This is a genomic window from Streptomyces sp. ISL-10, assembly GCF_018614575.1.
Lineage (GTDB): Bacteria > Actinomycetota > Actinomycetes > Streptomycetales > Streptomycetaceae > Streptomyces.
On the sequence record NZ_JAGGOJ010000028.1, the window covers coordinates 1 to 56579 of the forward strand.

Below are 56579 nucleotides of genomic sequence, written 5' to 3' on the forward strand. Positions count from 1 at the left end.
GATCATTGAGATTCTCCTGAAGGGCGTCGGCCTCGTCGACCAGGTGGAGGAAGGCCTCTTCGACGGTTGCGGAGCGGGTGCGGGTGCGCAGGTCGTCCGGGGCGTCCTCGGCGAGGATCTCGCCGTCGCGCATGAGGATGAGCCGGTGGCAGCGCTCGGCCTCGTCCATGACGTGGGAGGACACGAGGATCGTCGCGCCGCGTTCGTCGGCGAGGCGGTGGAAGAGGTCCCACAGGTCGCGGCGCAGGACGGGGTCCAGGCCGACGGTGGGTTCGTCGAGCACGAGGACCTCGGGGGTGCCGAGCAGGGCTACGGCGAGGGAGACGCGGCTGCGCTGGCCGCCGGAGAGGCGTCCGGCGAGGGCATCGGCGTGCGAGGTGAGGTCGACGTCGGCGACGGCGCGGGCGACGCATTCCTCGCGGGCGTCGCGGTTGGCGCGGCCGGGGAGCAGGACGGCGGCGAAGTAGTCGAGGTTCTGGCGGACCGTGAGGTCGTCGTAGACCGAGGGCGCCTGGGTGACGTAGCCGATGCGGGAGCGGAGCTCGGCGTCGCCGGACGGGCGGCCGAGGACCTCCAGGGTGCCGGTGACCTTGGCCTGGGTGCCGACGACGGCGCGCATCAGGGTCGATTTGCCGCAGCCGGACGGGCCGAGGAGGCCGGTGATGCGTCCGGGCAGGACGGTGAAGTCGACACCGCGGAGGACGGTGCGCTCTCCTCGTACGACGGTGAGGCCGCGGGCCAGGACGGCGACGCCAGAGGAATTCATCATGTGATGAATAATGCGCCTGGGGGTGCTGGGGCGTCAAGGACATGGGCTCTGTGGCGCTGCGCGGGCTTGAAGGAGGGAGCGCGGCGGCACGGGCGAGCGTGCGTGCCGTGGCACGCACACACGGAACGGGGGCGGAAGGCCAGGCGCGGAAGACTAGCCGCGCCCGGAACGGCCGTTCTTGCGGCCGCGGGCCGCGGGGTTGCCGGAGCGGGTGCTGCGGCGCTTCGCGTACTGCTGGAGCGCCGTCTCGTACTCGGCGCGGCGCAGCTTCTCGCCGGGGGCCTCCATGGCGCAGCGCAGGGAATAGGCGATGAGGGAGCCGATGAAGCCGATCGCCTTCAGGCTGCGCAGCGAGTCCTCGGCGGCGGAGCCGGAGGGGCGGCGGCCGAAGCTCTCCCAGGTCTTGCGGAAGGCGATGGCGCTGCAGACGGCGAACATCACGACGACGAGGGTGTTCACGAAGCCGCCGACCTCGGCGATGGCCAGGCCCTGGTAGGCGAAGCGCAGTACGAGCGCCGCGGCGAAGGCGGTGACGAGCGCGCCGAGGCCGACGCCCGCCCGGCGCAGCCCGTAGCCCCCGTCGTGATCGACCCAGGTGGTGCCGAAGTAACGGATGGGCTCGGGCCGCGGGCCGGTGCCGGTGGTCGTGTCGGTGCTGTCGCTGGTGCTCTCGGTGTGCTCGCTCACGGGTCGATTATCCCCGTGGCCGGGCGAGTGTCCCCGAGACGGGGCGGGTGTCCCCGCGAGGCAGGGCGAGCGGTCAGGAGCAGCGCGGGGCCACGTATCCGTCGCTGCCGGTCCTGACGTACGCGTCCGAGACGAACTCGCCGTCGGCGATGTTGTCCCAGAGGTTGGTGGTGCCGTAGGGGCCGGAGATCCACTCGCCGGGCTTCTGGCAGTAGACCGGGACCTTCACGTCGTACGGCAGGGTCCGGATCAGCCGGTACATCGTGCCGGGGCCGGACCGTACGTTGAGCCGGTAGCCGGGCGCGACCGGGTATCTGACGACGTCCGTCGCGGCTTCGACGCGGACGGCGCTCTCACTGGCCTCTTCAACAGACATGTGCCACTCCCCCGTTGCTGTTCCTGTCACTGCGACGCGCAGGCTAGCAAGCCCTGACCGAATCAAACGAGCCATCGACTAGGCTCCGTGCGTCGCGCTTGCGGACGAACACACGGGGGTGGGCGATGCCGCCGCTGCGAGAGAGCGGAACCGGCCCGGAAGCGGAACTTCCGCTGTATGCCGGGCAGTACCGGCTTGAGGCATGCCTGGGCGCCGGCGGCATGGGGGTCGTGCACCTCGCCAGGTCGGCATCGGGTCTGCGGCTCGCGGTCAAGGTCGTCCACCAGCAGTACGCAGCGGACCCCGAGTTCAGGGCGCGATTCCGGCAGGAGGTCGCCGCCGCGCGACGGGTGAGCGGTGCTTTCACCGCCTCCGTCGTGGACGCCGACCCGGACGACGACCGCCCATGGATGGCCACCCTCTACGTCCCCGGTCCCACGCTCGCGGAGCAGGTGAAACGGAACGGTCCCCTGGCTCCGGCCGAGTTGCGGAGGCTGACGGCCGGGCTCGCCGAGGCGCTGCGCGACATCCACCGTGCCGGTGTCGTCCACCGGGACCTCAAGCCCAGCAATGTGCTGCTCACCGACTCCGGGCCGAAGGTCATCGACTTCGGCATCTCACGGCCCTTCGACAGCGATCTGCGGACGGAGACGGGCAAGCTGATCGGTTCGCCGCCCTTCATGGCGCCCGAGCAGTTCCAGCGGCCGCGCGAAGTGGGCCCGGCCGCCGATGTGTTCGCGCTGGGGTCGGTGCTGGTGCACGCCGCGACGGGGCGCGGGCCCTTCGACTCCGGCAGCCCGTACATCGTGGCCTATCAGGTGGTCCACGACGAGCCGGATCTGACGGGCGTGCCCCTCGAACTCGCCCCGCTCGTCGGCCGCTGTCTCGCCAAGGACCCCCTGGAGCGGCCGACACCCGACGAGATCATGGCGGCGTTGCGTCCCCCGTCGTACGAGGCGACGGCGTTCATACCCGCGCAGCGCCGCGCAGCGGGCGGCGAGCCCTCGGCGGCAAGCGGGCCGGACACCACCACGCACGTCAGCAGCCGTCCGTACGCGCGGACGCGGCCCCGCACCACGGCGAAGCGCAACCGGCTCGTCGCGGCCGGCGCCGCGCTGCTCGTCCTCCTCGGTGGGGGTGCCCTCGCCCTCGAAGGGAGGGACACCCCGGAGAGGCCCGGCACGACCGCCCGGGCGGCGGAGACCGGGGCGTTCGCACCGTGGCAGACGACGCTGCGCACCACCGAAGGCTCCCTCCCCGCCTGCGCGTACGCGGACGGCGCGCTGTACTGCTCGGCGCAGGGCGCGGGGACGGCCAGGATCGATCCCGACGACGGCCGGCTGGTGTGGCAGGCCGCGGTGCCCGAGGGGATGGCCGCAGCGGACCCCGGCTCGGGCCCGGCCGTCCCCGGCGGCCTGGTGCACACGGCCTGGACCACGACACGGGCGGCGCAGATCCGGACGTACGGGACGGCCGACGGCGCACCCGGCTGGCGCGCGGACGTCTCCGCCTATCAGACGGGATTCGGACAGGCCGGCGACACCGTCCTCCTCGTCCCGCCGGCCGGACCGGTGAAGGCCCTCGACGCTGCAACGGGCGATCAGCGCTGGCGCCGTGCCGTGCCGGGGCACAGCCGCCCGGACTTCGGCCCCTACAACGAGGAGACGGGTCTGCTGCATCTCTTCGAGGGCTCCGCGGACGGACGGACCACCCTCATCACGGCGGTGCGTCCGCGCAGCGGGGAGGTGGCGTGGCAGCGCAGGCTGGCGGGGAACCTCACCCCGGCGGCGACCGTCGGCAGCACCCTGTTCCTCACGTCGACCGACGCGAACACGCAGACGGACGCCGTGGTGCGGTACGACCCGCGGCGGGGATCCACGCACCGCGTGCGGCTGCCGTTCCCCCTGTCCGAGCCCAAGGCGGCCGTCCGGGGCGACACCGTCCACCTGCTCTCGCGCGGCGGCACGCTGCTGGCCGTCGACACGCGCCCTACCACGGTCGCGGCCGACGCCGAGCTGTGGCGGCTGGAGACCGGGGCGGGACGCACGTCCGCCCCTGTCGCCGCCGGCCGCGACCGGGTCTACTTCTCGTCGGCCGACGGCCGGCTCTTCGCCGTCGACACCGCGGAGGGACGGGTGCTCGGCCAGACCCGGCCCCGGCTGCGCGGCGGCAAGCTGGGATTCGCGGCGACCCTGCCCGCCCCCGTCATCGCGCCCGGCAAGGTCTTCGCCACCGCTCCCGACGGCTCCGTCTTCGCCGTCGACGCGAAGGACCCGGCGCGCTGGTGAGCGCGCCGGGTCCGGCGGTGGGTCGGCGGGAGCGTCAGCCCAGCCGGGAGACGTCCCGCACCGCGCCCTTGTCCGCGCTCGTCGCCATCGCCGCGTACGCCCGCAGCGCCGCCGAGACCTTGCGTTCGCGCGACTTCGGGGCGTAGACGCCGTTCAGCGCCTCGCGGCGGGCGGCGAGGGTCGCGTCGTCGACGAGCAGCTCGATCGAGCGGCCCGGGATGTCGATACGGATGCGGTCGCCGTCCTCGACGAGCGCGATCGTGCCGCCCGAGGCCGCCTCAGGGGAGGCGTGGCCGATCGAGAGTCCGGACGTGCCACCGGAGAAGCGGCCGTCGGTGATCAGGGCGCAGGTCTTGCCCAGGCCGCGGCCCTTGAGGAAGGACGTCGGGTAGAGCATCTCCTGCATGCCGGGGCCGCCGCGCGGGCCCTCGTAGCGGATGACCACGACATCGCCGTGGGTGATCTCCTTGCGGAGGATCTTGTCGACGGCCTCGTCCTGGGATTCGCAGACGACGGCCGGGCCCTCGAAGGTCCAGATGGACTCGTCGACACCGGCGGTCTTCACGACGCAGCCGTCGACGGCGAGGTTGCCGCGCAGGACCGCGAGTCCGCCGTCCTTGGAGTACGCGTGCTCCGCGGAGCGGATGCAGCCGTTCTCGGCGTCGTCGTCCAGCGCCTCCCAGCGCTCGGACTGCGAGAACGCGGTGGCGGAGCGGACGCAGCCCGGCGCCGCGTGCCACAGCTCGACGGACTCGGCGGACGGCGAACCGCCGCGCACGTCCCAGTTCTTGAGCCAGTCCGCGAGGGTCGGGCTGTGCACGGAGTGCACGTCCTCGTTCAGCAGTCCGGCGCGGTGCAGCTCGCCCAGCAGCGCGGGGATACCGCCGGCGCGGTGGACGTCCTCCATGTAGTACGTGCGGTTCTTGGCGACGTTCGGCGCGACCTTCGCCAGGCAGGGCACACGGCGCGAGACGGCGTCGATCTCGTCGAGGCCGAACTCGACGCCCGCCTCCTGGGCGGCGGCCAGCAGGTGCAGGATCGTGTTCGTCGAGCCGCCCATGGCGATGTCGAGGGCCATGGCGTTCTCGAAGGCCGCGAAGGTGGCGATGTTGCGCGGCAGGACGGACTCGTCGCCCTGCTCGTAGTACCGCTTGGTGATGTCGACGACCGTCGCGGCGGCGTTCTCGTACAGCGCCTTGCGGGCGGTGTGGGTGGCGAGGACGGAGCCGTTGCCCGGCAGGGAGAGACCGATGGCCTCGGTCAGGCAGTTCATCGAGTTGGCGGTGAACATGCCGGAACAGGAGCCGCAGGTCGGGCAGGCGTTCTCCTCGATGCGGAGGATGTCCTCGTCCGAGATCTTGTCGTTGACCGCGTCCGAGATCGCGTCGACCAGGTCGAGCGTGCGGACGGTGCCGTCGACGAGCGTCGCCCGGCCGGACTCCATCGGGCCGCCGGAGACGAAGACGGTCGGGATGTCGAGGCGCAGGGCGGCCATCAGCATGCCCGGGGTGATCTTGTCGCAGTTGGAGATGCAGATCAGCGCGTCCGCGCAGTGCGCCTCGACCATGTACTCGACCGAGTCGGCGATCAGGTCGCGCGAGGGCAGCGAGTAGAGCATGCCGCCGTGGCCCATGGCGATGCCGTCGTCGACGGCGATCGTGTTGAACTCGCGGGGCACCGCGCCCGCGGCCTTGATGGCCTCGGAGACGATCCGGCCGACCGGCGCGAGGTGGGTGTGGCCGGGCACGAACTCGGTGAAGGAGTTGGCAACGGCGACGATCGGCTTGCCGATGTCCTCGCTCGCTACGCCCGACGCCCGCATAAGGGCGCGGGCGCCCGCCATGTTGCGGCCGTGGGTGACAGTGCGGGACCTCAGCTCGGGCATCGTCGCTCGCTCCTCGTCGTGATGGGTGTACCTGCTCCGAGCGTACGCCGCAGCTCCAAGATCTGGACAGCTTGTCCGGAATGCGGGACGCCCGGCTCAGTCCTTGGTCGGCGCCGCAGGGCCGGCGGCCCGACAGGGCCAGCGGGCGTGGAGCCGCCCAGTCCTCGGCCGGCGGCACAGGCAAGGCGGCGCGACAGGGCCCAAGGGGCGTGGACCCGTTCAGTCCTCGGCCTGCGGCGCCGCCGGGCCCGGGGGGCCGGCCGGAGCCCCGGCGGCCGGGTCGGTCAGGTAGCGCTGGAGGGTGGGCGCCACCATCCGCACGATCTCCCCGGGATCGGCCGACGCCAGCGGCTCCACCTGGAGCACGTAGCGCATCATCGCGATCCCGATCATGTGGGACGCGGCGAGCTCCGCACGGAACCGCGCGTCCGGTACGTCCAGCTCCCCCGCCACCCGCTCCAGCAGCCGCCGCAGGACGACACCCCGCAGCACCTTGGCCGCCGCCTCGTGGGTGAGGGCGGAGCGGATGACGGCCAGCAGCGGGGCCCGTGAGGCCGGGTTCTCCCAGATGCCGATGAAGTAGCGGGCCAGCCGCTCCCCGATGCCTTCCGGGCCCTGGCCGAGGATCTGCGGGATGACCATCGCCGGCTCGAGCGAGACCTCGACCGCGGCGGCGAACACATCGTCCTTGGTGCCGAAGTAGTGGTGCACGAGCGCCGCGTCGACCCCGGCCGCCCGCGCGATCCCGCGCATCGTCGTCTTGTCGTAACCGCGCTCGGCGAACTCGGCGCGCGCCGCCGTGAGAATCCGCTCCCGCGTGCCCGGCCCTTCAGCGGCCGCCTCGCGGGCGGGCCGGCCGCGCCGCCGGGGTACCGCGCCGGTCATCGCCTCGTACCGGTCCCGTCGTGCACCCGGGACGAGGCCGAGGACGCCAGATGCAGCCGGGTGAAGGCCAGTGCCTCGGCGAGGTCGGCCTCACGTTCGGCGGCGGACATGGCACGCCGGGTGTTGACCTCGATGACGACATGGCCGTCGAAGCCGTTCCCGGCCAGGCGCTCCAGCAGCTCGGCGCAGGGCTGGCCGCCCCGGCCCGGCACCAGGTGCTCGTCCTTCGCGGACCCCTTGCCGTCGGCCAGGTGCACATGGCCGAGCCGGTCGCCCATCCGGTCCACCATCGCCATGGTGTCGGTGCGGGAGGTCGCCGTGTGCGACAGGTCGATGGTGAAATGCCGGTAGTCGTCCTTGGTGACGTCCCAGTCGGGGGCGTACGCGAGCATCTCGCGGTCCCGGTAGCGCCAGGGGTACATGTTCTCCACGGCGAACCGGACGTCGGTCTCGTCCGCCATACGCCAGATGCCGCTGACGAAGTCGCGCGCGTACTGCCGCTGCCAGCGGAACGGCGGGTGCACGACCACCGTCGAGGCTCCCAGCTTCTCCGCGGCCGCCTGCGCCCGCTGGAGCTTGACCCACGGGTCGGTGGACCAGACGCGCTGGGTGATCAGCAGGCAGGGCGCGTGGACGGCGTGGATGGGGACCTGGTGGTAGTCGGAGAGCCTGCGCAGCGCCTCGATGTCCTGGCTGACGGGATCCGTCCAGACCATGATCTCGACGCCGTCGTAGCCGAGGCGCGCGGCGATCTCGAAGGCCGTCGCCGTCGACTCCGGATAGACGGAAGCCGTCGACAGGACAACCTTCGCATCCGGGATGCGCACCACTGGTTCAGCCACGACAGACAGCCTAAAGGCACCTCCTAGGGGGTCGGGAGATGGTCGAGGCGCCGCAGGATGACGCCCTCGCGCAACGCCCAGGGGCAGATCTCCAGCTCCTCGGCGCCGAAGAGGTCCATCGCACCCTCCGCGACCAGGGCCCCTGCCAACAGCTGAGGGGCGCGGCCCGGGGAGACGCCGGGCAGTCCCGCACGCTGTTCCACGGTCATCGCGGCGAGCTTGGGCACCCAGCCGACGAGTGACGAACGACTCAGCACGCGCTGGATGTACAGACCCTCCGCGGAGCGTGCCGCGCCGGCGATCCGGGCCAGCTGCTTGAAGGTCTTGGATGTGGCGACGATGTGGTCCGGCGGACCGAAGCGGCTGAACTCGCCGACGACACGGGCGATCTCGGCGCGCACATGGCGGCGCAGCGCCTTCACGTCGTGCGGGTCCGGCGGGTCGCCGGGCAGCAGCCCGGCGGTCAGCCGGCCCGCTCCCAGCGGCAGGGACACGGCGGCGTCGGGCTCCTCGTCTATGCCGAACGCGATCTCCAGGGAGCCGCCGCCGATGTCCAGGACGAGCAGCTTCCCGGCCGACCAGCCGAACCAGCGGCGGGCGGCGAGGAACGTCAGCCGGGCCTCCTCCTCGCCGGTGAGCACCGTCAGCTCGACCCCGGTCTCCGCCTTCACCCGGGACAGGAGCATGTCCGCGTTGGTCGCCTCGCGCACGGCGGAGGTGGCGAAGGACAGGACCTCCTCGCAGCCCTTGTCCTCGGCGGCCTGCAGCGCGTCGGTGATGGTGTGCACCAGCCGCTCGATGCCCTCCTCCCCGATGGCGCCGCCCTCGTCGAGCAGCTCGGCGAGGCGCAGCTCCGCCTTGTGCGAGTGCGCGGGCAGCGGGCGGGCGCCTGGGTGGGCGTCCACCGCCAGCAGGTGAACCGTGTTCGAACCGACGTCGAGGACTCCGAGTCTCATGGGCGGAACGCTACTGCGGTCGCGCGCATACGCTGGAGCCGTGCCAAAGACGAAAAAGGCGAAGCCGGGCAAAGCCGCACCCGAGAAGAAGATCAAGCACGACGAGAAGGGCCTGGACTTTCCCCGTGCCTGGGTGGAGTTCCCGGATCCGGCCGATGACGAGCAGGTCTTCCGGTGCGACCTGACGTGGCTCACCTCACGTTGGAGCTGCATCTTCGGCAGCGGCTGCCAGGGGATCCAGGCGGGGCGCGCGGACGACGGCTGCTGCACGCTGGGCGCGCACTTCTCCGACGAGGAGGACGAGCAGCGCGTGGCGGGGCACGTGGCGCGCCTGACCCCGGACCTGTGGCAGTTCCACGACGTCGGCACGGAAACGGGCTGGGTGGAGCAGGACGAGGACGGCGAACGCCAGACGCGCCGCTGGGAGGGCTCCTGCATCTTCCAGAACCGTCCGGGCTTCGCGGGCGGCGCGGGCTGCTCGCTGCACATCCTGGCGCTGCGGGAGGGCCGGGAGCCGCTGGAGACGAAGCCGGACGTGTGCTGGCAACTGCCGGTCCGGCGGACGTACGACTGGATCGACCGGCCCGACGACACCCGGGTGCTCCAGGTGTCGATCGGCGAGTACGACCGCCGCGGCTGGGGCCCGGGCGGTCATGACCTGCACTGGTGGTGCACCTCCGCGACATCGGCGCACGGTGCGGGTGAGCCGGTGTATGTGACGTACCGCCCGGAGCTGACGGAGCTGATGGGCAAGGCTGCGTACGACGTGCTGGTGGAGCTGTGCGAGGCCCGCCTGGCGTCGTCGCTGCCGCTGGTGGCTCCGCACCCGGCGGACCCGAAGCCCCGCTGAGCCACGGGCCGGCCGGGAGCGGAGGACCGCTTCGGGCGGGCGGCCTGACAGGCGGGCGTTCCCCTGGCCTGGTCGGCCGAGTCAGCCGAGAGGGCGGGCCGGACCGGGGGCGGGAGGACCGTTTCCGCCGGGTCAGTCCGAGGGCGGCGGGGTCGCCGGCTCGGACGGCGGCCTGGAGGTCGGCTGCGACGGGGGCGGGTCCGACGGATCCGCCGAGGACGGCGGCGGACTGGAGGTCGGCGGAGTCGGACCCGCCGAGGACGGCGGCGGACTGGTCGGCGGCGGACTCGACGGCGGTGCGGGGGTCGGGTCCGGGTCGGGCGAGGAGGGCGGCGGGCTGGTGGCCCCGTGGCCGTGGATCGCCACGACCGCACCGGCGGGATCGATGCCGACCTGCGCCCGCCAGGGGCCGGACGGTTCTCGCGAGGGGTCGACGGTGATGTACAGAGTGATCGTTTCGCCGGGGTACAGGGTGCCGGACGAGCGGATCGATCGGAGCCAGCGCGCGTCCGTCCACAGCGACCAGTCGACGGGGGAGCCGCCGGACGCCGTGAGCGTGATCGAGGTGGTCTCCCCGGCGGGCTTCGCCTCGACCGTGAGCCTGCCCGGGCCCCGCCCGGGTGCGGAGGGCGGCGCGGGAGTGCCCGTGCTGATCACCGCGACGGAGACGTCGCTCGCATGGTGGTCGGCCGTGAACCGGGGGTCCGGCTCGGCGCTCGCGTTGCCCGCGTTCTCGTAGTGGCCGTACGGGCCGCCCTCGCCCGGGCCGCCCGGGTCACCGGCGCTGACGGCCGGGCGATGTCCCTCGCCGGTCAGCGGCGCCCCGCGGTAGGCCGCCCACAGCGCGAACACCGGAGCGGCCACGACCGTGGCCACGACGGTGGCGGTCACCGCGCGGGAGCGCATCCGTCCCCGCCGGGCCGTGTGGTCCTTGGGGTCCAGCGGGAAGCCGCCGGGGCCGAAGCGCGGGCCACCGGCGCGGGTGCGCGGGACCTGCCGCATCGCCACGTACGCGGCGGAGCGCGGCGCCTCGACCAGCGGGAGCGCGGCGGGGGTGACACTCGAACCGGGCCAGGGCCCCCGCGCGCCGGCGCGCTCGGCGGCGCGGCGGCAGCGCGGGCAGTCGTCGACGTGGCGGACGAGCTCCCGGCGCAGCGCTGCGGAGAGCAGGACGCGGTTGTCGCCGGTGAGCCGGGCGACGGCGGGACAGGTGCCCATCTCGACGACGGCGAGCGCGGCCCGGGTGCGCTCCACCTCGCAGGCCGCGGCGGCCAGCAGCTCGCGGGCGGCGGTCTCTGCGAGACCGAGCACGCAGGCGACGCCCGCCGGGCCGAGGCCGTGACGCACGGCCAGTTCGAGGGCTTCGCGCTGCTCGGGGGTGGTGCCTGCGGCCTCTGGCCAGGCCAGCCGGGCCAGTTCGGCGCGGCGGCGCTCGGCGGCCTCGGGGGCGAGGCGGGGGGACGCGGGCCTCTCGTCGGCGGCGGGTTGCCCGGTGTGGACGCCCTGGCGCCTTCGGCGCTGTTCGGTCAGCCGGCGCAGACAGGCCCAGCGCGCCAGTGCGTACATCCAGGCTTTCTTCTCGGCCTCGCCGGACGGGCAGCGACCGTGCTGCCGTTCGGAGATGGCGAGGACGTCACCGAGGACCGCCGTCGCCGCGTCGTGGTCGCACAGCACGGAGAGGCAGTAGGTGAACAGGCCGTCGAGGTACGGCTCGTAGCGCGCGGGCGGTCGCTCGGCGGACGGACGGGGCGCACGATGATGCGCCCGGTGTGCGCCGGTGGTGTGGGTAGGGGGTTCCAGCCTGCTGCTCGTCACTCGGTGACCGTAGGGGCAGTACCGGACCTCGTTCGCACCGCTTGAACACTTTTAACCCATACGGGTGAACCGTTCCCTCTGAGAGGTCAGGTGGGAAAGATTCCGCGCCCCCGGGGGCACCCACCGGTTCGCGTCGCGTGGCGGGCAGCGCGCCTCCCGCAGGCGGCCGCCGGTCCGGCCTGTCAGTGGTCACCGCTACGGTTTGCGCATGGCTGCCCGTACGAAATCCGCGAAGGACCGGCCGTCCTTCCGCTGCACCGAATGCGGCTGGACCACCGCCAAGTGGCTCGGCCGCTGCCCCGAGTGCCAGGCCTGGGGCACGGTCGAGGAGTACGGCGCGCCCGCCGTCCGCACCACAGCCGCGGGCCGGGTCTCCACCGCCGCGGTGCCCATCGGCGAGGTGGACGGCCGCCAGGCGACCGCGCGCTCCACGGGCGTCGACGAGCTCGACCGGGTTCTCGGCGGCGGTCTGGTGCCGGGGGCCGTCGTGCTGCTCGCGGGTGAGCCCGGCGTCGGCAAGTCGACGCTGCTGCTCGATGTGGCCGCCAAGGCGGCGAGCGATGAGCACCGGACGTTGTACGTGACGGGCGAGGAGTCCGCGAGCCAGGTGCGCCTGCGCGCCGACCGGATCGGCGCGCTGCACGACCACCTGTTCCTTGCGGCGGAGACGGATCTGTCCGCGGTCCTCGGCCATCTGGACGCGGTCAAGCCGTCCCTGCTGATCCTCGACTCGGTGCAGACCGTGGCCTCCCCCGAGATCGACGGCGCGCCCGGCGGCATGGCCCAGGTCCGCGAGGTCGCGGGCGCCCTGATCCGCGCCTCCAAGGACCGCGGCATGTCCACGCTGCTGGTGGGCCATGTGACGAAGGACGGCGCCATCGCCGGCCCGCGTCTGCTGGAGCACCTGGTCGACGTGGTGCTGCACTTCGAGGGCGACCGGCACGCCCGCCTCCGCCTGGTCCGCGGCGTGAAGAACAGATACGGGGCGACGGACGAGGTCGGGTGCTTCGAGCTGCACGACGAGGGCATCACCGGCCTCGCCGACCCCTCGGGACTGTTCCTCACCCGCCGGGATGCGCCCGTCCCCGGCACGTGCCTCACCGTCACCCTGGAAGGCCGCCGTCCCCTCGTCGCCGAGGTGCAGGCGCTGACGGTCGACTCCCAGATCCCCTCCCCCCGGCGCACCACATCGGGCCTGGAGACCTCGCGGGTGTCGATGATGCTGGCGGTGCTGGAGCAGCGCGGCCGGATCTCCGCGCTCGGCAAGCGCGACATCTACAGCGCGACGGTCGGCGGTGTGAAGCTCTCGGAGCCCGCGGCGGACCTCGCGATCGCGCTCGCGCTGGCGTCGGCGGCCAGCGACACTCCACTGCCGAAGAACCTGGTCGCGATCGGCGAGGTGGGACTCGCCGGCGAGGTCAGACGGGTGACGGGCGTGCAGCGCCGGCTCGCCGAGGCGCACCGGCTGGGCTTCACCCAGGCGCTGGTGCCCTCCGATCCGGGGAGGGTCCCGGCGGGCATGAAGGTTACGGAGGTCGCCGACATGGGGGATGCTCTGCGGGTGCTCCCGAGCGGCCGGCGGAAGGCTTCCGACGGCGCCTGAGGCGTACGCCCCACGGGACGACGAGGCTCGCCGGTAGACTTTGCCCTGGTCTCGCCCACCCGTACGAGCCGGAGGAGTGCAGTGGCAGCCAAGGACGGGGCAGCAGCACCCGGAAAGTCCGGCCAAGGCACGGGCAACGAAGCGCTGATCCGCGCCGCCCTGAGCGCGGTCGCCCCGGGCACCGCCCTGCGCGACGGACTGGAGCGCATCCTCAGGGGGAACACCGGTGGTCTGATCGTTCTCGGCATGGACAAGACCGTCGAGTCGATGTGCACCGGCGGCTTCGTGCTGGACGTGGAGTTCACCGCGACCCGGCTGCGCGAGTTGTGCAAGCTGGACGGCGCTCTGATCCTCGACAAGGACATCTCCAAGATCCACCGGGCCGGCGTCCAGCTGGTCCCGGACGCGTCCATCCCGACCGAGGAGACCGGCACTCGGCACCGCACCGCGGACCGGGTGTCGCGCCAGTGCGGCTTCCCCGTGGTGTCCGTGTCCCAGTCGATGCGGCTGATCGCGCTGTACGTGGACGGCGAGCGCCGTGTCCTGGAGGAGTCCGCCGCGATCCTGTCGCGGGCGAACCAGGCCCTCGCCACCCTGGAGCGCTACAAGCTCCGCCTCGACGAGGTCGCGGGCACGCTCTCGGCGCTGGAGATCGAGGACCTGGTCACCGTCCGGGACGTCACGGCGGTGGCGCAGCGCCTGGAGATGGTGCGACGGATCGCCACCGAGATCGCCGAATACGTGGTGGAGCTGGGCACCGACGGCCGCCTTCTCTCCCTCCAGCTCGACGAGTTGATCGCGGGCGTGGAGCCCGAGCGCGAGCTGGTCGTCCGGGACTACGTGCCGGAGCCGACGGCGAAGCGCTCGCGCACGGTGGACGAGGCGCTGGCGGAGCTGGACGCGCTCACGCACACCGAACTCCTCGAACTGCCCGTCGTGGCCAGGGCGCTGGGCTACAGCGGCTCGCCCGAGACGCTGGACTCCGCGGTCTCGCCGCGCGGGTACCGCCTGCTGGCGAAGGTCCCGCGACTGCCGGGCGCGATCATCGAGCGGCTCGTGGAGCACTTCGGCGGTCTGCAGAAGCTGCTCGCCGCCAGTGTGGACGACCTCCAGGCCGTGGACGGCGTCGGCGAGGCGCGGGCGCGCAGCGTCCGGGAGGGCCTGTCGCGGCTCGCGGAGTCGTCGATCCTGGAGCGGTACGTCTGAGACGCGTAGGACTGAGACACGTACGACTGAGGGGCTTCATGACCAGGTCATGAAGCCCCTCGCCCGTGGATCCACGTAATCGTTCAGTCCTTCTCCAGGCGGAACGATGCGGGCAGCACCTTCACGCCCGGGAACGATGCCTCGACCAGGTACGTGCCCGGCACAGCGCTGCCCGGCGACGGCGTCGGGCACTGCGGCGCGCTGCGCCTCCTGTCCCACTCCACGATGTGCGTGATCGTCCCATTGCCGGGGATCCGCAGGAATCGGGCCGGGGCCGTGCGCGGACAGTGGGCCGACGACCACACGTCCTCGTCCTCGCTGTCGGTGACGGTGAACACGGCCGCCTTCGGGCCGAAGTCCGCCTTGCAGGTCGTGCCCGAGGAGTTGGCGACCACGAGCCTGAACGAGGGCTTCTCGCCCGGCCGGTAGGACACCTTGGTGGTGCTCAGGGTCAACTTCAGTGCGCTCGGCGCGCAGTTGGGGAGAGACGAGCCGACCGGGACCTGCTGTCCGGCGGGTCCGCCGGCCGCACCGCTCGTGGCGCCGGAGCCGCCCGTGGCCGTACCCGCGCCGCCGGTCGCGCCGTCCGCGCCGCCCGGGGGCGTGGTGCCGTCACCGGAGCCGCCCACGCCGCCGGAACCGGTCGCGCCGTCGCCCGACTCGTCGCGCCCGCCGGGCTGTTGGCTGATCGCCGGGCCGGACTGATCCGGTCCGGGGGTGATCGAGGGTGCGGGGGACGGGCCCTTGCCGTCCGCCGTGTTGCTGCTGCCGTCACCCCCGCTGGAGGTGACGGCCCACACGATCAGCATCGCGAGCAGCGCGACCAATGACGCCGCGACTGCCCTCCGTCGCCAGTAGATGGAGGAGGGAAGCGGCCCGATCGGATTGCGCAGAGATCCCACGGACCGAACTCTACGAGAGATCGCGCCCAACTCCCGCCCCACCCGCCGCCTGAGCACGAAGTTCTGCCGATCATCATCACGGACTCATCACGGGCCCGGTCCCACGGGTCCGTTGCGTCCGTCAGAGGTGCTCTGGCCGATCGCGAAGGGTGACCGACCCGCCTGGGACGATACGGTCCGTCATCATGGACAGCAGCATCACGCGCGATCTCTACCGCGACATCACCGACTTCGCCCACACCACGCCCTCCTGGGTGCAGCACCTCGCCGAACTGTGGACGGAGGCAGGGCTGCTGCTGTTCGGCGTGCTGTTCCTGCTCGCGTGGTGGCGGTCACGGACCGCGGACCCGGGCCGGATAGCCCTCGCGGTCCTCGCGCCGCTCGCGACGGCGGTCGGCTATGTGGTCAGCGAATCCCTCAAGTCCTTTGTGGACGAGGAGCGTCCGTGCCGCACGGTCACGGAGGCGGCCGCGTCGCTCGTACCGTGCCCCCCGACCGGCGACTGGTCCTTCCCGAGCAACCACGCGGCCATCGCCGGTGCGGCTGCGATGGCCCTCGCGATCGCGTGGCCGCGGATCGCCCTGCTGACGGTCCCGATGGCGCTGCTGATGGCCTTCTCGCGCGTCTTCGTCGGGGTGCACTACCCGCACGACGTTCTGACCGGCCTGGCGGTGGGCGCGCTCGTCGCGGCCGCCTGCATGGCGGCCCTGCTGCGCCCGGCCCGGTCGCTGCTCGCCACCATGCGCACGAGCCGCACGCCCCTCACGCTCTGGCTCGCCGGCCCGGGCCCGGCCCCGGAACCCGCTCCCCCGGCGCCCCCGCGCGCGTCGGCGGACCGCCGCTGACGCCGGGAGCCCCCGCGGACGTCGAGGGCGCCGGCCACACCGGCGTGGCCTGCCCACGGGCGGTTCCGCTCGTGACGACGATCCCCGGGGCGCCCGGGGCGGGCCGGCCTGAGGACGGACGCCTGCCACTCCCGAGGCGCGGACAGCGGGGCGGGCACCTGCCACGCGGCGAGCAAGGCCTGCCACAGGCGACACCCCCGGCGGCACACCGCCACCGGGGCCCGGGGACTGGCCCGATGATTCTCAGCGGGCAGAGGCCCTCCTCCGGCGACGCACTTCCATGACACCCCGGACGGACCGCCGCTGACGCCACCGCCCGCGCCGCCGCTCGCCCCATGGGCGAGCCCTACTCGAGGCGATATCGCCCGCAGCAGCACACGCCGGTGGCCCCCGGGGCGGGGGCCACTGGTGGCCCCGGATGGGGCTCGCCCCAGGGCGACGCCTGCCACACCCCGCAGGCGGAGTCCATGGCCGCCCCCGGTGGGGCGGCGTACGCCCGGGTGCTGCCACGCAGGCGGTTCCGCGCGCTGGCGGGCCTGCCCGCAGGCGGTTCCGCGCGTGGCGACACATCCCCGGAGACGCCGGAGACGGATTGCCGGTGGACGCCCGGCACGCCCCGCCAGGGCCCACCGGGCGGGGCTCGCCCGACGGCGGACGCCTGCCACTCCCGAGGCGCGGACAGCGGGGCGGGCACCTGCCACGCGGCGAGCAACGCCTGCCACAGGCGACACCCCCGGCGGCACACCGCCACCGGGGCCCCGGGGACGGACCCCCCGCGCCCGCCCCGGCGAGGCCCGCACCGCCGGCGAAGCACCCCTGGGCCCCGCCCGGGGGCCGGTGCCTGCGGCGGTCGGCGGGCGGGGCGTGCCAGGATCGTCAGTGCCATGACTGTCATTGACGCTTCCCAGACGCCCGACGCCCTCGACCCCCGAGCCCTCCACGTTCCCGTCATCGCCTGGTTCGACCAGCACGCCCGTGATCTGCCCTGGCGCCGCCCGGAGGCCGGGGCCTGGGGCGTGATGGTCAGCGAGTTCATGCTGCAGCAGACCCCGGTCTCCCGGGTGCTCCCCGTGTACGAGGAGTGGCTGGCGCGCTGGCCGCGCCCCGCCGACCTCGCGGCGGAGGCCCCCGGCGAGGCGGTCCGCGCCTGGGGGCGGCTCGGTTATCCGCGGCGCGCGCTGCGTCTGCACGGCGCGGCCCAGGCCATAGCGGAGCGGCACGGCGGCGAAGTGCCGCGCGACCACGCGCAGTTGATCGCCCTGCCCGGCATCGGCGAGTACACGGCGGCGGCCGTGGCGTCCTTCGCGTACGGGCAGCGGCACGCCGTGCTCGACACCAATGTGCGGCGGGTCCTCGCCCGGGCCGCGACCGGCATCCAGTACCCGCCGAACGCGACCACCGCCGCCGAGCGCCGCCTCGCCCGGGCGCTGCTCCCCGAGGAGGAGCACACCGCGGCCCGCTGGGCGGCGGCGTCCATGGAGCTCGGCGCTCTGGTGTGCACGGCCAGGAACGAGGACTGCGGCCGCTGCCCGATCGCCGCGCAGTGCGCCTGGCGGCTGGCGGGGAAGCCCGCGCACGAGGGCGCCGCGCGCCGCGGCCAGACGTATGCCGGGACCGACCGCCAGGTGCGCGGCCGGCTGTTGGCGGTGCTGCGCGAGGCCGTGACGCCCGTGCCGCAGTCGGCGCTCGACGCGGTCTGGCACGAGCCGGTGCAGCGCGCACGGGCGCTGGACGGGCTGGTCGCCGACGGTCTCGTGGAGCCCCTGGACGGCGGCCTGTACCGGCTGCCTGTCGGCTGAGCCAAAGGGTTTACCCCACCACCACCGCACCTCAAACATCCGCTGTTACACAACCGATGGACGGCCGTGCGCCGTCCGACGGCTGCTCCGCACAGCGCCGTGACAACCCGTCCGTAGCTTCTGTCACGCAAGGACACACGGGGTTTTCACGGGGAGCGAGGCGATTGTGATGGCGCACGGCGAGGTGCTCGAATTCGAGGAGTACGTACGCACCCGGCAGGAGGCGCTGCTGCGCAGCGCCCGGCGTCTCGTCCCCGACCCGGTCGACGCACAGGACCTGCTGCAGACCGCGCTGGTGCGCACCTACGGCCGGTGGGACGGAATCGCGGACAAGTCGCTCGCGGACGCGTACCTTCGCCGCGTGATGATCAATACGCGCACGGAGTGGTGGCGCGCCCGCAAGCTCGAAGAGGTCCCCACCGAGCAGCTTCCCGACGCGAGCGTCGACGACGGCAGCGATCAGCGCGCCGACCGCGCCCTGCTGATGGACGTCCTCAAGGTGCTCGCGCCCAAGCAGCGCAGCGTGGTCGTGCTGCGCCACTGGGAGCAGATGAGCACCGAGGAGACCGCCGCCGCGCTGGGCATGTCGGCGGGTACGGTGAAGAGCACGCTGCACCGGGCGCTCGCGAAGCTCCGCCAGGAGCTTCAGGCGCGGGACCTGGACGCCCGCGCTCTGGAGCGCGACGAGACGCGGCATACCCACCAGCAGGGCGAACGGGAGCGGGAGCGGTGCGCGGCCTGACAGGCAGAGGCGGCAGCGGGACAGGGGTGGCGGGCAGTGCGGCGACGGCCGGGCTGGTCGCCTTCGCCCTGTTGGCCGCGGGCTGTTCCACCGGCGGTTCGGGTCTGCAGGACGAAGGGGCGGCCCCGTCGGACCACGCGGCGAAGGCCACGCCGTCCCCGGCGCCGTCCGGGAGCGCCGGGTTCACGAAGGCCGTCGACGCGGTGGAGCTGCTCAAGAGCGACCCGAAGGTCAGCGCCCGGGTCAAGGCGGATCTGCGGCCGTGCGCCAAGGACTCCTACCCTGTGGACACCTCGTACGGGATCCTCACCGGCAGTTCGGCCCCCGATGTCGTGGTGAACGTGATGACCTGCGCCGACGCCGTCGGCCTCGGCACCTACGTGTACCGGGAGAACGGCGACACGTACGAGAATGTCTTCGCCGTCGAAGAGCCCGCGGTGTACTCGGCGATCGACCGGGGCGACCTGGTGGTGACCAAGCAGGTGTACGCCAAGGGCGATCCGGTGGCCGAGCCGTCCGGCGAGGAGGTCACCACCTACCGCTGGGCCGCCGGGAAGTTCACCCAGCAGTTCTGGGTGCGCAACGAATACAGCAGGTCGGTCGGCGAGGGGGAGGTCGTCGCCTCGGACCCGCCCGCCCCCGGCAACTGACCCCACCCGAGAAACGATCCCGAACGAGAGCTGAGAGCTGACGGATGGCCGATACCCATGTCCTGTTCGTCGAAGACGACGATGTCATCCGCGAGGCCACCCAACTCGCGCTGGAACGCGACGGCTTCACGGTCACGGCCATGCCCGACGGGCTGAAGGGCCTGGAGGCGTTCCGGACCAACCGGCCGGACATCGCGCTGCTCGACGTGATGGTCCCCGGCCTGGACGGTGTGAGCCTGTGCCGCCGCATCCGCGACGAGTCGACCGTGCCCGTGATCATGCTCTCGGCGCGTGCGGACTCGATCGACGTGGTGCTCGGCCTGGAGGCCGGCGCCGACGACTATGTGACCAAGCCCTTCGACGGCGCGGTGCTCGTGGCCCGTATCCGCGCGGTGCTGCGCCGCTTCGGGCATGCGAGCGGCGGCGCGGGCGATCCGGCCGCCACCGGGCAGCGGGATCAGGGCGGCGTCCTGGTCTTCGGTGAGCTGGAGATCGACACCGAGGGCATGGAGGTCCGCAGGGGCGGCAAGCCGGTCGGCCTGACGCCCACGGAGATGCGGCTGCTGCTGGAGTTCTCCTCGACGCCCGGCACCGTGCTCTCGCGCGACAAACTGCTGGAGCGTGTCTGGGACTACGGCTGGGGCGGCGACACCCGCGTCGTCGACGTCCATGTCCAGCGGCTGCGGACGAAGATCGGCCAGGACCGCATCGAGACGGTCCGCGGCTTCGGTTACAAGCTGAAGGCGTGACGCAGGCCGTATGAGCTCGGGACAGGACCCCGCCGTATGAGACGCCCCGCCCTGCGCCTCGGCAGGCTGCGCACCGGCGCCCTGCGCACCGGCGTCCGGTGGAAGATCAGCATCGCCATCGCCGGCGTCGGTGCGCTCATCGCCATGGCGCTGAGCCTGGTCGTGCACAACGCGGCACGCGTGTCCATGCTCGACAACGCCCGTGCCGTGCAGATGGACCGCATCCTGCTCGCCCAGCGCTGGTACGAGACCGCCAAGAACCGCGACCCCCGCTTCAACAGCAAGATCAACGACCCGGCTCTCCCGGACGAGCTCAAGAGGCTGATGCGGGAGAACCGGCGCGGTTCCTACGTCGACGACCGTGACGAGACGCCCGAGATCTGGGCCGCCGTGCCGCTGGCGAACGGCGACGTGCTCTCCCTGCGCACCGAGTTCGCCGGGCGCAGCGCCACCGTGATGAAGGACCTCGACCGGGCTCTGATCATCGGCTCGGTGTCCGTCGTGCTCTGCGGCTCCGCGCTCGGCGTGCTCATCGGCGGCCAGCTCTCGCGCCGGCTGCGCAAGGCGGCGGCGGCCGCGGGCAATGTGGCGCAGGGCAACACCGACGTACGGGTCAGGGACGCCATCGGCGGGGTCGTACGCGACGAGACGGACGAACTGGCCCGGGCCGTGGACGCCCTGACCGATGCGCTGCAGTCCCGCATCGAGGCGGAACGCCGGGTCACCGCGGACATCGCGCACGAACTGCGCACGCCCGTGACCGGTCTGCTGACCGCGGCCGAGCTGCTGCCGCCCGGACGTCCCACCGAGCTGGTGCGGGACCGGGCCCAGGCGATGCGCACGCTGGTGGAGGACGTACTGGAGGTCGCACGGCTCGACAGCGCGTCGGAGCGGGCGGAGCTGCAGGAGATCCAGCTCGGGGAGTTCGTCGGACGCCGGGTCGCCGCGCTGCACCCGGAGGCGGACATCCGGGTCGTCCACGAGTCCTGGGTCAGCACCGATCCGCGGCGCCTCGAGCGGATCCTGGGCAATCTGCTGACCAATGCGGTGAAGTACGGCAAGGACCCGATCGAGGTGACCGTCGAGGGCCGTGTGGTGCGCGTACGGGATCATGGGCCCGGGTTCCCGGAGGCACTGCTGCGCGAGGGGCCGAGCCGGTTCCGTACGGGGGCGAGCGACCGGGCCGGCACGGGCCACGGCCTGGGCCTGACCATCGCGGCGGGGCAGGCGCGGGTGCTGGGGGCCCGGCTGACCTTCCGCAACGCGGCGCCGGAGGGCTCGACGCCGCTGGGGGCGTCGGGCGGGGCGATCGCGGTGCTCTGGCTGCCGGAGCACGCGCCGACGAACACGGGCAGTTTCCCGATGCTGCCGTTGGACACCTGACGCCGGGGCGTCGCGCACGCGTGGCGGACGTCCGTCACGATGCGGTGGCCGGAGCCACGGATGACGGGCGGCGTACGACGGATGGCGGTGTCGTCCACCGTTCCCGGGACGTCGAACTCGGTGGTGAGCTTGATCGGCTTGCCGCACTGGACGGTCTGCGTGTGCGCCAGTTCCTCGGCCCGGTCGGCGAGCACGCCGGCGAACCGGTGCAGTGCGTCGGACCGTTCGCCGGGGGCGCTGCCCGGCCGGCCGGGCAGCGCCTCGCGCGCGGCGGCCACGGCCTCGTCGACGTCCGCGGCCGACGCGAGCTCGTAGCTGTGGACTCGTCCGCCGGTCGCCGGGTCGACCACATCCTGCGTACGGCCCGAGGTGCCGGATCGAAGTCGTCCGCGGATGACGACGAACCCGGCCGCTTCCGCGGCCGGGCCGTCGGCCGTCGGCTGTTGCCGTCCGTCTCACGCTCGGACTCTCCGCTCAGACGCGCTCGGCGAGCTTGTCCTCCGCGCCGGCCACGTCCTGCGGCCCCGTGGCGTCGGGGGCCTCTGCCGGTCCGGCACCCCGCAGCGGCACCTCCTTGACGAAGAAGGCGGCCACCAGTCCGACGACCGCGACGGCCCCGCCGACAAGGAAGGCGGCGTGCGTACCGGATGCGACCGCGAACTCGTACGCCTCCCGGACCGGGTCCGGCAGCTTCGCGAGGCTCGCCGCGTCCAGCTGTGCGGAGGCCGCGGTCGCCTGCGCGCCGCCCCTCGCGGTCATCTCGTCCTGCACCCGGGCGGTGAACAGAGCACCCATGATGGCGACGCCGAAGGAGCTGCCCAGCGTGCGGAAGAGGGTCGCCGCGGATGAGGCGACGCCCATGTCCTTCATCTCGACGCTGTTCTGCGCGACCAGCATGGTGATCTGCATCAGGAAACCCATGCCGGCGCCGAGGACGGCCATGTAGAGCCCGGAGGTCAGCCGCGAGGTGCCGGTGTCCATGGTGGCCAGCAGGAACAGCCCGGCGACCATCAGGGCGCCGCCGACGATGGGGAAGACGCGGTACTTGCCTGTGGTGGTCGTGACCCGGCCCGCGACCATCGAGACCGCGAGCATGGAGAGCAGCAGCGGCAGGAGGAGCAGCCCTGAGTTGGTCGCCGACGCGCCCTGGACCGACTGCTGGAACAGCGGGAGGAAGAGCACGGCGCCGAACATCACGAAACCGGCGAAGAAGCCGATGACGGACATCAGCGTGAAGTTGCGGCTGCGAAAGATGTGCAGTGGCATGATCGGCTCGGCGGCCCGGGCCTCGACGAAGAGGAAGCCCACGAGCGAGGCCGCGCCGATGGCCGCCAGCTCCATGATCACGGCAGAGTCCCAGGCGTACTCCGTACCGCCCCAGGTGGTGACCAGCACGATCGCGGTGATGCCGACGGTGAGCAGCGCGGCGCCCGGGTAGTCGACGCGGGCCGTGCTGCGCGGCTTCCTCGGCAGGTGGAGGACCGCGGTGACCATGGCGAGGGCGACCGCACCGAGCGGCACGTTGATGTAGAAGCTCCAGCGCCAGCCGAGGTGGTCGGTGATCGTGCCGCCGACCAGCGGTCCGCCGATCATGGCGATGGCCATGACGGCAGCGATCATTCCCTGGTACCGGCCGCGCTCTCGCGGCGGCACGAGGTCGCCGATGATCGCCATCACGCCGACCATCAGACCGCCGGCGCCCAGTCCCTGCACCGCGCGGAAGCCGATCAGCTGCCCCATGTCCTGGGCCATGCCGCTGAGCACGGAACCGATCAGGAAGATCACGATCGAGGCGAGGAAGACGCCCTTGCGCCCGTACAGGTCACCGAGCTTGCCCCAGATCGGAGTGGAGGCCGCGGTCGCCAGCGTGTAGGAGGTGACCACCCACGAGAGGTGCTCCAGTCCGCCGAGCTCGCCGACGATGGTGGGCATCGCGGTGCCCACGATCATGTTGTCGAGCATTGCCAGCAGCATCGCGATCATGAGCGCGAGCATCACCACGCGCACGCTCCGCTCCGGCCGCACGCCCTTGTCCTCCGCAGTGGCCGCCGAAGCCGTCGCCTGTTTCGCCGTTTCCGCCATTGCCCCGCTCCCCGGTTACTTACTTGCCGCCCGGCAAGTTACTACAATGGGGACGGTAGATCCCTGGCTAGCCGGGCGTCAAGTAAGTTTTTCGGGAGCGGAGACAGCAGCATGGGCACCACACGGCAGCCGCGCCGGGGCAACACACGGCAGCGCATCCAGGACGTGGCTCTGGAGCTGTTCGCCGAGCAGGGGTACGAGAAGACCTCGCTGCGCGAGATCGCCGAGACCCTCGACGTCACCAAGGCCGCGCTGTACTACCACTTCAAGACCAAGGAAGACATCGTGGTCAGCCTCTTCCAGGACCTGACCCGGCCCATGGACGAGCTGATCGAATGGGCACAGGACCAGCCGCGCACACTGGAGACGAAGAAGGAGGTGCTGCGGCGCTACAACGACGCGCTGACCGCCGCGGCGCCCCTGTTCCGGTTCATGCAGGAGAACCAGGCGACCATGCGCGAGCTCAGCATCGGTGAGTCGTTCAAGGACCGCATGATCTCCATGCTCGCGCTCTTCAGGGAGCCCGACGCGGAACTGACCGACCAGGTCCGCTGCATCTCGGCACTGTTCACCCTGCACGCGGCGATGTTCGCCCTCAACGACATCGAGGGCGACCCGGAGGACAAGCGTGATGCCGTCCTCGAGGTCGCCCTCGATCTGATCGCCCAGGCACACCATGCCAGGGGCTGATCCACTTCTGGGGTCCGTCAGATGGTGACGCCGACGGTGCGCAGGAAGGACACCGGGTTGAGCGCCGAGCCGTAGTTCGGGGTCGTACGGATCTCGAAGTGCAGGTGCGGGCCGGACGAGTTGCCGGTGTTGCCGGACTTCGCGATCGTCTGGCCGGCCTTCACCGTCGAGCCGACGGAGATGTTGATCTTCGACAGGTGGGCGTACTGCGAGAACTTGCCGTTGGCGTGCTTGACCACGATGGCGTTGCCGTACGCCGGGCCGTCGCCGCCGCCGTTCGGGCCCGCCTTGACGACCGTGCCGGCGCCGGCGGCCTTGACCGGGGTGCCGGTCGGGACGGCGAAGTCCTGGCCGGAGTGCTTGGCAGACCACATGGCGCCGCCCTGGGCGAAGCTGGCGGTCAGCGTGTACTTGTTGACGGGCTTGACCCACGCGGCCGGCTTCTTGGCGGCCTTCTTCGCCGCAGCCTTCGTCGCCGCGGCCTTCTTGGCGGCGGCCTGCTGGGCTGCAGCCTTCTTGGCGGCGGCCTGCTTGGCGGCCTGCTGGGCCTTCGCCTTCGCCGCCTTGGCCTGCGTGGCGGCCTTCGCCTGGGCGTCGGCCTGGGCGGCGACCGCGGAAGCGGCGTCCACGACGGCCGGCTTGCCGGCCTTGCCCGCATCGGCGGAGGCGACACCCGCACCGGCTCCGACGACCATCACGGCACCCATTCCGGCGGCCACGACGGCCCCACGGGTACGGAGCACGGACGGGAGGAGACGGTGGATCATGGCGCGCTTCGACATACGGGAGAACCTCCGGGCATGAAAGGACCCGGCGTGCTCGCCGGGCTGGCTCCACATTGATAACCCGGCCCCCCAAGTCGCCTCAAATACCCCATCTACGACATCACGTCGTAGGCACAGCTCCGGGAATCAGACTCTTGACACCGTCCGGGCGCAGTCGAGGGGCTGCCGGAACAAGGTCGACATATATCGATCACGTCAGGTTTAAGCCCATGTCCTGGCCCTGCCGGGCCTTTGCTCACCGCGCCTGCGGCACCCGGGCCCGCCGCAGAGCCGAAAGCCCCGCCACACAAGGGGCCGAACACCCCCCACATGGACCCGACACGGCACTATTGGGTCTAGTAGGTCCGATTCGTCCTGTGCGCCTTGTCACGGACAGGGGCCACCGAAGGACCTTGGATCGTGACCCAGGCCACGGCAACGGGGTCTGCCGGGAGCCGCAAAAGACGCCCGGAATGCGGCTTTTCGCGGTGACCGGGGCCACACGACACGGCGCCAGGCGTCCTTCCGGAGCGAGTGCGCTTGCGGGATCCTCCCGTGGCATGAGCAGACCAGTGAATCCCGTGAGCCACCGCCGCGGCCACCGCCGCGGCTGGATCTGGACCGCCGTCGCCGGACTCGCCTGCACCCTCAGCCTCAGCTCCCCCGCCGACGCCGGTCCCTCGGACACCGGCCTGGGGAAGGCGATCGACACGATCCTCTCCGATGCCCACCTCGACGGCGGCGCCGCGAGCGTCGTCATCGCCGACGCCACCACCGGGGAGCGCCTCTACCGGCACGACGCGGCCGACCGCCTCATGCCCGCCTCCAACACCAAGCTCCCCACGTCCGTCGCCGCCATGGCCCTCCTCGGCCCCGACCACCGCTACACCACCGACGTCCTGGCCACGGGCGCCCGCCGCGGCTCCACCCTGCACGGCGACCTGTACCTGCGCGGCAGCGGCGACCCCACGATGCTCGCCGCGGACTACGAGCGGCTCGCCGCAGACCTCGCCGCGAGCGGGATCGACGGCGTCACCGGCCGCCTCGTCGCCGACGACACCCGCTTCGACGACCAGCGCCTCGGCCGCTCCTGGGCGGCCGACGACGAGTCCTCGTACTACTCGGCGCAGATCTCCGCGCTCACCCTCGCGCCCGACACCGACTACGACGCGGGCACGGTCGTCGTCGAGGCCGCGCCGGGGGCCCGGCCCGGCGACCGGCCGCGGGTGAAGCTCACCCCGCCCAACGACTACGTCCGTCTCGACATCCGCGCCACGACCGTGGAAGCGGGCCGCCCCGACACACTCACCGTCGAACGCCGCCACGGCACCAACACGATCACCGTCAGCGGCGACATCCCCCTCGGCACGAACGCCACCAAGGAGTGGATCAGCGTCTGGGAGCCCACCGGCTACGCCGCCGCCGTCTTCGCGGACGCCCTCGCCGACCACGGCGTACGGGTCACGGGCAGCCCGCGTCTGGGTCGTGCCACCCCGCCCGGCGCCCGCACGCTCGCCTCACACCGCTCCATGCCGCTCAAGGAGCTGATGCACCCCTTCATGAAGCTGTCGAACAACATGCATGCCGAGGCCCTGACGAAGACGATCGGCCACCGGGCTTCCGGCCGCGGCACCTGGGACGCGGGCCTGGCGGCGATCAGCGGGTATCTGGCGAAGGAAGGCGTACGGACCGGCTCCGTGCGCCAGGTCGACGGCTCCGGCCTGTCCCGGATGAACCTCTTCCCGGCCGAGGAGCTGGCCACCCTGCTGCTCTCCGTGCGCGACGCACCCTGGTACGCGGACTGGAAGGCGTCCCTGCCGGTCGCCTGTGCCCCTGACCGGGCGGTCGGCGGCACGCTGCGCTCCCGGATGTGCTCGACCCCCGCCGCGCTCAACGCCCGCGCCAAGACGGGCTCGCTCACCGGCGCCTCGGCGCTGTCGGGCTACGTCACCGACGCGGGTGGTCGGGAGCTGGTGTTCAGCGTCGTCCTCAACAACTACCTGGCGTCATCGGTCAAGAACATCGAGGACGCGATCGTCGTGACGCTGGCGTCCTCGAACACCGCCAAGGGCACCTTCACGACCGCGCGGCCGCCCGGCACACGCACGGCCGAGCCGGACGCCGTCCTCGAATGCTCCTGGCGGAAACCGGCACGCTGCTGACCGCGGTCCCGCATCCTGCCCGTGGCTCCCCGTGCCGAGAGCCGCGGGCAGGCCCAGGGACCCCGCGGCGGCGGGTGCGCCGCACGGGCACGTGAAAGGGCCGGGCCCCGGACCCCCAAGGGGGTCCGGGGCCCGGCCCGTCATGTCAACCGGCCCCGCAGGGCCGCGGTCACGCGTCCTTCGACAGGTTCGGCCCCGTGCCGCCGGCCGCCTGCTCGATGGGCGGGACGTCCGGCAGAGCCGACTTCTCCTCGCCGCGGAAGGTGAACTTCTGCTGCTCACCCTCGCCCTCGGTGTCCACGACCACGATGTGACCGGGACGCAGCTCGCCGAAGAGGATCTTCTCCGACAGGATGTCCTCGATCTCGCGCTGGATCGTCCGGCGCAGCGGCCGGGCACCCAGGACCGGGTCGTAGCCCTTCTTGGCGAGGAGCGACTTGGCCGTCGAACTGAGCTCGATGCCCATGTCGCGGTCCTTCAGCCGCTCGTCCACCTTGGCGATCATCAGGTCGACGATCTGGATGATGTCTTCCTCGGTGAGCTGGTGGAAGACGACCGTGTCGTCGACACGGTTGAGGAACTCGGGCCGGAAGTGCTGCTTCAGCTCTTCGTTGACCTTGGCCTTCATCCGGTCGTAGTTCGACTTGACGTCGCCCTGGGCGGCGAAGCCCAGGTTGAAGCCCTTGGAGATGTCCCGGGTCCCGAGGTTGGTCGTCATGATGATGACCGTGTTCTTGAAGTCCACGACGCGGCCCTGGGAGTCGGTCAGGCGACCGTCCTCCAGGATCTGCAGAAGCGAATTGAAGATATCGGGGTGGGCCTTCTCGACCTCGTCGAAGAGGACGACGGAGAACGGCTTCCGGCGCACCTTCTCGGTGAGCTGGCCGCCCTCTTCGTAGCCCACGTATCCGGGCGGGGAACCGAAGAGACGGGAAACCGTGTGCTTCTCGCTGAACTCCGACATGTCGAGGGAGATCAGCGCGTCCTCGTCGCCGAAGAGGAATTCGGCGAGCGTCTTGGAAAGCTCGGTCTTACCGACACCGGAGGGGCCGGCGAAGATGAACGAACCACCGGGGCGCTTCGGGTCCTTCAGACCGGCTCGCGTACGGCGGATCGCCTGCGAGAGGGCCTTGATGGCGTCCTTCTGCCCGATGACGCGCTTGTGGAGCTCGTCCTCCATGCGCAGCAGACGCGAGGACTCCTCCTCGGTCAGCTTGAAGACAGGGATGCCGGTGGCGGTCGCGAGGACCTCGGCGATCAGCTCGCCGTCGACCTCGGCGACGACGTCCATGTCGCCGGCCTTCCACTCCTTCTCCCGCTTGGCCTTCGCCGCCAGCAGCTGCTTCTCCTTGTCACGGAGGGAAGCCGCCTTCTCGAAGTCCTGGGAGTCGATCGCGGACTCCTTGTCCCGGCGCACGCCGGCGATCTTCTCGTCGAACTCGCGCAGGTCCGGCGGCGCGGTCATCCGGCGGATACGCATCCGGGAACCGGCCTCGTCGATCAGGTCGATCGCCTTGTCCGGCAGGAAGCGGTCCGAGATGTACCGGTCGGCCAGGGTGGCGGCCTGGACCAGTGCCTCGTCCGTGATGGAGACCCGGTGGTGGGCCTCGTAGCGGTCGCGCAGACCCTTGAGGATCTCGATCGTGTGCGGCAGCGACGGCTCCGCGACCTGGATGGGCTGGAAGCGGCGCTCCAGGGCCGCGTCCTTCTCCAGGTGCTTGCGGTACTCGTCGAGCGTGGTGGCGCCGATGGTCTGCAGCTCGCCCCGCGCCAGCATCGGCTTGAGGATCGAGGCCGCGTCGATCGCGCCCTCGGCGGCACCCGCACCCACCAGGGTGTGGAGCTCGTCGATGAACAGGATGATGTCGCCGCGGGTGCGGATCTCCTTGAGGACCTTCTTCAGGCGCTCCTCGAAGTCACCGCGGTAGCGGGAGCCGGCGACCAGTGCGCCGAGGTCCAGGGTGTAGAGGTGCTTGTCCTTGAGGGTCTCGGGCACCTCGCCCTTGACGATGGCCTGCGCCAGGCCCTCGACGACCGCCGTCTTGCCGACGCCGGGCTCGCCGATGAGCACGGGGTTGTTCTTGGTACGGCGGGACAGCACCTGCATGACCCGCTCGATCTCCTTCTCGCGCCCGATGACCGGGTCGAGCTTGGACTCACGAGCGGCCTGGGTGAGATTCCGGCCGAACTGGTCGAGGACGAGGGAGGTCGAGGGCGTGCCCTCGGCCGGGCCACCTGCGGTGGCGGCTTCCTTGCCCTGGTAACCGGAGAGCAGCTGGATGACCTGCTGCCGCACCCGGTTGAGATCGGCGCCCAGCTTCACGAGGACCTGGGCGGCGACACCCTCGCCCTCACGGATCAGGCCGAGCAGGATGTGCTCGGTGCCGATGTAGTTGTGGCCCAGCTGAAGAGCCTCCCGGAGCGACAGCTCCAGGACCTTCTTGGCACGGGGCGTGAAGGGGATGTGCCCGGACGGAGCCTGCTGGCCCTGGCCGATGATCTCCTCCACCTGCTGGCGGACCGCCTCGAGCGAAATCCCGAGGCTCTCCAGGGCCTTAGCGGCGACACCCTCACCCTCGTGGATAAGGCCCAGGAGGATGTGCTCGGTGCCGATGTAGTTGTGGTTGAGCATCCGGGCTTCTTCCTGAGCCAGGACGACAACCCGCCGCGCGCGGTCGGTGAACCTCTCGAACATCGTTAATCGCTCCTCAGAGCGGTCAGGCAGTAAGGGGTCGGTCCCCTCCCTGTCCTTCCGCAGCTTAGTCCCGCAAGCGGGGACCGCTCATTCCAACTGCCGACACCCGTCTGTGGCCTCCTGACCCCTGAACGCCGACAATTGCTCCAACCCGATGGTGCGAGACGATGTTCCCGCAGGCCAGGCAGTTACCCCCACCATCAGTACGCCGATGGCGAACGCGAGACGGCCCGGCGAGCGTGTCGCCCCTCCCCACTAGGAATGTCTTACCCGTAAGCACTGACAGTCCATGCGGCGCGCAGCCGTTCCCTCAGCTAAGGGCGAACAACCTTGCGCCGTTCCACACGTCCGAGCGGTGCCGATTCGGCCACCATGTGCGACGAGATTCACACCCTGCGTAACTCTTCGGGTGGGCGCGCAGTTCCCCGGACATGGTCTTCGCCATCCCACATCCCCGGGCGCCCCTCGAAGGCGGCGCCGTGCACTGGTATCGCAGCGCACTCGGCTGGGCGGCGGAAGGATCGCCCGTGGAACTGCTCGTCGGGCGGGATTTCGACCTACTGGAGCTGCCCGCCGACGCCGGGGACGCTGTGCTGCGGCGCGTGGCCGAGACCGGGCCCGTGGCCGTGCAGGGAGACAGAATGCGGCTGCTGGTCGCCGCGGGGAGCGCGGAGGAGCTGCCGGGGCTGCTCGACTGGCTCGAATGGGGCGGCGTCGATCTCGACCTGACCACCATCGGCGAGGGCGGGCGGATGACCGCCCCGCCGCCGCCCGGAGCCGACCACGTCCGGGGAACCGCCCGCTGGCTGCGCCCTCCGAGGCGCGGGAGCCGGCTGCCGGCTCTCGCCGGACTCGGGGGCAGTGGGGGTGCCCCCGATCTCGTGCGACTGGTGGACACGGCGGCGACGGAATGCCACCGCGTCCGGCTGCTGCGCGCAGGACGCGCGCGGGTGCAGCGCGGGGACAATCAGCCGTTGGCCTTCTCGTAGGCCTCACGAACGGTCGCGGGGACGCGGCCGCGGTCGTTGACCTCGAAGCCGTTCGCCTTGGCCCAGGCGCGGATCTCGGCGGTGTCCTTGTTGCCGCCCGACACCGCCCGGCCCTTGCCACGGCCGGCCGCCGCACGACCGCCGGTACGCCGGCCGTTCTTCGCGTAGGGCTCGAGGAGGCTCCGGAGCTTGTCCGCATTGGCGGTGGTGAGGTCGATCTCGTAGGTCTTGCCGTCCAGAGCGAACGTCACCGTCTCGTCCGCCTCGCCGCCGTCGAGGTCGTCGACAAGAAGGACCTGAACCTTCTGTGCCACCGGATTTCCTTTCATCGAAAATGCAGTACGCGGAAAGGAAACCGCTTTTCCCTGGAAAACACAAACCCTCGGCAGAGGTTCGGAACCCCGAGAACACGGGAAACGTGCGCGATTCGGACATAGGGATCCGGCCTCTTGTGGCGATCACAGGTGCAGAAGCATCCGGCTGTTGCCCAAGGTGTTCGGCTTCACTCGTTCGAGGCCCAGGAACTCGGCGACACCCTCGTCATAGGAACGCAGCAGCTCGGCGTAGACATCCGTGTCCACCGGAGTCTGCGTCTCACCGATCTCGACGAAGCCGTGCTTGGAGAAGAAGTCCACTTCGAAGGTGAGACAGAAAACGCGACGCACTCCGAGCCAGCGGGCGGTCTGCAACAGCTTCCCGAGCACCTGGCGCCCGATGCCGTGCCCCTGGAAGGCGGGGTCCACGGCGAGTGTGCGCACTTCGGCGAGGTCTTCCCACATCACATGCAGGGCCCCGCAGCCGACGACCCTGGCGTCCGCGTCGCGTTCCGCGACCCAGAACTCCTGGATGGCTTCGTAAAGCGTGACCGTCGCTTTGTCGAGCAGGATGCCTTCACTCACGTACGGATCCACGAGACGGCGCACGTCCGGGACATCCCCGGTCCGGGCACGCCGGACGGTGATGGCATTTGCTGCGGGATAAGGCATGGTCCGACGCTATCGCCCCGGCGCTCCCGGACGCTCGGTGGCCTCGTCGCCCTGAACGATGCGCAGGGCGGCTTGCAGCGACTCGCGCTGCTCGGGCGACATCATGCCGAAGAACGCGACGAGGGCGGCGGCGGGGTTGTCGCTCTTGGACCAGGCTTCGTTCATCAGTGCGGCCGAGTAGGCGGCCCGGGTGGAGACGGCCGTATATCGATAGGCCCGGCCGTCGACTTCCCTGCGCACCCAGCCCTTCTGATGGAGATTGTCCATTACCGTCATGACGGTGGTGTAGGCGATGGACCGTTCCTGCTGAAGGTCTTCCAGGACTTCCCTGACCGTGACCGGCCGGTTCCATTGCCAGACCCGTGTCATGACGGCGTCTTCGAGCTCTCCCAATTGACGGGGCACATTGCCACCATAGTGGGAGATCCAGGAGTAATCCCTTATTGGGGAGCAAAAAGGACGTACGGCCTGAAATCTGCCGTACGTCCTCGTTGTGCCGCTCGGGTCGGGCGCCGGAGTGCCCTGCTGGTCTCAGGCGTCGGGCCCGGAGTGGCCGGCTCTCAGGCGTCGGGCCCGGACTGGCCGGCCGACTCGGCGCGGGCGAGCGCGGCGTCCACGGCCGCGTCCTCCTTGGCCTTGTTGGAACCGCCCTGGCTCTTGACGATCGTCACGACCAGACCGATGAAGAAGGCGGCCATCACCACCGGGGGCACGAGCGCGGAAACGTAGTCCATGCCGTCCAGAGTAGCTATCCGGCGGCGCGCTGCTCCGGCGGGGGCGTCGGCTTGCGGCGTGGCGGAAACACTTCCGAGGGCTTGGGCACGGGCTTCTCGTCCGGGCGGGAGGGGGCGGGCTTCGGCTGCTGCGGCTGCTGCGGCTGCGGCTTGCCCTTCTGCTCGTCGGACGCGCGCCCGCCGGGCAGCGCCGTGAGGCGGGCGCGGCGGGGCGCGCTCGCCGGCGCCGGCACACGCACGGCCGGTGCGGGCACCGGCTGCTGTGCGAGCCGGGCCCGCATGGACTGCCCGGCGAGTGCCAGGCAGCGCCGCAGTACGGCGGCGGCCACCGGGTTGCCGCGCAGGGCGCGCAGGGCGGCGAGATCGTCGGTCAGGGGCTCGTGACCGGCGGCCAGGGCCTCCTGGAGGAGCTCCAGATAGCCGACGGCCGAGCCGGGCAGCGCGGCGCGGTAGCGGGCGAGGTCGGCGACGAGGAAGTCGCGCAGTCGGCCCGCCTCGCGCACGGCCTCGTCGAGGGAGTCGGCCAGGCGCAGGCACTCCCTGACGTCCTCGTCGGCGAGGGGAACGGGATGGAGGGCGGCGGCGAGGGCGCGTCGGAGCACACGCAGCTCGTCAGCGCCGAACGCCATGCCGCCGTGGGAACCGTATGGCGTGGGCATGGCCCGACCATACGAGCCGAAGGCACAAATTCCCTTTAATGGTACGAAAGCGGGCGTTGCGCCCCGGGAGGTGTCACCCGGAGCGCCGCACCGAAGGCGCTGCGGTGACCGCCGCCACGGGGGTCACAGACGCGAGATGTTCCGCTCGTAGACCAGCCGCAGACCGATCAGCGTCAGCCACGGCTCGTGCTCGTCGATCGCCGACGACTCGCCCAGCACCATCGGCGCCAGACCGCCCGTGGCGATCACCGTCACCTCGTCCGGGTCCTCCGCCAGCTCCCGCTTCATGCGGTGGACCACCCCGTCCACCTGGCCGGCGAAGCCGTAGACGATGCCCGACTGCATCGCCTCGACCGTGTTCTTGCCGATCACGCTCCGGGGGCGGACGACCTCGATCTTGCGCAGCTGGGCGCCCTTGACCCCGAGCGCGTCGACGGAGATCTCGATGCCGGGGGCGATCACGCCGCCCACGTACTCGCCCCGCACGCTCACCGCGTCGAACGTCGTCGCCGTGCCGAAGTCGACGACGATTGCCGGGCCCCCGTAGAGGTCGACCGCCGCGGCCGCGTTGATGATGCGGTCCGCGCCGACCTCCTTGGGGTTGTCCGTCAGGACCGGGACGCCGGTCTTGATGCCGGGCTCGACGAGGACCGCCGGGACGTCGCCGTAGTAACGGCGGGTGACCTCGCGCAGTTCGTGCAGCACCGAAGGGACGGTGGAGCAGATCGCGATGCCCTCGATGCCGTCGCCCAGTTCCTCGCCGAGCAGGGGGTGCATGCTCATCAGCCCCTGCAGCAGGACGGCCAGCTCGTCCGCGGTGCGGCGCGAGTCGGTGGAGATGCGCCAGTGCTCGACGATCTCCTCGCCGTCGAAGAGGCCCAGCACGGTGTGGGTGTTGCCGACGTCGATGGTGAGCAGCATCAGGCGTCGACCTCACGGAGGTCGAGGCCGATGTCGAGGATCGGGGACGAGTGCGTGAGCGCGCCCACCGCCAGGAAGTCGACGCCCGTCTCGGCGTACGCGCGGGCGTTGGCCAGGGTGAGGCGGCCGGAGGACTCCAGGATCGCGCGGCCCGCCACGAGCGTGACGGCCTCCTCGGTCTCGGCCGGGGTGAAGTTGTCCAGCAGGATCAGATCGGCGCCGGCGTCGATGACCTCGCGGACCTGGTGCAGCGTGTCGACCTCGACCTCGATGGGCAGGTCGGGGAAGCGGTCCCGCACGGCCTTGAACGCCGCGGCGACACCGCCCGCCGCCACCACGTGGTTGTCCTTGACCAGAGCCGCGTCGGACAGCGACATCCGGTGGTTCACCCCGCCGCCGCAGCGCACCGCGTACTTCTCCAGGGCGCGCAGTCCGGGCGTCGTCTTGCGGGTGTCGCGCACCTTGGCCCTGGTGCCTTCGAGTGCGTCGGCCCAGGCACGGGTGGCGGTCGCGATGCCGGAGAGGCGGCACAGGATGTTCAGCGCGCTGCGCTCACCGGTGAGCAGGTCGCGGGTGCCCGCCGTGACCGAGAGCAGCTTCTGGCCCGCCTCGACGCGGTCGCCGTCCTCGACGTGCCGCTCGACCTCGAAGTCGGAGGTGCACACGATCGACAGGATGGCCTCGGCGACCCGCAGCCCGGCGACCGTGCCCGCCTCCCGGGCGGTGAAGTCCCCGGTGGCGACGGCGTCCTGCGGCACGGTCGCCACGCTGGTGACGTCCACGCCGCCGTCGAGGTCCTCCTCGATGGCGAGATGAGCGATGTCCTCGACCTGCACGGGGTCGAGGCCGGCGGCCGCGAGGAGCTCGGCGAGGGCGGGGTCGAGCCCGCTCTCGTACGTCTCGTCGGCGCAGCCGCAGCCGTCGCCGCAGCCCGCGTCGGATGCGGCGGGTGCGCCGATCTGGATCAGCGGTACGTCCACAGGCTCCGGACGTTCTTCGGGCGTGGTCACGGTTGCGGCTCCCTGGGGGCGTTGGGCGTTACGGGCGGAAAGGCTTCGCCGGCGGTGCGCCGTACGACGAGGCGGCGGTCGGGCGTGAGCCGGACCGTGATGTGGCGGCGCCAGTCGGTGTCGTCGCGGTCGGCGTGGTCCTCGCGCCAGTGGCAGCCGCGGGTCTCGGCGCGCTCGCGGGCCGCGGCGACCAGGACCCGGGAGACCAGCAGGAGGTTGGTGGCCTCCCACGACTCGACACCGGGCTCCGCCGCCTTCGGTCCGTCGGCATCGTGGGCCGCGTGCAGCGACAGCGCCTCCAGCGCGTCGGCCGCGTCGTCGAGGCTGGCCGCGGTCCTGATGACGCCTGCACCGTGCGTCATGATCCGCTGGACCTCGTGACGCTGCTCGGGCGCGAGGAGCGGGGCGGTGTCGCCGTCCGCCTCCCGGGCCGCCCCGGCCCGCGCGTCCGCGCGGAAGGCGATGTCGGCCGCGATCCGCTCGGCGAAGACCAGGCCCTCCAGAAGGGAGTTGGACGCGAGGCGGTTGGCGCCGTGGACGCCCGTGCAGGCGACCTCGCCGCAGGCGTACAGGCCGGGGACCGTGGTGCGGCCGTGCAGGTCGGTGCGTACGCCACCGGAGGCGTAGTGCGCGGCCGGGGCCACCGGGATCGGCTCGGTCACCGGGTCGATGCCGTGGCTGCGGCAGGCGGCGAGGATCGTGGGGAAGCGCTGCTCCCACATCTCGGCGCCGAAGTGGCGGGCGTCGAGGTACATGTGCTCCGTGCCCTGCTCCCGCATGCGGCGCATGATGCCCTTGGCGACGATGTCGCGGGGGGCGAGTTCGGCCAGCTCGTGCTGTCCGACCATGAAGCGTGTGCCGGCCGCGTCCACGAGATACGCGCCCTCGCCCCGTACCGCCTCCGACACCAGCGGCTGCTGGCCCTCGCTGTCCGCGCCGAGGAACAGCACCGTGGGGTGGAACTGCACGAACTCCAGGTCCGACACCTCGGCCCCGGCGCGCAGTGCGAGCGCCACGCCGTCGCCGGTGGAGACGGCGGGATTGGTGGTCGCGGAGAAGACCTGGCCCATGCCGCCGGTGGCGAGGACGACGGTGGGGGCATGGACGGCGCCGACGCCGTCGTGCTGGCCCTCGCCCATGACATGCAGCGTGATGCCGGCCGTGCGGCCGTCGGCGTCGGTGAGCAGGTCGAGGACCAGGGCGTTCTCGATGGTGCGCAGGCCCTGGTCGCGGACCGCGTCGACCAGGGCACGGGAGATCTCGGCGCCGGTCGCGTCACCGCCCGCGTGGGCGATGCGGCGGCGGTGGTGGCCGCCCTCGCGGGTGAGCTCTATCTCACCGGAGGCCGGGTCGGTGTCGAAGCGGGCGCCGGTGGCGATCAGCCGCCGCACGGCGTCGGGGCCCTCGGTGACCAGGGTGCGCACCGCCTCCTCGTCGCACAGCCCCGCGCCCGCGACCAGGGTGTCGTCCAGGTGCTGCCCGGGCGTGTCGCCCTCGCCGAGCGCGGCGGCGATGCCGCCCTGCGCCCAGCGGGTGGAGCCGTCGTCGAGGCGTGCCTTGGTGACCACGACGGTGCTCAGACCGGCGGCGGCGCACCGCAGGGCGGCGGTGAGGCCGGCGACGCCCGAGCCGACCACGACGACGTCGGCGTCGATGGCCCACCCCGGGGCGGGGGCGGTCAGCCGTATTCCGGTCACTGCTGGACTCCGAAGGTCAGGGGGATGTTGTCGATCAGGCGGGTGGTGCCGACCTTGGCGGCGACGGCGAGGACCGCCTCCCCGGTGTGGTCGTCGGGGACGTCGGTGAAGGTGACGGGGTCGACGAGCGCCAGGTAGTCCAGCACCAGCGGCGGGTCGGCCTGCGCGGCCTCGTCCAGCACGGCACGGGCCGCGGCCCGCACGGCGTCCGCGCCGCCCGGCGGGGCGGCCTGCGCGACGGCGTGGGCGTCGGCCGCTGCCCTCGCCTCGCCCATCGCGGACAGGGCGGCGGCGCGGGCGGGCGCGGCGTGGACGGCCTCGGCGCGGGCGTGCAGCGCCTGCTGGGCCGCGAGGCGGTCACTGGCGGCGAACAGGGCACGGGACAGGGCGAGGGCGGTGCTCCGCTCGGCGTGCGAGAGGTAGGCGTTGCGGCTGGAGCGGGCGAGGCCGCTGTCCTCGCGGACGGTGGGTACGCCGACGATCTCCACGGGGAAGTTCAGATCGCGGACCATGCGGCGGATCAGGGCGAGCTGCTGGGCGTCCTTCTGCCCGAACAGCGCGACGTCGGGCGAGGTGAGGTGCAGCAGCTTGGCGACGACGGTGAGCATGCCGTCGAAGTGGCCGGGGCGCGTCCGGCCCTCCAGCACCTCGCCCATGGGGCCCGCGGTGATGCGCACCTGGGGCTCGCCGCCGGGGTAGACCTCGTCGACGGACGGCGCGAACACCGCGTCGACGCCCGACTCTTCGGCCACCCGCAGGTCGGCCTCCAGGGTGCGGGGGTAGCGGTCGAGGTCCTCACCGGCCCCGAACTGCAGCGGGTTGACGAAGACGGTGAGGACGACGAAGCCCGAGTCGCCGACGTGCTCGCGGGCGGCCCGGATCAGCCCGGCATGCCCCTCGTGGAGCGCCCCCATGGTCATCACGACGGCGGTGCGGCCGGGGACGGCGTGGTGCTCGACGACGTACCGGAGGTCCTCCCGCGTCGGCACCAGCTCGACTTCGCGCCTGGTCTTACGGCTCATCGCAGATCCCCCTCCGCGAGGACGCCCAGCAGGTCTTCGGCGAGCTCCGGTTTGAGCATGCCGTGTGCGAGGGCCCGGTCCGCGGTCGACCGGGCCATGGCCAGGTAGCCGGCGACGGTGCCGGGCGCGTGCTTGCGCAGCTCGGCGACGTGCGCGGCGACCGTGCCCGCGTCGCCGCGGGCGACGGGGCCGGTCAGAGCGGCGTCGCCCGAACGCAGCGCGTTGTCCAGGGCCGCGCCGAGAAGCGGGCCGAGCATCCGGTCCGGGGCGGCCACCCCGGCGGTGCGCAGCAGCTCCATGGACTGGGCGACCAGCGTGACGAGGTGGTTCGCCCCGAGCGCGAGGGCCGCGTGGTAGAGCGGGCGGGCCTCCTCCTCGATCCACTCGGGCTCGCCGCCCATCTCGATGACCAGCGCCTCGGCCGCGAGACGCAGCTCCTCGGGCGCGGTCACACCGAACGAGCAGCCCGCGAGCCGCTGCACGTCCACGGGCGTCCCCGTGAACGTCATCGCCGGGTGCAGCGCGAGCGGCAGCGCACCGGCGCGCGTCGCCGGGTCGAGCACCCTGGTGCCGAACCGGCCGGAGGTGTGCACAAGCAGCTGCCCCGGCCGCACGGCGCCGGTCTCGACCAGGCCGTCGACGAGACCGGACAGCGCGTCGTCGGGGACGGTGAGCAGCACGAGCTCGGCGCGGGCGAGCACCTCGGCGGGCGGCACGAGGGGAACGTCCGGGAGCAGCGCGGCGGCGCGGCGCACGGACGCGTCCGAGACGCCCGAGACGGCCACCGGCCGGTGACCGGCCAGCTGGAGCGAGGCGGCCAGGGCGGGGCCGACACGGCCCGCTCCGACCACGCCCACGGTCAGCCGGGCGGGGCGGTCCCGCGGATCGAGCGGTTCCTGTGGTGGTGTGGCATTCACGCGGCGGTGCCTTCCGTTCCAGTCCGCGGGGGGTACCGGACGATTTCTCGTCACGATGCTACGCCAGCGCTTCCGCCACCCCCGCAGTTGTCCACAGGCTGTGGGCGATGATCGGACCGTGACGGATACGAGCGAGCACAGTGAACGGCGGCGCAGGCTCGCCGCGTGGCGCACGTCAAAGCGCGTGCTGTGGCGGACCTCCGCCGAACTGCGCCTGGGAGACGGCCTGGCGGCACTGGCCTCGGGCGCCGCCGATGTGTACGACCCGGACGAGCCGGTCGACCTGTACGGCGACGGGATCGTGGCCGAGCTGGAGCGGCGCACGGCCGCGCTGCTCGGCCTCCCGGCGGCGGTGTACTTCCCCACCGGGACGATGGCGCAGCAGGTGGCCCTGCGCTGCTGGGCGGGCCGCACCGGCAACGCGACGGTGGCGCTGCATCCGCAGGCGCATCCCGAAGTGCACGAGCGTTCCGCGCTCTCCGTGGTGAGCGGGCTCCGCACGATCCACCCGACGAACCGGCCGCGGCTGCCGACGCCGGACGAGGTCGCCGAGTGCGACGAGCCCTTCGGCGCGCTGATGCTGGAACTGCCGCTGCGGGACGCCGGATTCGTCCTGCCGGCGTGGGAGGAACTGGTGGACGTCGTGGAGGCGGCGCGCGCACGGGATGCAGTGGTGCACTTCGACGGCGCGCGCCTTTGGGAGTGCGCTCCCCACTTCGGCCGCCCGCTGGACGAGATCGCCGCGCTCGCGGACAGCGTGTACGTGTCGTTCTACAAGTCCCTGGGCGGCCTCGCGGGGGCCGTGCTCGCGGGCCCCGAGTCCCTGGCGGACGAGGCGCGCGCCTGGCGCCACCGGTACGGCGGCCGGCTGTTCCAGCAGTACCCGGCGGTGCTGTCGGCCCTGATCGGCCTGGAGCGCGAACTGCCGCGGCTGCCGTCGTACGTCGCCCACGCGAAGGTGGTCGCGGCCGCACTGACGGACGCGCTCCGCACGGCGGGCGTCCCCTGGTCCCGCGTCAACCCGCCGGTCCCGCACACCCACCAGTTCCAGGTGTGGCTGCCGTACGAGGCGGACGCGCTGAACGAGGCGGGCCTGGCTCAGTCGGAGGAGACGGGCGTGACGCTCTTCCGCCGCTGGTTCTCGGAGGGCTGCCCGCCGGGAGTCTCGGTCACGGAGGTGACCGTGGCGTCCGATGGACTCACGTGGACGGCGGCGGACGTCCAGGAGGCGGTGGAGGGATTCGTGCGCCGGGTGGGGTGAGGGGGCGGGGCCTTGCAGCGCCCCGGGCGGGTGAGCACGGGGTCGCGGGCGCCACGTGCCGCACCGGCTGGACGTGATCGCCGTGGCCGGCTCGGCGGCGACTTCCTGGAGACTGCGCCGCGCCGGATCAGTCGAAGCGGATGTGCCGCACGCCCGTCCACACCTCGCGCAGCCGGTGCCTCAGCGGTCCGTCCGTGTTCGGCGCGAGCCGCAGGCCCGCCGAGCGGGCGATGCGGTCCGCCACCTGCGGCACGCTCAGCCGGTCGGTGTGGATGTGCTCCCCGAACCGGGGGTCGCGCAGCCGTTCCAGGCAGTCGTCCAGCCGCTGTGCGGCGAAGCTCTCGCGCTTCGGACCGCGCCAGAGCCCCCGCTCCCGCAGCCGCCGCAGCACGGTCTCACGCTCGGCGAGCAGGGCGAAGTGGCGCACGTCGTGCCCGGCCTCGTTCCGCAGGCGGCCCACGATCTGCTCGAAGTACGCCGGTTCGACGAGGGTCATGGGCGCGATGACCACGCCGTCGTGCCCGCGCAGGGCCAGGTCGAGCACCTCGTAGACGCCCTGCCGCCACGCGGCGAGGTCCTGGAAGTCATTGCGCAGCGCGGGCGGTGTCATCCGGTGCAGGCCGAAGCCGACGTGCTCTGGGTCGCACACGACGCTGCCCCGCAGGCGCCGCCGCAGTTCGTACGCCGTCTGCGTCTTGCCACCGCCGAACGGCCCGTTGATCCACACCAGCACGGCGCTCAGACCGGTCCGCCGCCACCCGCGCGCACGAGGCCCGTCTCGTACGCGAGCACCACGACCTGGACCCGGTCGCGCAGGCCGAGCTTGGTCAGTATGCGGCCCACATGGGTCTTCACGGTGGCCTCGGAGAGCACCAGCCGGGCCGCGATCTCTCCGTTCGACAGGCCCTGCGCCACCAGCAGCATCACTTCGCGCTCGCGCTCGGTGAGCCGCTGGAGCTCCTTGTGCTGCGGCTCGGTGCCGGAGCTCGGCAGCATCGGTGAGAAGCGGTCCAGCAGGCGGCGGGTGGTCGACGGCGCGACGACCGCGTCACCGCTGTGCACGGAGCGGATGGCGCCGAGCAGTTCGCCGGGCGGCACGTCCTTGAGCATGAAGCCGCTGGCACCGGCCCTGAGCCCGGAGAAGGCGTACTCGTCGAGGTCGAAGGTGGTCAGGATCAGCACCTTCGGCGCGTCCGGCTCGGCGCAGATGCGGCGGGTGGCCTCCACACCGTCGAGCCTCGGCATGCGGACGTCCATCAGCACGACGTCCACGGGGGTGGAGCGCAGGTTCTCGATCGCCTCCGCGCCGTCCCCGGCCTCGGCGACGACCTCCATGTCCGGCTGGGCGGCGAGCACCATGCGGAATCCGGTGCGCAGGAGCACCTGGTCGTCGACGAGCATCACGCGGATGGGGATCACAGTCGGCTTCCTCGATCTGTCGTGGCTGTGGGGTGCTGTGTGTGGTGCTGTGCTGTGCTGTGGTGCTGTGGGCTGTGAGGGCTGGCTCTAGTGGGTGGGCTTGAGCGGGAGGAGCGCGCTGATCCGGAAGCCGCCGCCCGGCCGCGGCCCCGCGTCCAGCGTGCCGCCGACCATACCGACGCGCTCGCGCATGCCGATCAGACCGTGGCCGCGTCCGTCCGCGCCGCCGTCCTCGTACAGCTCGTGCGACGCCCCGCGCCCGTCGTCCTCGACGAGCAGGCCGAGACCGTCGTCGAAGTAGACGAGGCGCACGCTGGCACCGGCCTCCGGGCCGCCGTGCTTGCGGGTGTTGGTGAGCGCTTCCTGCACGATGCGGTACGCGGTGAGCTCGACGCCGCTCGGCAGCGGTCGCGGCATGCCCTCGATCTTGAAGTCGACGGTGAGTCCGGCGCAGCGGACCTGCTCGACCAGTTCCTCGATCTGCTCGACGTCCGGCTGCGGGACGTACTCCCCGCTCTCCGGTGCGTCGCCGGTGCGCAGCACTCCGAGCAGCCGGCGCATCTCGGCGAGCGCCTGCCGCCCGGTCGTGGAGATGGTCTCCAGCGCCTGCCTGGCCTGGTCGGGTGCGGCGTCCAGCACATAGGCGGCACCGTCGGCCTGGACGACCATGACGGAGACGTTGTGGGCGACGACGTCGTGGAGCTCGCGGGCGATACGGGCGCGCTCGGCCGCGACCGCGACCTTCGCCTGCGCCTCGCGCTCCTTCTCCAGCCGAGTGGCCCGCTCCTCCAGCTGGGCGAAGTACGCGCGCCGGGTGCGTATCGAGTCTCCGAGGACCCAGGCGAGGGCGAACGGCAGGCTCATGATCACGGTGACGAAGATCCGGCCGAGGGTGCCCTGCTCCTCCTCGGGCCAGCGGACCTGCGCCAGCGTGGCCGCCGACAGGCCGCCGATGAGGGCGAGCCGGGACGCCCAGCGCGGACCGCCGTGCGCGGCGACGGTGTAGATGATCACCATCATCGCGAAGTCCGCCGGGTTGACCTCGACGTCCAGCACCAACTGGGCGACGCCGGCGATGGCGGCGACCACCAGCATCTTCTCCGGCATGACGCGGCGCAGCGCCACCACGACGCTCAGCACGGTCACCACCCCGGCCGCCGTGAGCCGGGACCCCGGCCCCACAGGCAGCTGGACCACCCACAACATGGCGAACCCAAAGAGCATGACGGCCCAGAAACTGTCGGTGCCCGTCGGGTGTCTGCGGAGGAAGTCGTAGAGGCGCTGCACGTCACCAAGCGTAAGGAAAGGAGATAGGTGCCAGAGTCAACCGGAGGGGCGATCCGGTCGGCGGAGCCGTACTCCGCAAGGTGGAGACTGGTGCGCGTGACGTATGAGACCTCAGTCCGCGCCCCTGCCGTGAGCTCCGGATGGCGGGGGTGGCGGGCCGCGACCGAGGCCGCCCTCTACGGCCCCGACGGCTTCTACCTGCGGACGGAGGGCCCGGCGGGACACTTTCGTACGTCCGTGCACGCCTCCCCGGTCTTCGCCTCGGCCGTCGCCCGCCTGCTGCTGGACGTCGCGGCCGCGTACGGAATCGACGAGCCCGCGCTCGTCGACGTCGGCGCGGGCCGCGGCGAACTGCTGACGGGCGTGCTGGCCGCACTGCCGCCCGGCTTTCCGGTGCGCGCCTGCGCCGTGGAGCGGGCCGCGCGGCCGACCGGGCTCGACCCGCGGATCGAATGGACGGACGCGCCACCGGACGGGATACGCGGACTGCTGTTCGCGAACGAGTGGTTGGACAACGTCCCCGTCGACATCGCCGAGACGGACGAGCACGGCGTGGTGCGCAGGGTCCTGGTGAACGCGGCGGGCGAGGAGCGCCTCGGCGAGGAGGTGGACGGAGCCGACGCCGAGTGGCTGGCCCGCTGGTGGCCGCTCACGGAACCGGGCACCCGTGCGGAAATCGGCCGCCCGCGCGACGAGGCGTGGGCGCGGGCCGTCGGCCGCATGACGGCGGGCCTCGCGGTGGCCGTCGACTACGCGCACATGGCCGACACGAGGCCGCCGTACGGCACGCTGGCCGGCTTCCGCGACGGCCGCGAGGTGCGCCCGGTCCCGGACGGCAGCTGCGACATCACGGCCCACGTGGCACTGGACGCGTGCGCGGCGGCTACGAAGGGGGGCCGGTCGGGGGACCGCCCGGTGGAGGGCGGGGAGGCAGGCCGCCCAGTGGAGGGCCGGGAGGCGGGCCCGGCAGCGCGCCCCGCCGCGCGGCTGATCGCGCAGCGCGAGGCGCTGCGGCGGCTGGGGGTGACGGCCGGGCGGCCGCCGTTGTCCCTGGCGTCGTCCGACCCGGTGGCGTACGTCCGCGCCCTGTCCCGCACCGGGGAGGCCGCGGAGCTCACGGCGAAGGGCGGCCTGGGTGACTTCGTCTGGCTGGTGCAGCGGATCGGGCCGGAACGGCCCGCGGGGCCTCTGTCAGACTGGTGACCATGACGGAGACCACGGTCGGCATCGGCGGAGCGGCGGAGAGCACCGACATGGTGCTCAACATCGGTCCCCAGCATCCCTCCACACACGGTGTGCTGCGGCTGCGTCTCGTGCTGGACGGCGAGCGCATCCGGCACGCGGAGCCGGTCGTCGGCTATATGCACCGCGGCGCCGAGAAGCTCTTCGAGGCGCGCGACTACCGCCAGATCGTGGTGCTGGCCAACCGGCACGACTGGCTCTCCGCCTTCTCCAACGAGCTCGGCGTCGTCATGGCAGTCGAGCGCATGCTCGGCATGGAGGTCCCGGAGCGCGCGGTGTGGACCCGTACGCTCCTCGCCGAGCTCAACCGGGTCCTCAACCACCTGATGTTTCTCGGGTCGTATCCGCTCGAACTGGGCGGTATCACCCCGGTGTTCCACGCCTTCCGCGAGCGCGAAGAGCTCCAGGCCGTCATGGAGGAGGTCTCCGGCGGCCGGATGCACTACATGTTCAACCGGGTCGGCGGCCTCAAGGAGGACCTGCCGGCCGGCTGGCTCGGGCGGGCCCGGCACGCGGTGGCCGACGTCCGCTCCCGGATGGACGTGTACGACCACCTGGTCCTCGGCAACGAGATCTTCCGCGGCCGTACACGCGGTGTGGGCGTCCTGTCGGCCGATGCGGTGCACGCGTTCGGGGTGAGCGGGCCCATCGCCCGGGCGTCGGGCGTCGACTTCGACCTGCGCCGGGACGAGCCGTACCTCGCGTACGGGGAGCTGCAGGACACGCTCACGGTCGTCACCCGCTCCGCCGGCGACTGCCTGGCCCGCTTCGAGGTACTGCTGGAGCAGACGCACAACGCGCTCGACCTGGCGGACGCCTGCCTGGACCGCATCGCCGAGCTGCCGCCGGGCCCGATCAACCAGCGGCTGCCCAAGGTGCTGAAGGCACCCGAGGGCCACACCTACGCCTGGACCGAGAACCCGCTCGGCATCAACGGCTACTACCTGGTCTCCAAGGGCGACAAGACCCCTTACCGGCTCAAGCTGCGCTCGGCGTCGTACAACAACATCCAGGCCCTGACCGTGCTGCTGCCGGGGACGCTCGTCGCGGACATGGTCGCGATCCTGGGATCGCTGTTCTTCGTCGTCGGCGACATCGACAAGTAGGCGTCGGCCCGGCAGGCAGGGCGGCAGGCGGCGAGTAGGCCTCGCCGCCTGGCGCGGACGGCCGTCCTACGAGACCGCGTCGCGCAGCTGGGCCACGTCCAGTTGCTCCGTCTCGTCGTGCGCGGTCAGGTCGATGACCTTGCCGACCGCGCGGGGCTCCTTCACGCGCACGGCCGCCAGGGCCTCTTCGCCCACCACGTCGGCGAGGTCCTCTTGCTGCGCGGCCTCGATCGCCTTCTGTACCGGCTGTGTGACCTGCTGCGCGACCCGCGCGGAGTCGACGCCCGCGTCGGCGCCCGCGTCGGCGCCCGTGCCGGTGCCCGCGTCGGCGCCCGTGCCGGTGCCCGTGCCGGTGCCCGTCCCGAAGAAGTCGAAGCCGCCCTCGGGGCGCTTGGCGCGCGAACGCTGGGCGCCGTAGGGCACGATCGACGAGGCGGCGGGCACGGGACGGCGCGCGGGCAGGGCGGACGCCGGACGGGCGTGCTGCCCGGCCCCGGCGCCCGCCGCGTGCTTCCCCTGCGGTTCCTCCGCCTCCCGTGCCCGCTCGGCCAGATCCCGCGCGCGGGCCTCCTCGACGGTGCGCCTGGCCTCCTGGGCAGCGGCATTGCGCGAGAGGTCCTCCAGCGCCTTGGCGGCCCGCAGATACATCGAAGGGGTCGGCGTCGAACCGGCCGGCAGCAGGGCCTTCGCCGGCGCGGCCGCCTCGATCGCGAGTTGCCTGCGGCCCTCCAGGGCGCTGGCGCGCTCCGTCTCCGCGTTCGCGTACCGCCGCAGCAGGGCGGCGTGTTCCCCGCGCAGTCCGGCGAGCTCCACCCGCTTGACGCGCAGCTTGGCGTCGAGCTTCATGCGCAGCTCCCGCGACTCCTCGACGTCCGCCTCGAGCTCCGCTATACGCTCCTCGGTCTTCCACTGGTCGCTGGCGCGCGCACGGCTGAGCTCCGCGACCCGGCGGCCCGCGCTGCGGTCCCAACTGCGCATGAGCACAGCGCCGGTGACCGCGGCGGCAGCGGCTGCCGCCACCAGGATGCGAAGAGCTACGGCATTTCCGACGAACCACGCGCCGGCAGCGCACAGTACCGACGCTCCGGCCACGGCCGAAGGTGGCAGCAGCTTGTGCAGGGGCGGGGAATGGCGGTGGCGTCCACGTGGCATGGCCAGAAATTTACCGCGCGTAGAGGTCTTGTGGGGTGTCGGCCCGGCAAATCTCTGGTCGAAAACGCCGGGCCGGCAACATCCCTACTTCTCGAGCAGCCCCTTCGAACGGAGATAGTCCCTCGCGGCGTCCTCCGGCTTCGCCCGCTCGGCGTCCACCGAGCGGTTCAACTCGGTGAGATCCGCGGTGGTCAGCACATCCGAGAGCTTGCCGAGGACTTCGGCTATCTCCTTGCCCCCGGCGTCCCGCGCATTGACCAGGGGCAGGACGTTGTCGGCGTTCTGGAGCTTCTTGTCGTCCTCCAGCAGCACAAGTCCGAAGCTCTCCAGCGTGGCATCGGTGGTGGTGGTCAGCACGAGCTGGTCCTCACCGTCCTTGACCGCCTGCTTGGCCTGCGGCGTCCCGACGCCCTTGGGGTCCACGCCCGCGACCTCGATGCCGTACGTCTTCTTCAGACCGGGGGCGCAGAAGGGCCTGATCTCGCACTCGTCACCCGCCGCGATCTTCACCTTCAGCTTCGACTTCCCGAGATCGGAAAGCGTCTTGAGGCTGTTCTTCTCGGCGAATTCCCTGGAGACCGCGAACGCGTTCTGGTCGACGGCCTCGCCCGCGTCGAGCACCTTCAGTCCGCGCGGTTCGGCGAGCTTGGTGAGCGCGGCGACGGTGGCGGCGACATCGCTGGAGGCGACGGGCTCGTCCTCGGGTGCCTTCGGCCCGTTCACCTTGGCGTTGAGGAATTCGGCGACCGTGGCGGCATATTCCGGTACGACGTCTATCTCGCCGTTCTCCAGGGACGGTTCGTACAGCTCGCGGTTCTTCACCGTGGTGACCGACGTCTTGTATCCGGCGTCGGCCAGCAGCTGGGCGTAGAGCTCGGCGAGCACCTTGGACTCGGTGAAGGCCGCAGCGCCGACGACGAGCGTGCCCTTCTCACCGGACCCGGCCGCCGAGCCGCCGCCGTCCTTCTCCTGCTCCAGGCTGTCGCCGCCGCACGCGGCCAGAGAACCCACGAGGGCCACCACACCGAGTACCGCGCCCGCGACGCGTGAGGTCTTGCACATCAGGTTCTCCGTCCATGCGACCGATATACCGAAACAAAGGGGGGCATCAGCGCACCGCGTCAGCCTCCCGCAGACGCCGCGGCCTTGCGCAGCGGGTTCAGCAGCCGGTCGGCGGCGACCAGCAGCCCCTCCACCAGGAGTGCGAGCCCGGCGGCGAGCAGCGCCCCCGCGACGACCTGCGGGGTGTTGTACGTGTTGAATCCGGCCGTGATGATCCTGCCCAGCCCGCCCTGCCCCACCATCGACGCGATCGTCGCCGTGGCCACCACCTGGACGGCGGCGGACCGCAGCCCGGTCATCAGCAGCGGATAGGCGAGGGGCAGCTCCACGCGGAGGAACAGCTGGCCGCCCGACATGCCCATCCCCCGCGCGACCTCGACCACCGCGCGGTCCACCTCCCGCATGCCCACATACGCGTTCGTCAGCAGCGGCGGGACGGCGAAGAGGACCAGCGCGCTGATCGTCGGCACATAGCCGGCGCTGCGCAGCGGCGTGAGCATGAACAGCGCGAGGACGGCGAAGACCGGGATCGCACGGCCGGCGTTGGAGAGGTTGACCGCGAGGGCCCCGCCCCTGCCGATGTGCCCGAGCCACAGAGCGATCGGCAGGGCGATCGCACAGGCCAGCGCGAGCGCCGCACCACTGACGTACACATGCTCGCCCAGCCGGTGCCAGGCACCGCCTTCCCCCTGCCAGTTCGACCCGGTGGTGAGCCACGTCCACGCATCGGCTACCACGCCCATCAGACCTTCGCCTCCGCCGTGCGTATGCGCGTCCAGGGGGTGAGCAGCCGCTGGGCGCCGAGGAGAGCCACGTCCGCGAGCACCGCCAGCAGCACACACAGCACGGAGGCGGTCAGCACCTGCGCCTTGAAGGTCGTCTGCACGCCGTCGTCTATGAGGTTGCCGAGGCCGCCCTTGCCGACGAGGGCGCCGACCGTCGTCAGCGCGATCGTCGAGACCGTCGCTATGCGCACACCCGCCATCAGCGCGGGAAGCGCCAAGGGCAGCTCCACCTCCCACAGCAGGCGGGCCGGCCCGTACCCCATGCCTCGGGCGGCCTCGCGCACCTCGGCGGGCACCGCCTGGAGCCCGGCCAGGATGTTCCGCACGAGGATGGTGAGGGAGTAGAGCACGAGGCCCGTCACGACCAGGGCCGCGGACAGTCCGAAGAAGGGCAGCAGCAGCGAGAACATCGCGAGCGAGGGGATCGTGTAGAGCAGGGTCGTCAGGCCGAGCACCGGGCCCGCGAACCGCGGCTGCGCGCGCACGAGCAGCGCGAGAGGCAGAGCGACCGCCAGTCCGATCATTACCGACGCCACGGTGATCCAGACGTGCTGGACCGTCGCGTCCGTCAACTCGGTGCTGCGGCTGCGCAGATACTCCGCACAGAACCAGTCGTTCGCCGCGAGGCAGCTGCTCGTGGCCCGTCCCGTACCCATCCCTCCCCACCTCCCCCGGATGGCGAACACAAGTCTGACGATCAACGGTCACGACCCTAACCCCGACCACTGACAATCGCCGAGAACCGGCACATTGCAGCAACATGGCTTTCACACAAGCGCCGTCACAATGGGGAGCCATGATCCGTTTCGACAGTGTCAGCAAGCGGTACGCGGATGGCACCATCGCCGTGGACGACCTCTCCTTCGAGGTCGCCGAGGGTGAACTGGTCACGCTCGTGGGCCCCTCGGGCTGCGGCAAGACGACCACCATGAAGATGGTCAACCGCCTCATAGAGCCGAGCAGCGGCCGCATTTTCATGGACGGACAGGACATCTCCGCCGTCGACCCCGTCGCGCTGCGCCGCCGCATCGGCTATGTGATCCAGCAGGTCGGACTGTTTCCGCACAGGACCGTCCTCGACAACACGGCCACCGTTCCCCATCTCCTCGGCACCGGCCGTGCCAAGGCCCGGGCGCGCGCCGCCGAACTGCTCGACCTCGTCGGACTCGACCCCGCCGTCTACGGCGACCGCTACCCCGAGCAGCTGTCCGGCGGCCAGCGCCAGCGCGTCGGCGTCGCCCGCGCGCTCGCCGCCGACCCGCCCGTGCTGCTGATGGACGAGCCGTTCGGCGCGGTCGATCCCGTGGTCCGCGAGCACCTGCAGAACGAGTTCCTCAAGTTGCAGTCGCAGGTGCGCAAAACGGTCCTGTTCGTCACCCACGACATCGAGGAGGCCGTGCGCCTCGGGGACCGCATCGCCGTCTACGGCCAGGGCAGGATCGAGCAGTTGGACGCGCCCGCCACCGTGCTGGGCGCTCCCGCCAACGACTACGTGGCCGACTTCGTCGGCGCCGACCGCGGGCTCAAGCGGCTCTCCGTCACCCCCATCGAGGAAGGCGATCTGGAGCAGCCGCCCGTCGTACACCTCGGTGACCCGCTGCCCCGCGAGCTCGGCGCGCGCTGGGCCGTGGTCCTCGACGGGGAGGACAATCTGCATGGCTGGATCTCCGCCGAGCAGGCGCGACGCAGCGGTTCGGTGGGCGAGCACGCCCGCCGCATGGAGGCCTGGCTGCCGGTCGGCGCCTCGCTCAAGCAGGCGTTCGCCACGATGCTCCAGCACGACGCGGGCTGGATCGCGGTGATCGACAAGGAGGAGACGTGCCGATTCCTCGGCGTGCTGACCCCGGCCGGGCTGCACGAGGCGCTGCGCCGCTCGATCGACGCGGACGCACAGGACATCGCGCGGGCGGATGTCGCGCTGGAGTCGATCGCCGCGGCGCCGAAACCCGTCTCCACCGACAAGGGCTGACGGTTGCCGGGCACGCACCGGGCGGGAACGCGGCTCCGGGGCACGCCAACGGGTTGGACGCGGCCCACGCGAGTGGCGTCCGGTCCGTCCGCGCGGACCGTGTCCGCCCCTGGTGCCCGGTCGCCCGCAGGGCGGGCGACCGGCGAGGGCTGCGCCACGGCCGGGCAGGCCGGGCCCGGTGCTGCTCCCCGGCTGGACATGACGCCCCGCTCACCCCACAAGGCCCCCCACAAGGCAATTACGTCGCCCTCGCCGACAGCCCGCCCCCCAGCCGACACCCCGCGCCTCCCCCACGCCGGCTGGGCGCAACGCCTGCGCGAGGAGCCCCCTGGGGGCGCCGCGTCGGCGCCGCGTCACGTCGCGCTGAGGCGGCTGCTCAGCCACTCCAGGGCCGGCGGGATCTCCCGGCGCCAGGTGTTGAAGTTGTGCCCGCCGCTGTCGAGCACGATCGACGACACCCGCGCGGGCGCCTTCACCTTCTCGATGAAGGCCAGAGTCCCCTTCAGGTTGCCCTCGCCCTGCCGGGACGTCGTGACCAGGAACGACGACCTGCCCTGCGGCAGATGGTCCAGGCTCCACAGCAGGTCCGCCCGCTGCCGGGCCCGCTGGTCGCCGTGGAAGAGGTCGCCCGTCGTCGGGTCCTCGGCGGCCTTGTAGTACGCGGAAAGACCGGCCCCCGCCGCGAACCGCCCCGGATGGTGCAGCGCGATCTTCAAGGCGCAGTAACCGCCTGTGGAGTTGCCGATGAACCCCCAGTTCCGCGGTGCCGTGCCGACCCGGTACGTCTCCGAGACCGCCTTCGGCAGGTCCGTCGCGAAGAACGTCTCGGCCTTGGGCCCGCCCGGCACGTCCACGCACTCGGTGTCCCTCGGCGGCGCGACGGTCGGCCGCAGCATCACCAGGACCATCGGCTGTATCCGCCCTTCCCCAGCCAGCCTGTGCGCCGTGGACGGGTACTTGAGGCCCTTGAGCAGGTTCTCCGCCGTGCCCGGGTAACCGGTGAGCACGACGGCCGCCGGGAAGGTTCTGTGCCGGTACTTCTCCTGGAAGTACTCCGGCGGCAGGTAGACGTACGCGGGGCTGTTGATCCCCGACGTCGCCCCGGCCACGACGACCTTGTGGATCTGCCCGCCGGTCACCGCCCGCGCGCCGCCCGGCACATCGGGCCTGCGCTTCTCGACGACCTTGATGCTGCTGCCCGCCGAGTGGTCCTGAACGACACCGGTCTCCTGTTCCTGTCCGAAGAGGTCGGCCCAGGAGCCGTAGAACAGGAAGGAGTTGTTGGCGGCGAGGGCGACGGCGGCGAACAGCGTGACCTGCGTGGCGAGCAGCAGTCCGATCCGCCCGGCCACCGGCCGCGGCCCCCTGCGGGCCAGCCGGGGCCACAGCCACACGGTGGCGGTGAACAGCAGGACCGCTGCCGCTACGGCCAAGGCCAGGACTTTGTTGCTGGTCAGACCCATGGGTTCATGCGCTTTCTGCTTCGGTCCGGCGTCGGTGATCCGCGCCCGGCAGGGGCCGGTTCGCCGAGAATTTCCCGGTGGCGGATGAACCCGCCTCCGGTAAGTGCCGTCCTAGAGAGCGCACATCGTCCGGGGCCGACCGACCTGAGGCCCGGACGCAGGATCTCTCGCGGAGTCACGGGAAGCGATGTCTGCAACGGTAGATGGGGACAAATCAGCATTGGTTCCGAATCGGGTGGCCAATGGGGAGACGAGTCGCGTGATGATCCGGGTACGTCGCGTCCTGCGCGGGCCCCGCCCCGAGGCGGTGCCCGCGCTCGTCGGATCGGCCTGCACCCTCGTCGGCCTCATCGACATCGCGGCCGGCGTCTTCCCCCGGTTCCGGCACAGCCGGATGCACACCCTCGCCGAGGTGCTGCCCGGCGCCCTCGGCCCGTTCGCCGCCGCACTCTCGCTCAGCACCGGAGTCCTGCTGCTCCTGCTCGCACACGGCATCAAGCGCCACAAGCGGCGCGCCTGGCGGGCCGCGGTGGTCCTGCTGCCCGCGGGGGCCGTGGCCCAGTTCGTCTACCGCCACTCCGTCCTCGGGGTCGTCGTCTCGCTCGGCCTGCTGGCGCTGCTGCTGCGGCACCGGAGCGAGTTCGCCGCCCTGCCCGACCCCCGCAGCCGCTGGCGCGCACTCGCCAACTTCATTGTGCTGAGCGCCGGTTCGCTCAGCCTCGGACTGGTGATCGTCAGCGCCCACCCGGGCAGAATCATCGGCAATCCCGGCCTCACCGACCGTCTCGAACACGTCATGTACGGACTGGTCGGCTTCGAGGGACCCGTCGACTGGACCGGCAACGTCCCCTGGACCGTGGGCTACTCGCTCGGCGCACTCGGCCTGCTGACCGCCGTCACCACGATCTACCTCGCCTTCCGGCCCGAGCACCCCGCCGCCCGCCTCACCGCCGACGACGAACGCCGGCTGCGCGCCCTGCTAGCGGCGCACGGCCGCCGCGACTCGCTCGGCCACTTCGCGCTCCGCCGCGACAAGGGTGTCGTGTTCTCGCCCAGCGGCAAGGCCGCCGTCTGCTACCGCGTCGTCTCCGGCGTGATGCTCGCCAGCGGCGACCCGATCGGCGACGTCGAGGCCTGGCCCGGTGCCATCGAGCGCTTCATGGACGAGGCCAAGGCCCACTCCTGGACCCCGGCCGTCATGGGCTGCTCGGAGACCGGCGGCGAGGTCTGGACGCGCGAGACGGGACTCGACGCCCTGGAACTCGGGGACGAGGCGGTGGTGGACGTCGCGGATTTCTCCCTGACCGGGCGCGCGATGCGGAACGTACGTCAGATGGTCAAGCGCATCGAGCGCAATGGCTACGAGACACGCGTACGGCGCGCCCGTGACCTCACCGCCGACGAACTGGAACGGATCCGGCGGGCCGCGGCCGACTGGCGCGGCACCGACACCGAACGCGGCTTCTCGATGGCCCTCGGCCGGATCGGCGACCCCGCCGACGGCGACGCCGTGATCGCCACCGCGCACAAGGCCGACGAGCACGCCCCCGGCGGCGACGGGAACCACGGCGGCTACGGCGACTTGAAGGCGATCATCCACTTCGTGCCCTGGGGGTACGACGGGATGTCCCTGGAGCTGATGCGCCGCGACCGCTCCGCCGACCCCGGCATGAACGAACTGCTGATCGTCGCGGCTCTCCAGGCCGCTCCCGCCCTCGGCGTCGAGCGGGTCTCCCTCAACTTCGCGATGTTCCGTTCGGCGCTCGCCCGGGGCGAGAAGATCGGCGCCGGCCCGGTGCTGCGGCTGTGGCGCGGACTTCTGGTGTTCCTCTCCCGCTGGTTCCAGATCGAGTCGCTGTACAAGTTCAACGCCAAGTTCCGGCCGCGCTGGGAGCCGCGCTTCGTCGTCTTCCGCAACACCCGTGACCTGCCCCGCATCGGCTTCGCCGCCATGCAGGCGGAAGGGTTTGTGAACCTCTCGCTGCCCCGCCCGTTCGCCCGCCGACGCACGGCGCCCGCCCCGCGCCCCTGCGCCCACTTCCCCCGCCCCGCCGAACACCACGAGGCGCACGCGGCCTGACACCCGCCGCCCGCGGACACCGCCGCCCGGCCACCGACAGAGCCCCACCGCTCGGGCCCGGCCAAGAACGGCAGGCCCTAGGCTGGCCACATGAGTACGTTGCGTGGACGGGGCACGGCCAGCGGCCTGCCGGAGTGGGATCGCTGTGCGGTCATGGGTGTCGTCAATGTGACGCCCGACTCCTTCTCCGACGGAGGCCAGTGGTTCGACACCACGGCCGCGATCAAGCGCGGCCTGGATCTGGTAGCCCAGGGCGCCGACCTCGTAGACGTCGGCGGCGAGTCCACGAGACCGGGAGCGACCAGGGTCGACGAGGCCGAGGAGCTGCGCCGGGTCGTCCCGGTCGTCCGCGGACTCGCCGCAGAGGGCGTGGTCGTCTCCGTCGACACCATGCGCGCATCGGTCGCCGAGCAGGCGATCGCCGCCGGAGCCGGCCTGGTCAACGACGTCAGCGGCGGTCTCGCCGACCCTCGTATGGTCCCGGCCGTCGCCGACTGCGGCGCCCCGTTCGTCGTCATGCACTGGCGCGGGTTCAGCGAGGACATGAACAGCCGCGCGGTGTACGGCGACGTCGTCGCCGAGGTCGTCTCGGAGCTGCGTGAGCGCATGGAGGCCGTCGTCGCGGGCGGCATCGCGCCCGAGCGCATCGTGATCGACCCGGGCCTCGGCTTCGCCAAGACGGCCGAGCACGACCTCGCGCTCGTCGCCCACCTCGAAGAGCTGCGTGCGCTCGGCCGTCCGGTCCTGGTCGCCGCCTCCCGCAAGCGGTTCCTCGGCCGGGTGCTCGCCAAGGAGGGCGCCGCACCGCCGGCCAGGGAACGCGACGCGGCCACCGCCGCCGTCTCGGCCATCGCCGCCCACGAGGGCGCGTGGGCCGTACGCGTTCATGAGGTGCGGGCCACGGCCGACGCCGTGCGCGTCGCCCGCGCCGTCGAGGGTGCCCGGTGACCTCCACCGACATCGAACTGGTCGAGAAGGCCAACACCGCCTTCTACGAGGCGATGGAACGGGGCGACTTCGAGCTGCTGTCCGCGCTCTGGCTGAACGACGAGATCTCCTGCGTCCACCCCGGCTGGCCCGTACTCTCCGGCCGCGGCGAGGTCCTGCGGTCGTACGCGCTGATCATGGCGAACACGGAGTACATCCAGTTCTTCCTCACCGATGTGAAGGTGAGCGTGGCCGGTGACACGGCGCTCGTCACCTGCACCGAGAACATCCTCAGCGGCGGCCCCGCCGAGGCGGCGGGCGAGCTCGGCCCGCTCGTCGGCCAGCTGGTCGTCGCCACGAATGTGTTCCGCCGCACATCCGACGGTTGGAAGATCTGGTCACATCACGGTTCCCCCGTACTGACGGAAACCGAGGACGAAGAGGACGAGGACAGCCCCTCGTAAGTGGGTAAGCGCCCTGAAGGAGGTTCATGTCTGCCTCCCCCGGGTATACGCGGCTACCCCAGCTCCGCGCCGTTCCCCAGGGCCCCCGTGGGCACGTCGTGTCGGTGCTCGCAGGTAGATTCGATGGCGGGTACCGCGCCACCCGCACGTGGCCGGGTGCCCGCATCCGCCAGTAAAGAAAGCAGGAGTGATTCGCGTGGATCGTGTCGCGCTGCGCGGCCTCAAGGCCCGCGGGCACCATGGCGTCTTTCCCCGGGAGCGGGAGGAGGGCCAGACCTTCATCATCGACCTGGTGCTCGGCCTGGACACCCGCCCGGCGGCGGCGTCCGACGACCTGGCGAAGACCGTGCACTACGGCGTGGTGGCGGAGGAGGTCGTCGCGATCGTCGAAGGCGACCCCGTCGACCTGATCGAGACGCTGGCCGAGCGCATCGCCCAGCGGTGCCTCAAGCACGACGGCGTCGAGGAGGTCGAGGTGGTGGTGCACAAGCCGGACGCCCCGATCACGGTGCCCTTCGACGACGTGACCATCACGATCACCCGGAGCCGAGTATGAACCAGGCCGCGAGCGACCCGACCGTGCAGCCGGTGCCCACCTCCGTGGTGGCGCAGGTGGACGCCGCCGACATCACGCTGTCGAATCCGAAACAGGCGGTGATCTCGCTCGGCTCCAACCTGGGCAACCGCCTGGAGACCCTGCAGGGCGCGATCGACGCCCTCGAGGACACACCGGGCGTTCGGGTCAAGGCGGTCTCCCCGGTGTACGAGACGGAGCCGTGGGGTGTCGAGCCCGGCAGCCAGCCCTCCTACTTCAACGCGGTGGTCGTGGTGAAGACGACCCTGCCGCCGTCCTCGCTCCTGGAGCGCGGCCAGGCAATCGAGGAGGCGTTCGACCGTGTCCGCGCGGAGCGCTGGGGCCCGCGCACGATCGACGTCGACATCGTGGCGTACGCGGACGTCGTCTCCGACGACCCGGTGCTCACCCTCCCCCACCCGCGCGCCCACGAGCGCGCCTTTGTCCTCGCCCCCTGGCACGACGTCCAGCCCGAGGCCCAGCTCCCGGGCGTGGGCCCCGTCGCCGAGCTGCTCGCCGGCGTCGGCGCCGGCGGCGTCCAGCCCCGCACCGACCTGGAACTGCGGCTGCCCGAGTAGTCGTTAGGCTCGTACGGGACGTTCCGCACGAGGGCGTCCCGCGCACGACGATACGTACGGGGTGCCCGTACGACACGACAGCTGAAGGGCGGCTCCCAGCGGTGAAGCAACTACGGCTCGGTGTGCTGGCCGGACTCTTCGCCGCGGCGGGAGTCCTGTCCTGGGGCGGTGCGCGCCTGTGGGATTCGCTGGGCACGCTTCCGAGCGTGCCGCTGGCCGCGCCCATCGTCCTCGCGGCGATCGCCGCGATCCTCGCCGCCACCGCGCTGTCGCTGCGGGCCCGGCTGAAGGCGCAGCGCGAGCGCCGCCCAGGCGCCAAGGGCGTCGAGCCGCTGATGGCGGCGCGCGCCGTCGTCTTCGGCCAGGCGAGCGCGCTGGTCGCGGCGCTGGTGAGCGGCATGTACGGCGGCACGGGCGTGTTCCTGCTCGGCTCGCTCGACGTCCCCGCCCGCCGGGACCAGGCCATCTACGCCGGGTTCTCGGTCGTCGCGGGCATCGCCGTGATCGCGGCCGCGATGTTCCTGGAGCGCGTCTGCAAGCTCCCCGAGGACGGGGACGACAACAACGACCAGGCGGCCCGCGCGGTCTGAGAAGCACACCGCCCGGGTCCGGCTCACAGCAGCGTGCCGCGCGCGACCTCCCCGACCGCC

General features: G+C 71.9%; 53 protein-coding genes and 1 pseudogene. 23 read left to right on the forward strand and 31 right to left on the reverse strand.

Annotation, left to right across the window (positions count from 1 at the left end; genetic code table 11):
• The 3 genes from J7E88_RS27685 to J7E88_RS27695 all read right to left on the reverse strand — a co-directional run.
• Positions 1 to 769 (reverse strand): ABC transporter ATP-binding protein (locus J7E88_RS27685; protein ID WP_215185822.1); only part of this gene is annotated, 769 nt, incomplete at its 3' end.
• 153 nt (positions 770 to 922) lie between these two features.
• The gene (locus tag J7E88_RS27690; protein ID WP_215185824.1) at positions 923 to 1456 is read right to left on the reverse strand and encodes a hypothetical protein; all 534 of its coding nucleotides are present in this window, start codon (positions 1454 to 1456) and stop codon (positions 923 to 925) included.
• A 73-nt stretch (positions 1457 to 1529) separates the two neighbouring features.
• Positions 1530 to 1832 carry an SH3 domain-containing protein gene (locus tag J7E88_RS27695; RefSeq protein WP_251023312.1) on the reverse strand — a complete coding sequence of 101 codons (303 nt, stop codon included), beginning with the start codon at positions 1830 to 1832 and terminating at the stop codon, positions 1530 to 1532.
• A gap of 125 nt (positions 1833 to 1957) precedes the next feature.
• Here J7E88_RS27695 and J7E88_RS27700 point away from each other — a divergent pair, with 125 nt between their 5' ends.
• Positions 1958 to 4120, forward strand: coding sequence for a PQQ-binding-like beta-propeller repeat protein (locus J7E88_RS27700; protein ID WP_215185826.1), 2163 nt, complete (start codon positions 1958 to 1960; stop codon positions 4118 to 4120).
• Between the two features lie 34 nt (positions 4121 to 4154).
• Here the strand turns inward: J7E88_RS27700 and ilvD are convergent, their stop codons facing one another.
• The 4 genes from ilvD to J7E88_RS27720 form a co-directional block, all read right to left on the reverse strand.
• Entirely contained in the window at positions 4155 to 6005 is a 1851-nt protein-coding gene (gene ilvD / locus J7E88_RS27705) for a dihydroxy-acid dehydratase (protein WP_215185828.1), read from the reverse strand.
• 219 nt (positions 6006 to 6224) lie between these two features.
• Complete coding sequence (locus J7E88_RS27710; protein WP_215185830.1) at positions 6225 to 6890, reverse strand: TetR family transcriptional regulator; 666 nt, start codon at positions 6888 to 6890, stop codon at positions 6225 to 6227.
• Positions 6887 to 7732, reverse strand: coding sequence for a sugar phosphate isomerase/epimerase (locus J7E88_RS27715; RefSeq protein WP_215185832.1), 846 nt, complete (start codon positions 7730 to 7732; stop codon positions 6887 to 6889). The genes J7E88_RS27710 and J7E88_RS27715 overlap by 4 nt, the downstream gene beginning before the upstream one ends.
• Before the next feature lie 23 nt (positions 7733 to 7755).
• Complete coding sequence (locus J7E88_RS27720; RefSeq protein WP_215185834.1) at positions 7756 to 8688, reverse strand: Ppx/GppA phosphatase family protein; 933 nt, start codon at positions 8686 to 8688, stop codon at positions 7756 to 7758.
• On the opposite strand from J7E88_RS27720, the gene J7E88_RS27725 reads away from it, so the two are divergent.
• On the forward strand, positions 8687 to 9538 hold the full coding sequence (locus tag J7E88_RS27725) for a hypothetical protein (protein ID WP_251023313.1): 852 nt from the start codon (positions 8687 to 8689) through the stop codon (positions 9536 to 9538). The genes J7E88_RS27720 and J7E88_RS27725 overlap by 2 nt on opposite strands.
• 132 nt (positions 9539 to 9670) lie before the next feature.
• On the opposite strand, the gene J7E88_RS27730 is transcribed toward J7E88_RS27725, so the two are convergent.
• The gene (locus J7E88_RS27730; RefSeq protein ID WP_215185838.1) at positions 9671 to 11353 is read right to left on the reverse strand and encodes a hypothetical protein; all 1683 of its coding nucleotides are present in this window, start codon (positions 11351 to 11353) and stop codon (positions 9671 to 9673) included.
• A 208-nt stretch (positions 11354 to 11561) separates the two neighbouring features.
• On the opposite strand from J7E88_RS27730, the gene radA reads away from it, so the two are divergent.
• Entirely contained in the window at positions 11562 to 12956 is a 1395-nt protein-coding gene (radA, locus tag J7E88_RS27735; RefSeq protein ID WP_215185839.1) for a DNA repair protein RadA, read from the forward strand.
• An 81-nt stretch (positions 12957 to 13037) separates the two neighbouring features.
• A complete protein-coding gene (disA, locus tag J7E88_RS27740; protein WP_215185841.1) occupies positions 13038 to 14162 on the forward strand; it encodes a DNA integrity scanning diadenylate cyclase DisA in 1125 nt (374 codons plus the stop codon).
• Positions 14163 to 14245: 83 nt separating this feature from the next.
• Here the strand turns inward: disA and J7E88_RS27745 are convergent, their stop codons facing one another.
• Positions 14246 to 15064, reverse strand: a complete 819-nt coding sequence (locus J7E88_RS27745) for a hypothetical protein (RefSeq protein ID WP_215185843.1) — start codon at positions 15062 to 15064, stop codon at positions 14246 to 14248.
• Positions 15065 to 15249: 185 nt separating this feature from the next.
• Between J7E88_RS27745 and J7E88_RS27750 the strand changes: the two genes are divergently transcribed.
• From J7E88_RS27750 to cseC, 6 genes are all read left to right on the forward strand, one after another.
• Positions 15250 to 15909, forward strand: a complete 660-nt coding sequence (locus tag J7E88_RS27750) for a phosphatase PAP2 family protein (RefSeq protein WP_215185845.1) — start codon at positions 15250 to 15252, stop codon at positions 15907 to 15909.
• Between the two features lie 884 nt (positions 15910 to 16793).
• Complete coding sequence (locus J7E88_RS27755) at positions 16794 to 17708, forward strand: A/G-specific adenine glycosylase (RefSeq protein ID WP_215185847.1); 915 nt, start codon at positions 16794 to 16796, stop codon at positions 17706 to 17708.
• Between the two features lie 169 nt (positions 17709 to 17877).
• Positions 17878 to 18450 carry a SigE family RNA polymerase sigma factor gene (locus J7E88_RS27760; protein WP_215185849.1) on the forward strand — a complete coding sequence of 191 codons (573 nt, stop codon included), beginning with the start codon at positions 17878 to 17880 and terminating at the stop codon, positions 18448 to 18450.
• Positions 18438 to 19100 carry a hypothetical protein gene (locus J7E88_RS27765; RefSeq protein WP_215185851.1) on the forward strand — a complete coding sequence of 221 codons (663 nt, stop codon included), beginning with the start codon at positions 18438 to 18440 and terminating at the stop codon, positions 19098 to 19100. Before J7E88_RS27760 ends, J7E88_RS27765 begins: the two co-directional genes overlap by 13 nt.
• 44 nt (positions 19101 to 19144) lie before the next feature.
• A complete protein-coding gene (gene cseB, locus J7E88_RS27770) occupies positions 19145 to 19849 on the forward strand; it encodes a two-component system response regulator CseB (protein ID WP_215185853.1) in 705 nt (234 codons plus the stop codon).
• Positions 19850 to 19915: 66 nt separating this feature from the next.
• Positions 19916 to 21232 carry a two-component system sensor histidine kinase CseC gene (cseC, locus tag J7E88_RS27775; protein ID WP_215186034.1) on the forward strand — a complete coding sequence of 439 codons (1317 nt, stop codon included), beginning with the start codon at positions 19916 to 19918 and terminating at the stop codon, positions 21230 to 21232.
• An 83-nt stretch (positions 21233 to 21315) separates the two neighbouring features.
• Here cseC and J7E88_RS27780 read toward each other — a convergent pair.
• Together J7E88_RS27780 and J7E88_RS27785 are read right to left on the reverse strand one after the other, a co-directional pair.
• A pseudogene (locus tag J7E88_RS27780) lies at positions 21316 to 21627 on the reverse strand (aldehyde dehydrogenase family protein); the annotation flags it as partial.
• A gap of 79 nt (positions 21628 to 21706) precedes the next feature.
• Positions 21707 to 23314 (reverse strand): MDR family MFS transporter, encoded by a 1608-nt coding sequence (locus J7E88_RS27785; protein WP_215185855.1) that lies wholly within the window; start codon positions 23312 to 23314, stop codon positions 21707 to 21709.
• Between the two features lie 111 nt (positions 23315 to 23425).
• On the opposite strand from J7E88_RS27785, the gene J7E88_RS27790 reads away from it, so the two are divergent.
• A complete protein-coding gene (locus tag J7E88_RS27790) occupies positions 23426 to 24004 on the forward strand; it encodes a TetR/AcrR family transcriptional regulator (protein ID WP_215185858.1) in 579 nt (192 codons plus the stop codon).
• A gap of 17 nt (positions 24005 to 24021) precedes the next feature.
• Here J7E88_RS27790 and J7E88_RS27795 read toward each other — a convergent pair whose 3' ends face one another.
• A complete protein-coding gene (locus J7E88_RS27795) occupies positions 24022 to 24786 on the reverse strand; it encodes a M23 family metallopeptidase (protein WP_215185860.1) in 765 nt (254 codons plus the stop codon).
• A gap of 542 nt (positions 24787 to 25328) precedes the next feature.
• Between J7E88_RS27795 and dacB the strand changes: the two genes are divergently transcribed.
• Positions 25329 to 26930, forward strand: coding sequence for a D-alanyl-D-alanine carboxypeptidase/D-alanyl-D-alanine-endopeptidase (gene dacB, locus J7E88_RS27800; protein WP_215185862.1), 1602 nt, complete (start codon positions 25329 to 25331; stop codon positions 26928 to 26930).
• A gap of 169 nt (positions 26931 to 27099) precedes the next feature.
• Here the strand turns inward: dacB and J7E88_RS27805 are convergent, their stop codons facing one another.
• Entirely contained in the window at positions 27100 to 29625 is a 2526-nt protein-coding gene (locus tag J7E88_RS27805; protein WP_215185864.1) for an ATP-dependent Clp protease ATP-binding subunit, read from the reverse strand.
• Between the two features lie 431 nt (positions 29626 to 30056).
• On the opposite strand from J7E88_RS27805, the gene J7E88_RS27810 reads away from it, so the two are divergent.
• The gene (locus J7E88_RS27810; protein WP_215185866.1) at positions 30057 to 30614 is read left to right on the forward strand and encodes an SCO3374 family protein; all 558 of its coding nucleotides are present in this window, start codon (positions 30057 to 30059) and stop codon (positions 30612 to 30614) included.
• On the opposite strand, the gene J7E88_RS27815 is transcribed toward J7E88_RS27810, so the two are convergent.
• The 10 genes from J7E88_RS27815 to J7E88_RS27860 all read right to left on the reverse strand — a co-directional run bounded on the left by J7E88_RS27815 (position 30593) and on the right by J7E88_RS27860 (position 38560).
• The gene (locus J7E88_RS27815; protein WP_215185868.1) at positions 30593 to 30928 is read right to left on the reverse strand and encodes an Lsr2 family protein; all 336 of its coding nucleotides are present in this window, start codon (positions 30926 to 30928) and stop codon (positions 30593 to 30595) included. The two genes, J7E88_RS27810 and J7E88_RS27815, sit on opposite strands and share 22 nt — an antisense overlap.
• 144 nt (positions 30929 to 31072) lie before the next feature.
• A complete protein-coding gene (locus tag J7E88_RS27820) occupies positions 31073 to 31600 on the reverse strand; it encodes an amino-acid N-acetyltransferase (protein WP_215185870.1) in 528 nt (175 codons plus the stop codon).
• A 9-nt stretch (positions 31601 to 31609) separates the two neighbouring features.
• On the reverse strand, positions 31610 to 32005 hold the full coding sequence (locus tag J7E88_RS27825) for a BlaI/MecI/CopY family transcriptional regulator (protein ID WP_215185872.1): 396 nt from the start codon (positions 32003 to 32005) through the stop codon (positions 31610 to 31612).
• A 155-nt stretch (positions 32006 to 32160) separates the two neighbouring features.
• Complete coding sequence (locus tag J7E88_RS27830) at positions 32161 to 32334, reverse strand: hypothetical protein (RefSeq protein WP_215185874.1); 174 nt, start codon at positions 32332 to 32334, stop codon at positions 32161 to 32163.
• A 14-nt stretch (positions 32335 to 32348) separates the two neighbouring features.
• Complete coding sequence (locus tag J7E88_RS27835) at positions 32349 to 32963, reverse strand: hypothetical protein (RefSeq protein WP_215186036.1); 615 nt, start codon at positions 32961 to 32963, stop codon at positions 32349 to 32351.
• Between the two features lie 153 nt (positions 32964 to 33116).
• Entirely contained in the window at positions 33117 to 33914 is a 798-nt protein-coding gene (locus tag J7E88_RS27840; protein WP_215185876.1) for a type III pantothenate kinase, read from the reverse strand.
• The gene (gene nadC, locus J7E88_RS27845; protein WP_215185878.1) at positions 33914 to 34924 is read right to left on the reverse strand and encodes a carboxylating nicotinate-nucleotide diphosphorylase; all 1011 of its coding nucleotides are present in this window, start codon (positions 34922 to 34924) and stop codon (positions 33914 to 33916) included. The genes J7E88_RS27840 and nadC overlap by 1 nt, the downstream gene beginning before the upstream one ends.
• Entirely contained in the window at positions 34921 to 36621 is a 1701-nt protein-coding gene (locus J7E88_RS27850; protein WP_215185880.1) for an L-aspartate oxidase, read from the reverse strand. Before J7E88_RS27850 ends, nadC begins: the two co-directional genes overlap by 4 nt.
• Positions 36618 to 37643, reverse strand: coding sequence for a pantoate--beta-alanine ligase (panC, locus tag J7E88_RS27855; protein ID WP_215185882.1), 1026 nt, complete (start codon positions 37641 to 37643; stop codon positions 36618 to 36620). The genes J7E88_RS27850 and panC overlap by 4 nt, the downstream gene beginning before the upstream one ends.
• Positions 37640 to 38560 (reverse strand): Rossmann-like and DUF2520 domain-containing protein, encoded by a 921-nt coding sequence (locus J7E88_RS27860; protein WP_215185884.1) that lies wholly within the window; start codon positions 38558 to 38560, stop codon positions 37640 to 37642. Before J7E88_RS27860 ends, panC begins: the two co-directional genes overlap by 4 nt.
• A 118-nt stretch (positions 38561 to 38678) precedes the next feature.
• On the opposite strand from J7E88_RS27860, the gene J7E88_RS27865 reads away from it, so the two are divergent.
• Complete coding sequence (locus J7E88_RS27865) at positions 38679 to 39821, forward strand: beta-eliminating lyase-related protein (protein ID WP_308307634.1); 1143 nt, start codon at positions 38679 to 38681, stop codon at positions 39819 to 39821.
• A gap of 127 nt (positions 39822 to 39948) precedes the next feature.
• On the opposite strand, the gene J7E88_RS27870 is transcribed toward J7E88_RS27865, so the two are convergent.
• The 3 genes from J7E88_RS27870 to J7E88_RS27880 all read right to left on the reverse strand — a co-directional run bounded on the left by J7E88_RS27870 (position 39949) and on the right by J7E88_RS27880 (position 42527).
• A complete protein-coding gene (locus J7E88_RS27870; RefSeq protein WP_215185888.1) occupies positions 39949 to 40554 on the reverse strand; it encodes an AAA family ATPase in 606 nt (201 codons plus the stop codon).
• A 5-nt stretch (positions 40555 to 40559) separates the two neighbouring features.
• Entirely contained in the window at positions 40560 to 41237 is a 678-nt protein-coding gene (locus J7E88_RS27875; protein WP_215186038.1) for a response regulator transcription factor, read from the reverse strand.
• A 90-nt stretch (positions 41238 to 41327) separates the two neighbouring features.
• Positions 41328 to 42527, reverse strand: a complete 1200-nt coding sequence (locus tag J7E88_RS27880) for a sensor histidine kinase (RefSeq protein ID WP_215185889.1) — start codon at positions 42525 to 42527, stop codon at positions 41328 to 41330.
• Positions 42528 to 42623: 96 nt separating this feature from the next.
• On the opposite strand from J7E88_RS27880, the gene J7E88_RS27885 reads away from it, so the two are divergent.
• Together J7E88_RS27885 and J7E88_RS27890 are read left to right on the forward strand one after the other, a co-directional pair.
• On the forward strand, positions 42624 to 43730 hold the full coding sequence (locus J7E88_RS27885; RefSeq protein WP_374196331.1) for an SAM-dependent methyltransferase: 1107 nt from the start codon (positions 42624 to 42626) through the stop codon (positions 43728 to 43730).
• Between the two features lie 2 nt (positions 43731 to 43732).
• The gene (locus tag J7E88_RS27890; RefSeq protein ID WP_215185891.1) at positions 43733 to 44875 is read left to right on the forward strand and encodes an NADH-quinone oxidoreductase subunit D; all 1143 of its coding nucleotides are present in this window, start codon (positions 43733 to 43735) and stop codon (positions 44873 to 44875) included.
• Between the two features lie 66 nt (positions 44876 to 44941).
• On the opposite strand, the gene J7E88_RS27895 is transcribed toward J7E88_RS27890, so the two are convergent.
• The 4 genes from J7E88_RS27895 to J7E88_RS27910 all read right to left on the reverse strand — a co-directional run bounded on the left by J7E88_RS27895 (position 44942) and on the right by J7E88_RS27910 (position 48530).
• Positions 44942 to 46027, reverse strand: a complete 1086-nt coding sequence (locus J7E88_RS27895) for a hypothetical protein (RefSeq protein WP_215185893.1) — start codon at positions 46025 to 46027, stop codon at positions 44942 to 44944.
• An 84-nt stretch (positions 46028 to 46111) separates the two neighbouring features.
• Positions 46112 to 47089, reverse strand: a complete 978-nt coding sequence (locus J7E88_RS27900; RefSeq protein WP_215185895.1) for an ABC transporter substrate-binding protein — start codon at positions 47087 to 47089, stop codon at positions 46112 to 46114.
• Between the two features lie 59 nt (positions 47090 to 47148).
• A complete protein-coding gene (locus J7E88_RS27905; RefSeq protein ID WP_215185897.1) occupies positions 47149 to 47832 on the reverse strand; it encodes an ABC transporter permease in 684 nt (227 codons plus the stop codon).
• Positions 47832 to 48530: an ABC transporter permease gene (locus J7E88_RS27910; RefSeq protein WP_215185899.1), complete on the reverse strand. Its 699-nt coding sequence runs from the start codon at positions 48528 to 48530 to the stop codon at positions 47832 to 47834. Before J7E88_RS27910 ends, J7E88_RS27905 begins: the two co-directional genes overlap by 1 nt.
• Positions 48531 to 48670: 140 nt before the next feature.
• Between J7E88_RS27910 and J7E88_RS27915 the strand changes: the two genes are divergently transcribed.
• Positions 48671 to 49843: an ABC transporter ATP-binding protein gene (locus J7E88_RS27915; RefSeq protein ID WP_215185901.1), complete on the forward strand. Its 1173-nt coding sequence runs from the start codon at positions 48671 to 48673 to the stop codon at positions 49841 to 49843.
• A gap of 353 nt (positions 49844 to 50196) precedes the next feature.
• Here the strand turns inward: J7E88_RS27915 and J7E88_RS27920 are convergent, their stop codons facing one another.
• A complete protein-coding gene (locus tag J7E88_RS27920) occupies positions 50197 to 51306 on the reverse strand; it encodes an esterase family protein (protein ID WP_215185903.1) in 1110 nt (369 codons plus the stop codon).
• Positions 51307 to 51493: 187 nt separating this feature from the next.
• Between J7E88_RS27920 and J7E88_RS27925 the strand changes: the two genes are divergently transcribed.
• From J7E88_RS27925 to J7E88_RS27950, 6 genes are all read left to right on the forward strand, one after another.
• A complete protein-coding gene (locus tag J7E88_RS27925; RefSeq protein WP_215185905.1) occupies positions 51494 to 53386 on the forward strand; it encodes a phosphatidylglycerol lysyltransferase domain-containing protein in 1893 nt (630 codons plus the stop codon).
• Between the two features lie 90 nt (positions 53387 to 53476).
• Positions 53477 to 54334 carry a dihydropteroate synthase gene (folP, locus tag J7E88_RS27930; protein ID WP_215185907.1) on the forward strand — a complete coding sequence of 286 codons (858 nt, stop codon included), beginning with the start codon at positions 53477 to 53479 and terminating at the stop codon, positions 54332 to 54334.
• Positions 54331 to 54777, forward strand: a complete 447-nt coding sequence (locus J7E88_RS27935) for a nuclear transport factor 2 family protein (protein WP_215185909.1) — start codon at positions 54331 to 54333, stop codon at positions 54775 to 54777. The genes folP and J7E88_RS27935 overlap by 4 nt, the downstream gene beginning before the upstream one ends.
• Positions 54778 to 54973: 196 nt before the next feature.
• Entirely contained in the window at positions 54974 to 55333 is a 360-nt protein-coding gene (folB, locus tag J7E88_RS27940) for a dihydroneopterin aldolase (RefSeq protein WP_215185912.1), read from the forward strand.
• Positions 55330 to 55929, forward strand: coding sequence for a 2-amino-4-hydroxy-6-hydroxymethyldihydropteridine diphosphokinase (gene folK / locus J7E88_RS27945; protein WP_215185914.1), 600 nt, complete (start codon positions 55330 to 55332; stop codon positions 55927 to 55929). The genes folB and folK overlap by 4 nt, the downstream gene beginning before the upstream one ends.
• A 101-nt stretch (positions 55930 to 56030) precedes the next feature.
• A complete protein-coding gene (locus tag J7E88_RS27950; protein ID WP_215185916.1) occupies positions 56031 to 56519 on the forward strand; it encodes a DUF3180 domain-containing protein in 489 nt (162 codons plus the stop codon).
• Positions 56520 to 56579 lie beyond the last annotated feature (60 nt).

Coding starts and splice junctions, on each gene's coding strand:
- J7E88_RS27840 (WP_215185876.1), bottom strand. CDS start 33,914: ATGCTGCTCACCATCGACGTCGGCAACACCCACACCGTGCTGGGCCTC.
- J7E88_RS27810 (WP_215185866.1), top strand. CDS start 30,057: ATGGTCTTCGCCATCCCACATCCCCGGGCGCCCCTCGAAGGCGGCGCC.
- dacB (WP_215185862.1), top strand. CDS start 25,329: ATGAGCAGACCAGTGAATCCCGTGAGCCACCGCCGCGGCCACCGCCGC.
- J7E88_RS27805 (WP_215185864.1), bottom strand. CDS start 29,625: ATGTTCGAGAGGTTCACCGACCGCGCGCGGCGGGTTGTCGTCCTGGCT.
- J7E88_RS27830 (WP_215185874.1), bottom strand. CDS start 32,334: ATGGACTACGTTTCCGCGCTCGTGCCCCCGGTGGTGATGGCCGCCTTC.
- J7E88_RS27695 (WP_251023312.1), bottom strand. CDS start 1,832: ATGTCTGTTGAAGAGGCCAGTGAGAGCGCCGTCCGCGTCGAAGCCGCG.
- J7E88_RS27925 (WP_215185905.1), top strand. CDS start 51,494: ATGTCTGCAACGGTAGATGGGGACAAATCAGCATTGGTTCCGAATCGG.
- J7E88_RS27700 (WP_215185826.1), top strand. CDS start 1,958: ATGCCGCCGCTGCGAGAGAGCGGAACCGGCCCGGAAGCGGAACTTCCG.
- J7E88_RS27820 (WP_215185870.1), bottom strand. CDS start 31,600: ATGCCTTATCCCGCAGCAAATGCCATCACCGTCCGGCGTGCCCGGACC.
- J7E88_RS27835 (WP_215186036.1), bottom strand. CDS start 32,963: ATGGCGTTCGGCGCTGACGAGCTGCGTGTGCTCCGACGCGCCCTCGCC.
- J7E88_RS27760 (WP_215185849.1), top strand. CDS start 17,878: ATGGCGCACGGCGAGGTGCTCGAATTCGAGGAGTACGTACGCACCCGG.
- J7E88_RS27895 (WP_215185893.1), bottom strand. CDS start 46,027: ATGCCACGTGGACGCCACCGCCATTCCCCGCCCCTGCACAAGCTGCTG.
- J7E88_RS27710 (WP_215185830.1), bottom strand. CDS start 6,890: ATGACCGGCGCGGTACCCCGGCGGCGCGGCCGGCCCGCCCGCGAGGCG.
- J7E88_RS27750 (WP_215185845.1), top strand. CDS start 15,250: ATGGACAGCAGCATCACGCGCGATCTCTACCGCGACATCACCGACTTC.
- folP (WP_215185907.1), top strand. CDS start 53,477: ATGAGTACGTTGCGTGGACGGGGCACGGCCAGCGGCCTGCCGGAGTGG.
- J7E88_RS27725 (WP_251023313.1), top strand. CDS start 8,687: ATGGGCGGAACGCTACTGCGGTCGCGCGCATACGCTGGAGCCGTGCCA.
- folK (WP_215185914.1), top strand. CDS start 55,330: ATGAACCAGGCCGCGAGCGACCCGACCGTGCAGCCGGTGCCCACCTCC.
- J7E88_RS27905 (WP_215185897.1), bottom strand. CDS start 47,832: ATGGGCGTGGTAGCCGATGCGTGGACGTGGCTCACCACCGGGTCGAAC.
- J7E88_RS27785 (WP_215185855.1), bottom strand. CDS start 23,314: ATGGCGGAAACGGCGAAACAGGCGACGGCTTCGGCGGCCACTGCGGAG.
- J7E88_RS27755 (WP_215185847.1), top strand. CDS start 16,794: ATGACTGTCATTGACGCTTCCCAGACGCCCGACGCCCTCGACCCCCGA.
- J7E88_RS27920 (WP_215185903.1), bottom strand. CDS start 51,306: ATGGGTCTGACCAGCAACAAAGTCCTGGCCTTGGCCGTAGCGGCAGCG.
- J7E88_RS27890 (WP_215185891.1), top strand. CDS start 43,733: ATGACGGAGACCACGGTCGGCATCGGCGGAGCGGCGGAGAGCACCGAC.
- J7E88_RS27795 (WP_215185860.1), bottom strand. CDS start 24,786: ATGTCGAAGCGCGCCATGATCCACCGTCTCCTCCCGTCCGTGCTCCGT.
- J7E88_RS27720 (WP_215185834.1), bottom strand. CDS start 8,688: ATGAGACTCGGAGTCCTCGACGTCGGTTCGAACACGGTTCACCTGCTG.
- radA (WP_215185839.1), top strand. CDS start 11,562: ATGGCTGCCCGTACGAAATCCGCGAAGGACCGGCCGTCCTTCCGCTGC.
- ilvD (WP_215185828.1), bottom strand. CDS start 6,005: ATGCCCGAGCTGAGGTCCCGCACTGTCACCCACGGCCGCAACATGGCG.
- J7E88_RS27915 (WP_215185901.1), top strand. CDS start 48,671: ATGATCCGTTTCGACAGTGTCAGCAAGCGGTACGCGGATGGCACCATC.
- panC (WP_215185882.1), bottom strand. CDS start 37,643: ATGAGCCGTAAGACCAGGCGCGAAGTCGAGCTGGTGCCGACGCGGGAG.
- J7E88_RS27790 (WP_215185858.1), top strand. CDS start 23,426: ATGGGCACCACACGGCAGCCGCGCCGGGGCAACACACGGCAGCGCATC.
- J7E88_RS27910 (WP_215185899.1), bottom strand. CDS start 48,530: ATGGGTACGGGACGGGCCACGAGCAGCTGCCTCGCGGCGAACGACTGG.
- cseB (WP_215185853.1), top strand. CDS start 19,145: ATGGCCGATACCCATGTCCTGTTCGTCGAAGACGACGATGTCATCCGC.
- J7E88_RS27900 (WP_215185895.1), bottom strand. CDS start 47,089: ATGTGCAAGACCTCACGCGTCGCGGGCGCGGTACTCGGTGTGGTGGCC.